45 protein-coding genes and 4 pseudogenes (2 of these 49 cut by a window edge) are annotated in these 57,671 nt (G+C 47.1%); 35 read left to right on the top strand and 14 right to left on the bottom strand.

Annotation, left to right across the window (positions count from 1 at the left end; genetic code table 11):
- Positions 1-1,360: the 3' portion of an RNA-binding domain-containing protein gene (locus VQ071_RS14515; RefSeq protein WP_340514762.1), read on the top strand. Its footprint begins 935 nt before the window's first position; only the last 1,360 of its 2,295 coding nucleotides appear in the window; the start codon falls outside the window, past its left edge; its stop codon occupies positions 1,358-1,360.
- A 379-nt stretch (positions 1,361-1,739) separates the two neighbouring features.
- On the opposite strand, the gene VQ071_RS14510 is transcribed toward VQ071_RS14515, so the two are convergent.
- The 5 genes from VQ071_RS14510 to VQ071_RS14490 form a co-directional block, all read right to left on the bottom strand.
- Positions 1,740-2,138, bottom strand: a complete 399-nt coding sequence (locus tag VQ071_RS14510) for a hypothetical protein (RefSeq protein WP_340514761.1) — start codon at positions 2,136-2,138, stop codon at positions 1,740-1,742.
- Positions 2,139-2,879, bottom strand: a complete 741-nt coding sequence (locus VQ071_RS14505; protein ID WP_340514760.1) for a hypothetical protein — start codon at positions 2,877-2,879, stop codon at positions 2,139-2,141.
- A gap of 251 nt (positions 2,880-3,130) precedes the next feature.
- A complete protein-coding gene (locus tag VQ071_RS14500) occupies positions 3,131-3,391 on the bottom strand; it encodes a hypothetical protein (RefSeq protein ID WP_340514759.1) in 261 nt (86 codons plus the stop codon).
- Between the two features lie 1,282 nt (positions 3,392-4,673).
- Entirely contained in the window at positions 4,674-5,315 is a 642-nt protein-coding gene (locus VQ071_RS14495; protein WP_340514758.1) for a hypothetical protein, read from the bottom strand.
- A 213-nt stretch (positions 5,316-5,528) separates the two neighbouring features.
- A complete protein-coding gene (locus tag VQ071_RS14490) occupies positions 5,529-5,789 on the bottom strand; it encodes a hypothetical protein (protein ID WP_340514756.1) in 261 nt (86 codons plus the stop codon).
- A 336-nt stretch (positions 5,790-6,125) separates the two neighbouring features.
- On the opposite strand from VQ071_RS14490, the gene VQ071_RS14485 reads away from it, so the two are divergent.
- The 3 genes from VQ071_RS14485 to VQ071_RS14475 all read left to right on the top strand — a co-directional run bounded on the left by VQ071_RS14485 (position 6,126) and on the right by VQ071_RS14475 (position 9,526).
- Positions 6,126-6,950, top strand: coding sequence for a copper amine oxidase N-terminal domain-containing protein (locus VQ071_RS14485; RefSeq protein ID WP_340514754.1), 825 nt, complete (start codon positions 6,126-6,128; stop codon positions 6,948-6,950).
- A 144-nt stretch (positions 6,951-7,094) separates the two neighbouring features.
- Positions 7,095-7,685 (top strand): restriction endonuclease, encoded by a 591-nt coding sequence (locus tag VQ071_RS14480; protein ID WP_340514753.1) that lies wholly within the window; start codon positions 7,095-7,097, stop codon positions 7,683-7,685.
- A gap of 1,538 nt (positions 7,686-9,223) precedes the next feature.
- The gene (locus VQ071_RS14475; RefSeq protein ID WP_340514752.1) at positions 9,224-9,526 is read left to right on the top strand and encodes a hypothetical protein; all 303 of its coding nucleotides are present in this window, start codon (positions 9,224-9,226) and stop codon (positions 9,524-9,526) included.
- 87 nt (positions 9,527-9,613) lie between these two features.
- Here the strand turns inward: VQ071_RS14475 and VQ071_RS14470 are convergent, their stop codons facing one another.
- Positions 9,614-11,317 (bottom strand): RNA-directed DNA polymerase, encoded by a 1,704-nt coding sequence (locus VQ071_RS14470; RefSeq protein ID WP_340514750.1) that lies wholly within the window; start codon positions 11,315-11,317, stop codon positions 9,614-9,616.
- A gap of 228 nt (positions 11,318-11,545) precedes the next feature.
- On the opposite strand from VQ071_RS14470, the gene VQ071_RS14465 reads away from it, so the two are divergent.
- From VQ071_RS14465 to VQ071_RS14445, 5 genes are all read left to right on the top strand, one after another.
- Positions 11,546-13,153, top strand: a complete 1,608-nt coding sequence (locus VQ071_RS14465) for an ORC-CDC6 family AAA ATPase (RefSeq protein WP_340514749.1) — start codon at positions 11,546-11,548, stop codon at positions 13,151-13,153.
- 560 nt (positions 13,154-13,713) lie between these two features.
- Positions 13,714-20,463 (top strand): InlB B-repeat-containing protein, encoded by a 6,750-nt coding sequence (locus VQ071_RS14460; protein ID WP_340514901.1) that lies wholly within the window; start codon positions 13,714-13,716, stop codon positions 20,461-20,463.
- A gap of 218 nt (positions 20,464-20,681) precedes the next feature.
- Positions 20,682-22,691, top strand: coding sequence for a sensor histidine kinase (locus VQ071_RS14455; protein ID WP_340514748.1), 2,010 nt, complete (start codon positions 20,682-20,684; stop codon positions 22,689-22,691).
- Between the two features lie 16 nt (positions 22,692-22,707).
- Positions 22,708-23,409 carry a response regulator transcription factor gene (locus VQ071_RS14450; RefSeq protein ID WP_340514900.1) on the top strand — a complete coding sequence of 234 codons (702 nt, stop codon included), beginning with the start codon at positions 22,708-22,710 and terminating at the stop codon, positions 23,407-23,409.
- Between the two features lie 67 nt (positions 23,410-23,476).
- A complete protein-coding gene (locus tag VQ071_RS14445; protein ID WP_340514747.1) occupies positions 23,477-23,830 on the top strand; it encodes a hypothetical protein in 354 nt (117 codons plus the stop codon).
- 55 nt (positions 23,831-23,885) lie between these two features.
- On the opposite strand, the gene VQ071_RS14440 is transcribed toward VQ071_RS14445, so the two are convergent.
- Positions 23,886-24,797, bottom strand: a complete 912-nt coding sequence (locus tag VQ071_RS14440; RefSeq protein ID WP_340514746.1) for a helix-turn-helix transcriptional regulator — start codon at positions 24,795-24,797, stop codon at positions 23,886-23,888.
- Between the two features lie 101 nt (positions 24,798-24,898).
- Here VQ071_RS14440 and VQ071_RS14435 point away from each other — a divergent pair, with 101 nt between their 5' ends.
- Positions 24,899-25,849, top strand: a complete 951-nt coding sequence (locus VQ071_RS14435) for an alpha/beta fold hydrolase (RefSeq protein WP_340514745.1) — start codon at positions 24,899-24,901, stop codon at positions 25,847-25,849.
- 204 nt (positions 25,850-26,053) lie between these two features.
- Here VQ071_RS14435 and VQ071_RS14430 read toward each other — a convergent pair whose 3' ends face one another.
- A complete protein-coding gene (locus VQ071_RS14430) occupies positions 26,054-26,572 on the bottom strand; it encodes a dihydrofolate reductase family protein (protein ID WP_340514744.1) in 519 nt (172 codons plus the stop codon).
- A 480-nt stretch (positions 26,573-27,052) separates the two neighbouring features.
- Between VQ071_RS14430 and VQ071_RS14425 the strand changes: the two genes are divergently transcribed.
- Positions 27,053-27,403 carry a winged helix-turn-helix transcriptional regulator gene (locus VQ071_RS14425; protein ID WP_340514743.1) on the top strand — a complete coding sequence of 117 codons (351 nt, stop codon included), beginning with the start codon at positions 27,053-27,055 and terminating at the stop codon, positions 27,401-27,403.
- A 208-nt stretch (positions 27,404-27,611) separates the two neighbouring features.
- On the opposite strand, the gene VQ071_RS14420 is transcribed toward VQ071_RS14425, so the two are convergent.
- Positions 27,612-28,481: a helix-turn-helix transcriptional regulator gene (locus VQ071_RS14420; protein ID WP_340514742.1), complete on the bottom strand. Its 870-nt coding sequence runs from the start codon at positions 28,479-28,481 to the stop codon at positions 27,612-27,614.
- A 33-nt stretch (positions 28,482-28,514) separates the two neighbouring features.
- On the opposite strand from VQ071_RS14420, the gene VQ071_RS14415 reads away from it, so the two are divergent.
- The 3 genes from VQ071_RS14415 to VQ071_RS14405 all read left to right on the top strand — a co-directional run bounded on the left by VQ071_RS14415 (position 28,515) and on the right by VQ071_RS14405 (position 31,537).
- Positions 28,515-29,192, top strand: coding sequence for a DUF4386 domain-containing protein (locus tag VQ071_RS14415; RefSeq protein WP_340514741.1), 678 nt, complete (start codon positions 28,515-28,517; stop codon positions 29,190-29,192).
- Between the two features lie 225 nt (positions 29,193-29,417).
- The gene (locus VQ071_RS14410) at positions 29,418-30,002 is read left to right on the top strand and encodes a TetR/AcrR family transcriptional regulator (protein WP_340514740.1); all 585 of its coding nucleotides are present in this window, start codon (positions 29,418-29,420) and stop codon (positions 30,000-30,002) included.
- 104 nt (positions 30,003-30,106) lie between these two features.
- The gene (locus VQ071_RS14405) at positions 30,107-31,537 is read left to right on the top strand and encodes an MFS transporter (protein WP_340514739.1); all 1,431 of its coding nucleotides are present in this window, start codon (positions 30,107-30,109) and stop codon (positions 31,535-31,537) included.
- Positions 31,538-32,189: 652 nt separating this feature from the next.
- Here the strand turns inward: VQ071_RS14405 and VQ071_RS14400 are convergent.
- Together VQ071_RS14400 and VQ071_RS14395 are read right to left on the bottom strand one after the other, a co-directional pair.
- On the bottom strand, positions 32,190-32,666 hold the full coding sequence (locus VQ071_RS14400) for a GyrI-like domain-containing protein (RefSeq protein WP_340514738.1): 477 nt from the start codon (positions 32,664-32,666) through the stop codon (positions 32,190-32,192).
- Positions 32,667-32,686: 20 nt separating this feature from the next.
- Positions 32,687-33,166 carry a hypothetical protein gene (locus tag VQ071_RS14395; protein ID WP_340514737.1) on the bottom strand — a complete coding sequence of 160 codons (480 nt, stop codon included), beginning with the start codon at positions 33,164-33,166 and terminating at the stop codon, positions 32,687-32,689.
- Positions 33,167-33,289: 123 nt separating this feature from the next.
- Between VQ071_RS14395 and VQ071_RS14390 the strand changes: the two genes are divergently transcribed.
- Together VQ071_RS14390 and VQ071_RS14385 are read left to right on the top strand one after the other, a co-directional pair.
- A complete protein-coding gene (locus tag VQ071_RS14390; RefSeq protein WP_340514735.1) occupies positions 33,290-34,267 on the top strand; it encodes a helix-turn-helix transcriptional regulator in 978 nt (325 codons plus the stop codon).
- A 174-nt stretch (positions 34,268-34,441) separates the two neighbouring features.
- Positions 34,442-36,181 (top strand): ABC-F family ATP-binding cassette domain-containing protein, encoded by a 1,740-nt coding sequence (locus VQ071_RS14385; protein WP_340514734.1) that lies wholly within the window; start codon positions 34,442-34,444, stop codon positions 36,179-36,181.
- 144 nt (positions 36,182-36,325) lie between these two features.
- On the opposite strand, the gene VQ071_RS14380 is transcribed toward VQ071_RS14385, so the two are convergent.
- On the bottom strand, positions 36,326-37,201 hold the full coding sequence (locus VQ071_RS14380; protein ID WP_445293293.1) for an aminoglycoside phosphotransferase family protein: 876 nt from the start codon (positions 37,199-37,201) through the stop codon (positions 36,326-36,328).
- A gap of 171 nt (positions 37,202-37,372) precedes the next feature.
- Here VQ071_RS14380 and VQ071_RS14375 point away from each other — a divergent pair.
- A pseudogene (locus VQ071_RS14375) lies at positions 37,373-37,581 on the top strand (FAD-binding oxidoreductase); the annotation flags it as partial.
- Positions 37,576-38,013: pseudogene (locus tag VQ071_RS14370) on the top strand (MBL fold metallo-hydrolase); the annotation flags it as partial. The pseudogenes VQ071_RS14375 and VQ071_RS14370, both read left to right, overlap by 6 nt.
- Before the next feature lie 186 nt (positions 38,014-38,199).
- Here the strand turns inward: VQ071_RS14370 and VQ071_RS14365 are convergent.
- Positions 38,200-38,300, bottom strand: a pseudogene (locus VQ071_RS14365) (type I methionyl aminopeptidase); the annotation flags it as partial.
- 336 nt (positions 38,301-38,636) lie between these two features.
- On the opposite strand from VQ071_RS14365, the gene cas3 reads away from it, so the two are divergent.
- From cas3 to VQ071_RS14315, 10 genes and pseudogenes are all read left to right on the top strand, one after another.
- Entirely contained in the window at positions 38,637-40,850 is a 2,214-nt protein-coding gene (cas3, locus tag VQ071_RS14360) for a CRISPR-associated helicase Cas3' (protein ID WP_340514732.1), read from the top strand.
- 5 nt (positions 40,851-40,855) lie between these two features.
- Complete coding sequence (gene cas5c, locus VQ071_RS14355) at positions 40,856-41,545, top strand: type I-C CRISPR-associated protein Cas5c (RefSeq protein ID WP_340514731.1); 690 nt, start codon at positions 40,856-40,858, stop codon at positions 41,543-41,545.
- Entirely contained in the window at positions 41,542-43,347 is a 1,806-nt protein-coding gene (cas8c, locus tag VQ071_RS14350) for a type I-C CRISPR-associated protein Cas8c/Csd1 (RefSeq protein WP_340514730.1), read from the top strand. Before cas5c ends, cas8c begins: the two co-directional genes overlap by 4 nt.
- Positions 43,340-44,197 carry a type I-C CRISPR-associated protein Cas7/Csd2 gene (gene cas7c, locus VQ071_RS14345; protein ID WP_340514728.1) on the top strand — a complete coding sequence of 286 codons (858 nt, stop codon included), beginning with the start codon at positions 43,340-43,342 and terminating at the stop codon, positions 44,195-44,197. Before cas8c ends, cas7c begins: the two co-directional genes overlap by 8 nt.
- Before the next feature lie 312 nt (positions 44,198-44,509).
- The gene (locus tag VQ071_RS14340; RefSeq protein ID WP_340514727.1) at positions 44,510-45,421 is read left to right on the top strand and encodes an SDR family NAD(P)-dependent oxidoreductase; all 912 of its coding nucleotides are present in this window, start codon (positions 44,510-44,512) and stop codon (positions 45,419-45,421) included.
- 38 nt (positions 45,422-45,459) lie between these two features.
- Positions 45,460-46,044 carry a TetR/AcrR family transcriptional regulator gene (locus VQ071_RS14335; protein WP_340514726.1) on the top strand — a complete coding sequence of 195 codons (585 nt, stop codon included), beginning with the start codon at positions 45,460-45,462 and terminating at the stop codon, positions 46,042-46,044.
- 92 nt (positions 46,045-46,136) lie between these two features.
- A complete protein-coding gene (locus VQ071_RS14330; RefSeq protein ID WP_340514725.1) occupies positions 46,137-46,586 on the top strand; it encodes a DUF2269 family protein in 450 nt (149 codons plus the stop codon).
- A 92-nt stretch (positions 46,587-46,678) separates the two neighbouring features.
- Positions 46,679-47,152: pseudogene (locus tag VQ071_RS14325) on the top strand (ATP-binding cassette domain-containing protein); the annotation flags it as partial.
- 411 nt (positions 47,153-47,563) lie between these two features.
- Positions 47,564-48,640, top strand: coding sequence for a hypothetical protein (locus VQ071_RS14320; protein WP_340514724.1), 1,077 nt, complete (start codon positions 47,564-47,566; stop codon positions 48,638-48,640).
- A 66-nt stretch (positions 48,641-48,706) separates the two neighbouring features.
- Complete coding sequence (locus VQ071_RS14315; protein ID WP_340514723.1) at positions 48,707-49,204, top strand: hypothetical protein; 498 nt, start codon at positions 48,707-48,709, stop codon at positions 49,202-49,204.
- Positions 49,205-50,010: 806 nt separating this feature from the next.
- Here VQ071_RS14315 and VQ071_RS14310 read toward each other — a convergent pair.
- A complete protein-coding gene (locus VQ071_RS14310; RefSeq protein ID WP_340514722.1) occupies positions 50,011-51,447 on the bottom strand; it encodes an MDR family MFS transporter in 1,437 nt (478 codons plus the stop codon).
- Positions 51,448-51,546: 99 nt separating this feature from the next.
- Between VQ071_RS14310 and VQ071_RS14305 the strand changes: the two genes are divergently transcribed.
- The 7 genes from VQ071_RS14305 to VQ071_RS14275 form a co-directional block, all read left to right on the top strand.
- Positions 51,547-52,113 carry a TetR/AcrR family transcriptional regulator gene (locus VQ071_RS14305; RefSeq protein ID WP_340514721.1) on the top strand — a complete coding sequence of 189 codons (567 nt, stop codon included), beginning with the start codon at positions 51,547-51,549 and terminating at the stop codon, positions 52,111-52,113.
- A 110-nt stretch (positions 52,114-52,223) separates the two neighbouring features.
- Positions 52,224-52,793, top strand: a complete 570-nt coding sequence (locus VQ071_RS14300) for a dihydrofolate reductase family protein (RefSeq protein WP_340514719.1) — start codon at positions 52,224-52,226, stop codon at positions 52,791-52,793.
- Between the two features lie 252 nt (positions 52,794-53,045).
- Positions 53,046-53,915, top strand: a complete 870-nt coding sequence (locus tag VQ071_RS14295; RefSeq protein WP_340514718.1) for an aminoglycoside 6-adenylyltransferase — start codon at positions 53,046-53,048, stop codon at positions 53,913-53,915.
- Positions 53,916-53,998: 83 nt separating this feature from the next.
- Positions 53,999-54,505, top strand: a complete 507-nt coding sequence (locus VQ071_RS14290; protein WP_340514717.1) for a tetratricopeptide repeat protein — start codon at positions 53,999-54,001, stop codon at positions 54,503-54,505.
- A gap of 71 nt (positions 54,506-54,576) precedes the next feature.
- Entirely contained in the window at positions 54,577-55,524 is a 948-nt protein-coding gene (locus tag VQ071_RS14285) for a helix-turn-helix transcriptional regulator (protein ID WP_340514716.1), read from the top strand.
- 66 nt (positions 55,525-55,590) lie between these two features.
- Positions 55,591-56,166, top strand: coding sequence for a DinB family protein (locus VQ071_RS14280; RefSeq protein ID WP_340514715.1), 576 nt, complete (start codon positions 55,591-55,593; stop codon positions 56,164-56,166).
- Positions 56,167-56,267: 101 nt separating this feature from the next.
- A protein-coding gene (locus tag VQ071_RS14275) for a LuxR C-terminal-related transcriptional regulator (protein ID WP_340514714.1) crosses the window boundary here: on the top strand, positions 56,268-57,671 show its 5' portion. It continues 1,107 nt past the right edge of the window; 1,404 of the gene's 2,511 nt are visible here — the first part of the coding sequence; it begins with the start codon at positions 56,268-56,270; its stop codon lies beyond the right edge, outside the window.

The raw sequence follows: 57,671 nt of genomic DNA, 5'->3' as shown, positions 1-57,671 counted from the left end.
ATTAGAAATGACCGAATCTTTAATATTTCTAGATAATCTGGAGACGGTCGAGGATTCAAGGGTTTTTGAGTTCCTAAAAACCTTGCCCGCACCTACAAGAGCCTTGGTAACTTCAAGGCGGCAGCCAGAAACGGGCGAAGATCGAATAAAGCTTGAGGGGTTAAATATTGAAAATTCACGATTATTGGTAGATAAACTCATTGAAGAGTATAAAATTTTTCTAACTATAGAAGAAGTTGACCGTCAAAGAATAACTAAAATTTCTGGGGGATTGCCACTAGCGATAATTTGGTTAGTTGGACAAATTAGACTTCAACAATCTACGTCTTTCTTAAGTCAAATTAATGGAGATGTCCCAGAAATCCCTGAGCAAATACTTGAATTTAGTTTTAGAAATATGTTTACACTCCTAACAGATGATCAGCGAATGATATTGAAAATTTCTGCCTTAGCTCCAGATGAATCGTTCAATTTAGAACAATATATGCACTTGCTTGAATGGGAAAGAGAAAGAACTAATCGTGCAATTAACGGGTTAGTACAGAGTTCATTCTTTATTAGAAATGAGAGTGAGACGGGTTCAACTCTCTCAGTTCTCCCAATTACAGCATCTTTTGCTTATCAGGAATTAATGTCTATGGATGGGGAATTTGTTAGTGGAATTCGATCTAGGTTAAGGGAAATGCAATATCGCCAGCGTGATGCTAATACAATAGTAGATTATTTACAGAGTCTACTACACGGTCGAAATGAGGCCGAACAGCTAGCAGTTGGCTTAGCCAAGGCTGCATCAGAAGAATATGCTTCTGGTAATTATGAGAAGGGAAGAGAGTTTTTTGATCAGGCGGAGTCATATTATGAAAAAAGCCCGTATTTGTTCTATACACGAGCTACTTCAGAACTAAACGCAGGAAATTCTGCACAGGCTTATATTTATTTTGAACGGGCAACTAAACTGATCGAAAAGCCAACTTCACGGGATTCTGTAGTATGGAAGATGTGGGGACAAGCGCTAAAACAAGAGGGAAAATGGAATGGCGCTGTAGAAAAACTAGCCATTGCACTTTCGTTAAACGAGAATGATCCATACTGTTTACATATGATGGCCTTCTGTCAAAGTAAACTGAGCCAATTCTCCGCGGCTGATAAGTATTATTCGAAGGCTCTTGAAATTATAGGTAGTAGTAACCTCAGACAGAAAAAATTAACCTTGACTTCTCAGGCCCAAAATCTACTGCAATGGGGAAGAGAATTAGAGCGTGCTCTGGATTTGACATATCAAATTGAGAAGTTGCCGGGATCAAACCGTCGAATTTCTTCTTTGAGGACAGAAATTCAAAGAAGGTTGAAAAATAAATAGATATTCTTCCTAATCCATATATCTTCTGGAGCAGGTATTTCGGGTGATTAGATTAATCGTGGGAACAGTGCCATAAGTGACATTGAAAGATTTGGGTTGCGGGAAAACTCGGAAAGAGGAATTTATGGTTTATTATGTTATAATAGGGAATGGGAAATTGTATTGCATTGAATTAATAGAACTAGATAAATTTTTACGATCGTGGGAAATGATTATCCGGCACAGCAAAGATTCGATTATGATGAATCTATTCAAGACTACAGGGTCTGTTCAAGACACCAAAGAATATTTGATCACAGTCCCCCACATGCTCCACCAAGCCAAAACAAGCCACCACAAGGGAGAACGTCCATCACAGGCGTTCTCCTATAGGTTCCCGCTAGTTCTCCTCATTTTCCCTATTCATTTGTTCAGCCAATCTGTTTTTAATTACCTCAAACTCTGGCGTTTTCATAATTGATTCCAACTGCGTCTCATGTATCTTTATATCGGTCGTGACTTCTGATCGCTCGGTAGGCTCCCCATACATAAGAAGCCCAAGCTTGACCATTTTCTCGAAGTCAGTCACCGTATTCACTTGTGTTCCCCCCAACTGGAGATGCCGTATAAACTGATCGACGCCAACGGTGACGGCTTCCTTAATCGATTTTTTGAAAGCCGCTCCGTCATCACTATGGCTCAGCCGTTTCTGTATTCGCTGTACCGTCTGACTCACATAAATTTGTTCCATGTGATCGTCACCACCGTTTGTTGAAATTGTGTTGCTTGGCTTGCTCAATCAATTAATGGCCTCCATCTGCCGGTACGCTTCACCCAAGCCAATCGATTCATAGTAAGCCCGCGTCACATCCTCCATACGCTGAATCACAGCATCATGCTGCTCCACGGAGATGAACTCAAGGATAGCCGCTGTGATGGCCTGTTCGCGCCCTGTTTCTCTGATCTTGATTTCTTCCAGCCCATAATGTGTATAACCGCCAGTTGATCCATTAGACAGCTTGTGTTTCATTTCAATGGCCTTTATGGCAGTGATCGGACTGATCACGTCCATTTTGCTCAACGTGTCGAAGCCCTTTTGAATTAACTCGTCCAGTAGCTCCATGTCATGCCGGATACGCTTTGTATTCTCTTGGTCTGCCAACTCCTTTTCCAGCGTGGCCTTAACCTTGGCACGATCTTCACGGCGGTTCTCTTTATACTGGGTGTTGCCCTTTTCTCTTGCCTTATTCCGCGCAGCATCTTCCAGCGCTTTCTTGAGCGGGTCGTCCTTCGCGTGTAGAAGTTCCAGCGTAAGCCCGTTTACAATCGCTTCCCTGCGTTGCTTCTTGTAAGAGTACATAGTAGGAAGGCTGATCGGAAAGCCGTTATCATTACACCATGTCACCAGTTCCTTCACAGGTGTACCGTCATCAATCATCTTGTCGAGATATGGCCTGTTATTCCATTTCACCAGCGCGGCGACTTTACCGGGCATGAATTTGTTCTTTCCACCTTGAGGTTGCTCTTGTCTTTTGCTCATCAATCTCACCTCATATCGTTAAGCTGTATAAATGTAATATAACGATTTGGGTGCTAATTAAAGGTTTTTGAAGTTTAACAGCCAGCGCGTCATACTCGCAGTGCGGGGGATGGGTTGCTTTCTATGTGCTGTTCCCATAAAAATAGCTGCCCACCCCATAATCGTTAAGGTGAGCAGCTATGAAAGTGTTTTTCATAAACTTAGATGGCGATTCCGACTACTTGCTGCTTCTGCGCTTATTTCTGGAAGGATCACGTGAGCAATTTAATTTTACGTGAAAGGTTCATCTTCTCCAGCCGTAGCTCCAAGAGTTCCGCTTGTAGCCGCAGATCGATTGTGTGAACCGCTATAAGTATTTCCTTCACAGTTGTGGAGTCGGGTTCCTGTTCGCTCTTGTAGACCATATCGAATAGGGCGTGTTCTGCGAGCTCACAGACTTCCAGTTTCAGGATAAATCGATCTTCCTCTTCAACAAGCTGAGTATATCTATCGTACACTTCACTTAAAAGCATATTCGTCCTCCTTTCAAGCATGAATATAATGTAAACGCTCCCAATAACTCAGATGGCAATATTTATTCTCTCCAGCTTCCGCACAAGGACCCGCTCCGAGGAATATCGGAGGCAGACGAATCGAACAGCTCGGCAGAAAGTTTTGTTTTACTCGGATCGCCCCATCTATCGGACGCTTCGCGTCCATAATGGGGGTGGGCTGAGCCTTTAAGGAGGATGATGGGCGACGATTAAGGCCAGAAGTCCTAGCAGGAGAGAAGAGCATTAAATCGTCCATAACCATTCGAAAGTTACAACATTAATCGTAATTATTTATAACTACGTATGAACACAACCACCTCTTGAAGCCGGAAGTTATTATTGGGGTACTTTCTTCAAACGTTAACTCAACTAACATTATTTTCAGTAAAAAATGTGGTTGACCACAACGTTACATTGATACCGTTTGAAATGACCGAGCCGTATATTCTTACATATAATTTAGTTTTTAATGTTGGCTCAACTAAACGCGCTCTTCTGTGGGTTAGAGAAGAAGAGGAATACTGACGGAGCAGTCAGAAACCCGAAGAGGAACTCATAAGGACATTGCCCACCGTAGAGGCCTATCTGTTGGACAAGATCGTCCGATTTGGGCCGGGAAAGGGCGGATCGACGGGAATAGCTGTTGCCGGAGTAAGGAGAGATAGAGAGTCAATTAGAAGGCTTGTAACCATAAAAGTAAATAGGAGCAGCTGGGGCATTTCATGACACCCCTAGCACTTAGCTTTATGTGTTGAAGGAAAGTAGTGGACAACCATGATAAGTCCATTAGGCAACTGTGGATCGTAAAGGCGTGTGGATGCATGCAAGCTCACAGTTCGTATTTATTAACTAAATGATTTATCGCGCGTCAAGTGGATCAATTCAAAAAAGGTTACTACTTTAGCGAACTACATTTCTATTACAACGGGTTACTTTCTTTACACTGATCTTTATTTGAAATACATTAATTACTTTGGTGAAACCCCGCCACCTTTATAGATCTTATGCCCTTTCGGATTATATTGACCACAGAGTTCATAATCAAATACCCTAATATAATGTTTTGAGCAAACCTTTCCTTGATGATTTAGATAAAAACAATTTTTACACTTCTTACTTTTAAAAGTGGACTCCACAATTCCAAAACGCTCTTTATAAATATCCCGTTGTATTTTACTCAATCTGCTATTGTTAGACACTTAAAATCCTCTCCACTATTGCAGAATAAACAGTTACGGTGGTACAGCATTGGAAGTCTTTATTACAAATAATCTGCAAGAAATCTAATTACTCCGTTTTTCATATCAATTACGTCCTGTTCTTTGTAAGACCCCCAGTTCCCATGCGCTGCGTTATTCCTAATATCAGCCCAAGCTGTAATCATTTTTTGCATCCCTACATTATAATATCCAGCTTTGCTTAACTCGGCGTTCATACGGTCGAGTTTTCCAACTTGAACGTTTTTCTTATTACAAAGTTCCTTCAATGAGGTCTCCAAAACTATACCGATAACAACAGCTGCAACGTCTTTATAACCTGCACTTAAAAGCTGATCTGCCTGCTCAATGACACTATCGAGGACTTCTATACTTACTAATGATCTCATGTTAAATACGTATCCGCCCTCATAGTCTTCCTTAGCAGATTTATAAATCCCATAACAAATATCAAAATCGTCTCCGTTCTTCGCAATATCATATTTTGTTTTGAAATTTTGATACTGTATACTCAACTCGCCAAATATGTTATACAAAATATTCATTACGGAGTTTGACCACTCATGAAATACCGACTGGTCAATAAATCTGTATCCAAACTCACTAGTTCTAATAGATGATCTGACGATTTTTGATTTATCCTCAAGCTCTTGGAAACGCTTGAGAATAATAGTATCCATTTTCATAAGAAACCTCCAGGAAAGATGGCGATGATTCAATATTTTACATGCTTGAGTACCTTTTAGACAGCCCTGCATGGATAGTTTAATTTAATTTCTAAAATTCAAGTCCCACTGTGTCCAAAGTAAAAACAAAAGCCCTCCAACGGTAACCGTTGGGGGCCGCACTGTTTTAACCCGCTTGGACCCTTTGTAACTGGTTGCTGTTTGTTGTCAACCCTATCTGCCTCTTGCCGCTTCTGCTAAATGTCTTTTTGCCTCAGTTAGATCTACGTGAATATCTTGAATAAAGACATCTATTTCTTCCTTAGTTGTCTCATTAAAAAGGCGTTCTCCACCAAGTGAGTGTAGCTCACCAATAAGTATGTCTCCTAAAGATGGTGGCTCACCTAATGCTTCAATAACAGTAAAGTCATCATCTTCGGTCTGCACAGCAAAAAAACCTAATCGTCTATACTCAAGATACACAATACCCTTCACAGATCATGCTCCCTTCATGGGTAATGGATTGCTTGATTTAAGCATACTCATATTTAAATTGGCCAGCAAATGAGATAAACAACCACTACAATACGCTGGCAGAGAAACGGTAGGCTTTTGGCATAAAATGTGAGAATTTTGGCTGCCTATACAGGGGGCCGTGAATTGGATCTTTGCGGACTTGTAGCCACCAAATGATTTCTCACGGCTATACATAATGTATAAGCGAAGCCGCTTATTAACTGTCTTTAGTGCAGTAAACTGCTAAAGCGGGCTATGGGCTTTTGTGCTATACTGACCTCAAGGGCACCCAAACCTTAAGAGGAGATGGGAATTATGGCATTCATGAAAAAAATGTATTGGATGAACGTAAAGTGCAGTGGCACCTTTGCTATCCCCCTGCTAGAAGGCCTGCATAAAATGGTTATTTTTTCCTACAAATTACACCCACTGAATTTAAAATATGGTATATTTGGTTCAGTCCTGTGCATGCCAACAATAGGAGGAACAAATGTGAAGAAGGTTTTAGTATTCGTTCTTTTGTTAATTATGGTCGTACCGTCAGTAGCTTTAGCACATTCCGGCCGTACAGATTCAAGCGGGGGACACAATTGCTCCGCTAAGTCAAAGGCAAAAGGCTTGTGTAGTGGTTACCATTATCATAATGGTGGAGGATCATCCTCGTCCTCTTCCGGTTCTTCATCATCCAGCTCATCTAGCAGTCATTCGTCTAACGGCACGTCCTCAAGCGCCAAGATTGGAGCGAAGAGCACCTCATCCAAATCAAAGTCTTCTACAGTTCAATATAAGAGCGCAAGCACTTCCATTTACTTAAATAATGAGCGGTTAGCCTTTAATAATGCTCCCATTGTAATCAACGATACAACTTTGGTTCCTCTGAAGGCTGTGGCAGATGCCGTAGGTGCATCTGTACAATATGACGCCAAGACCAAGGTTATACAGTTGAAAAAGTCGGATAAGTCAGTTGTGCTTGTGATCAACAGTAAGACCATGAAGGTAAATAATGTCGCTTCTACGTTAAACGTAGCGCCGGTTATCTATAAGGGTACTACCTATGTTCCTATCAAAGTTTACTCCTTAGGTCTTGGCATTTCAATTTCCTATGACTCGTCCTTGGATCGTATCAATATCGCGTCATAATCGATAATCTGTAGCTCCTTATTCTAAAAATCAATCCCGGCGGCCATAGTGCCGCCATTTGTCTTCTTCGTCATCTCTGTAAGAAGGGTAGACGAACAGGTTAATCCCAGTCATTATCGCAAAAAGGAAAGGCGGCAAAGTCCTGTGAAAGAGTATGCATGGTTTGCTTGGCTTATTGTCATCCCGATTGCTATGGGGATCATCTCAGGACTGTTACAGCCTGCTAAGAAGAAGAGGAACCGCAATCGGCGGAAGCGTCCTACTAAGACGATGAGTAAGAAGACTTCAACGCTGCCCTCGCGTACGTCGAAGTCTTGCCGTTCGGATGAGGTCATTCTTACGTTAGCACTTGATCAATTAAACGGTGTAGAGTTTGAACGTCTGCTGGCACTGTATTTCAGAGGTCAAGGCTACCAAGTTCATGAGGTGGGCGTCGGCGGCAATGACGGAGGCGTTGACCTTGTAGTTGTGGACAAGCGAGGAGAACGGACGTCTGTTCAGGCCAAGTGCTACGCAGACCATAACTTTGTGCCAGTTCAGACGGTTCGGGAATTGGTCGCGGCGAAGCGCAACCACAACTGTATTCTATCGCTTCTGATCACAACATCAGACCTGACCAAGCCCGCCAAAGCAGAAGCAGAGAAGTTCAAGGTGGATTATTGGCACGGAGGCATAATCGAGCAAAAGCTTAGAGCTTGGGGGAAATGGCAGCCAATAAAGTCACGGCGAGCATAAACGAGATGAAGCATGGCGGCCTCAGGGCCGCCATTTGTTTTCGCCGATAGACCCGTTAAGGGGAACCGTATCATAAGTGACGCAAATTTTTTAGTAATAATCAATAGCTGATTTTATTCCATACATACTCTTCGTCTTTGAAAAGTGATATGTAATGCGAATTTGTTAAACGATCTCACAAAAGAATGACAAACGAGAAAGAATTACCTCTTGCAAGTTCACATCGTTAAATTAGAGTTTCTTATTTACGAGGTCTGTTGATATATTAATTATTTTTTCAATTTAAAGATAGGAAAATGTCGTACATTGTAGAACGCTTCCATATTTTAGGATGGTGGCATGCCTGCATTCAATTGCAGATTCTACCTGGCTTCGGCCCCGCTTGTGGCGGTCGGGCATCCCACTCCATATACCTACAATGTGTTGAAGTCCGAAATCGGCATCTATGGGAGCCTGTACACCGGGAATTTAATTCGTTCGCTCGGAGTCCATTACGAGGATTACGTGAATGCAACAACAGGTGCTGTGATGTGGAGAATCCACAATAGCTACTCGGGCGGCCCGATCGGAAGAATTCAACTTCATCAGGAGAAGCATCGCTCTCAAGCCGTGGCGGGGAATATAGGGGAGGTTGTCGTCATGCCCGCCTGGGCACACGCACCAGGGAATCCACATACACCTTTTCAAAGAATCAAGGCCCATCAGCTTTGATGTCCGGATTTCCGTTTTTCTTGCGACTGGGCAAGCATTCGAAGCAGATGGAGTATTCGGGGGAGGTTGCCAGCCACGCTCCCCTTAGATATGCCCCTTGAGGTAAAGTCACATTTGGGAACAGATCAATGGTATTTAATTAGAAGATTTAGATCAATTGATGAAGTATTGGGCGGAATGCGCAAGGTGCGGCTTATCGGATCGGGCGGGATTCGGTGTCATTGCTCGCGTTGATTTGGATGCGGAAAGGAAACCCGGTATGGATATCCATGATATACGTTATTTCTTGTTTATTCCGCGGAGCAGCTTTAACCTTACGAAACTGGGGCAGACCGTAGCGCGGGCGAAGACGGATCGATTTAAGAAAAAGTATCCAAAGAAACGAGATTACCAAAACGCCGTCTACCGCCTAATAGGGGAATATTTCCAATGATAGAAGGCTTATTCAGAACGTTTCAACGGATGGATTTCTCCTGTGGGTGTTTGATTTGGATAAGCCCATCGGTTCTGCTGAAGGATACGAAATCCCTTGTTTATGAGAGCAAAGATCCCTATTTGCACGGCATGCTGGAATATTATGAAGAACGGCTGGCAGTACATCGGAACCAAGAACAAGTAAACATGGAATCGAAAGACTCAAGACGAATCCAGAAGAAAGGGAAACCAAGGAAGTAAATAGGGGGTTCCCCACTCTACCGCAGCGTGATCCCGACAGCAAGACGGATGGGGCGTTTTGGGTACGGAGCAACGAGTGGATCTCTATTCTCATGATTCCTGTTAGCAAGTATGAAGTAGAAATTAGGATCGCTGTCACGGAGAATGTTCCGATGGCTGTAGAGCCTCTATTCCCAGAGGAAATCAACGCTTCTGTTCGTATCCCCGAAGGAGAAGAGCCAATTTGGGTGAGGGCGTTCAGGGTGGAGAATAGTGATTCGAGGGCGACGTATGAAATTATATTTTGCTCTACATTTCCGATGTTTGGGGGCATAACGTTTACGAAAGTTGGGGCAGCGGAGGGGAAGCTTTATTCGAACTATCTTCAATTGGGAGAGCAGAATGAATTGGAGCCGTTTTTCTCAATCAGTGCCGTCCTGTTGGATATTGCCAAGGATATTTATCCTGCGGGATAAAGCCGCTATTATAAGTAATCGTTCAGCAAGCCCTACTTATTTTTCGGCGATAGCATCGTTACGGTGAAAAATAAGTAGGACGAATCTCTACAATGGATCAATAAAGAAAGAGACATTATTATCAAATAATGTATTAAAAAATGTAGAAATATCAGCTTTGCTATTTTGATTCTGTGTAGCCAATATAATTGGAGAGTTTAAGGATGAAAGATTTTGCGGATTAAAAAATTTTGACCTTTCAATCCCGGTACCATATTTATGATATATGAAATTCTTATACTCTTTTAAAAACTTTTTGTTTTCATTTAATTTAAGGAAGAAATGATATTTTAATAACCAATACTCTTCTTCCCATGAAAATGAATTTTTCAGTTTACATTCTATTGATTCAAATAAAGTATTATTAATATTATTTTCATCTCTAACTAACAGCTCGAGAGCTAGAATTGCACTTAAGTCATCCATACTGGTAATTATATTTACTAACTGTTCATTGGTGCAAACATTGTTTACACCAATGAACAAAAAGATGCTTAACAATGAGTAGAGCTCCTGATGATAAGATAATTCTAAATATCTATTAATATTATTTTGTATTTGTGTTTTCATTTCAATAATACTTGGTCTAAGAGTGTAATCAATTACTTTCTCATCTAAAACATTTATAAACTCCATGAAATATACTGACAAGTGTGGTGTCATTAGAACCATATTAAATAGTTGCTTATAAATATGTCGAGTTAAGGACTGCTGGGAAATACGAGCATCTACTATATTTGATTTTAATGATTTAAACATTAGCTTTAATGCGCCTTTATAGCCCTCTCTTTCTTTATATATAGAACTGTCAATAAAATTGTAGATACGTTTCGTCTGTCTTTTTTCGTCTGCAACATTGAGAAAATAGTCAAAAAAGAAAGCTGAATTATTGTCGCCTTGAAATGGGAAGGAATCTATGTGATTTTTCTCAACTTTTAACTTCAAATTCAACTTACTTAACTCTGTACTTAATTCTTTGTAAAAATTACCCTTTTCACTCTCGTCGTTATATGAAAACTCAAAATCATCAACATATCTAACATAAGAAAAACTGCACATTATCTCATCTAACTTACACATATATAACTCCGCGATTAAACGAGAAGCAAAGCTACCTGTAGGTATTCCATGGGTTTCTCCTCTTTGACATCTTTGAATTAATGAGTCTAATTCATTATAGTACTTACTTTTATCGGTTTTATTATTTTTTGCTTCATTTTTTCCAACTAAGATCCAAGGGATAGAATGGGTATATATACTTGGATAAAAGTTCTGTATATCTGTTTTCATAATATGCTTTTTACCCAATCTATTTTCTTCTCGTCTCTGTTTGCCTTTATGAAATGGAGCATGAAATTGTTTTGAAAGAGACTGGTGACTATCAGAAATTATTTTAAGATAAATGCTTTTATTTTGCTCTAAGTGTCTACATAGTGATATATACGAGTAAATGTTTGGAAGTTTGTAAGTCCTTCTTTCAGCTTCATTTTTATAGATTGAAAGCTCAATTGGGGCAGTGTCGACATAAGTTCTAAAGTTTACTTTATCAATAATCTTATAGTAAGCAGAGGAAAGTTCGTCAGTATTAAATATCTCTTTATATACATATTTTGAAATAATGTAATCCTCTTCATATTGTTCGGAGTATTTAAAATCAAAATAGCCATATCTCAGCAGATAATTCATTGAAAAATACATGTCATGTTCAATTATATATGATTGCTCTAGGAAGTTAAAATATATGATATTCATCTATCCCTTCCTGTGTATAAAATAAGTTTTTCCCTCTTTCCTATTATATAGGGAAAATTATCTAGGACAAAGGGTTCAAGGAAAATTAACCGTTAGAGTGTTACGCTAACCCGTACCATAAGTAGGGCGAAATTGAGCAGTTGCTGTATAATTTGGTTGAATTATTAAAATTGTTAACTTATAGTTCATAATATAGAACACTGTGATTAGGTCATGGAGGCTTATATTATGAGTATAGTTAGAATTAATTCGGAATTTTTCAACAACGATGCTCAAACAAACTTTAATTCACGCACTCATGCAAATCCAGGCTTAGATGTCCATGTAGTTGCGACATCTGCTACTAATATACTTCTTGAGGGTATTCGTGGGACGGGAAAGACTCATATTCTTAAAATGATTCGGGAAGAGAGTCTACGAACGTTCAAGCGGAATAGAATACTGCCGATTTACATTTCTTTAGCTAAGATTTCAGAATACGAATCACTTGATGATGAGATTTTTAGAGTGCATTTATATACCAATATCGTACAAGCCGCCTTTAGTACTATTATTGAAAACTCTAGTTATATTGAGGATTCTGATAGTCCTCTAAGTCTTAAAATCCTTAGAAGTGAAGCTCCGATATTTGAACTTTTTAAAGAACAGTCAATTTCAGAGGTTCTAGAGGAAGTCGAAAAGCTATTTACACGTTTAAATAGTGAATTGCTTACTAGTAATCTCAAGATTTCTGGCGAACAATCTAACGGAGTTAAGGGTGAATTAGGTTTTAAGGGTATATCCCTTAGTGGAGAAATGACAACCAAAGAACAAATTGAATATGTATTGGGTAGATTGTCCCATTACAATGCATCAAGGTACATTGTGGAGTTTTTCAAAGGATTGCACAATATTCTCGAGTTAAATTATAGTTTGATATTAATTGATGAGATATCAGGAGTTTCTGATAAGGCTCAGTTAGAGGTGTTTAGACTGTTGAGGCTAATTAGAGCCTCAACAGAGACGGCTGAGGGTACAAATTTCCTGTATTTTATTGGTAGTGTTTATCCTCCGCAAAAGACTAACTATCCATCGAAGACAAAGGGTGATGAGCTGGAATTTATTCCAGGTGAAGATTGTAGTATGGAATATCTAGAAATGGATGTTCTCGGAGAAGAATACGAAGCATTTTTCAAATACATTACTGAGCGAAGATTACTAACCCTGCATCCGGAGTCCGAAGGTAATATTTTGTGGTTATTTGAAGACGAAAAGACATTTTTATTAGCAGCATTTGCTGCTAATGGGTTGCCCAGGAGATATTTTGAAATAATAAAAGCAGCGTACGTTAGTGCAGCAAAAAAGTTTACAACGCAAAAAGAAGTTCAAAGAATTGATTATTCATCTATTAGCTCAGCAATTCAAACTATTATTGATAGTCAAACTTTAAATGAAAATCAGCTAACAGAGAGTGATCTTTATTTTCTCGATAAAATCATTATTCCGAAATTATCTGCAAGAAATACAGGAGCGGAAACACGAAACGAGAACCGAGAAGAAGATAGACGCCTGCCTGTTCATTTATTTCTAAGCGTCTCAAGATCGGACAGAAAAAAGTTAGGCACACTTATTTATAGAGGAGTTATTCATAATTTAAGTAGAACTAGAAAATCAAAAAGTATATTGAGTGAGGATCAAGAACAACGGGGAATCATGATGATGCTTGATCTAGCAGTTGCAATTAACTATCGCGTTTTTAATATTCAAAAGGCAGTGGAATATTTTCAAAACGATCTTCGTGAGAATGCGCGAAAAGGCTACCCATATTTCTCAGACATCTCACTTCCTGACAATTAAAAAAGATATAAAAAGGTTGTCCACTATGCTTTTAGACAGCCTTTTTAATTTTTGCCCTACTTATGATACGTTGAACCGTACCACAAGTAACGGCGAAAAATCCGGGTGTTGAGGATATGCGGGAGTGTAAAACGAAAGTGAGATATGAAGAGTTTGAGCTCCTATAGCCTTCGACTTTAGGGTTTGCTTTTGGGAAAAATCGATTAATGTTCACCATTTCCCCAAGGATATCAGATGTTCGAATGAGATCGGTCGGGAGGACTTTCTGGCGATTGCGATTGCGAGTGCGAGTGCGATGCTGAGCAATGAGCAGTTATAAAACTTCTTTTTAGAATAGTCGGAAGAGACTGCGAGCTTTACACAGTCTCTTTTTTGCATCTCTTAATCTACTCTTAAACTGAAGCTAATACTATTCGTATAGTGCCCCTATTATGTCTGACGGGCACATTATGATTGTGGAGGACGAAAGCATCAGAACTATTTAAATATTTGAATTATATTAATTGTTATTTTCTATTTTATATAACAAAGGAGAGATAGGAGTGTGTAATATTTTGGGAATGGTAAAACTGAAAAAGATATTCACGGTCGTGCTCGCATTGGCAGTACTCATCAACTTTTATTCGGGCGTCGCTAAAGCTCAGGGTACGGCCACATTGAAGATTTCAGCAAATTCCATGGATTCAACTTATGGGGAGGATGTAACCTTTAACGTCACTGCACTCGATCCGGTAATCGGCGGAACGACCCCCAGCGGGACAATCACCTTCAGGGATGGTAATCAGGACCTTACGACAGTTGGATTAACTACGGCTGAACCCGTGATTACGACAACGAACTGTGGCTCTTCTTGTCCCCTTATTCAATGGGGAGCATACACCTACCGGGCTTACAGTTTTGGGGATAATCGCATTGCGATGAACATTGTTACTTACGACGCTTCCGGCAATATTGTTAACCAACTGGAAAAGGCAGGAGCGCGTTATTTATCGAACATTACGATGGATGCTGTTGCTCAGACTTTCACCTTCTGGGGTCAGGATGACATGACGATTACGGTGGGATGGGGAGAGCTCCTAAGCGCTTCGTCCAGCGCTAGCTTTAAGACATCCGCTCTGGCGATCGGTATGCACGCCATTACCGCTGCTTTTCCAGGGGACGACGCTCATGCCGCAAGCGAAGCAATGGTTACGGTTACCGTACATCCTGGATATAACGTGACGTATAACGGCAACGGCAGCACGGGAGGAGAGATACCCGCCAATAGCCGCTCATATAATGGCATTAAGGTATCGGTCGCCGGCAACAACGGAAATCTGGTGAAGACAGGCTACACTTTCGCAGGCTGGAACACGCAGGCGGATGGACATGGTGTGGATTATAAAGCAGACGCTGAAGGCGTGATCACGTCCGATATGACGCTGTACGCGAAATGGAAGAAGACCTTGGAGGTTGGAACAGGTACTGAAAGTGATCCTTATCAGATTTCAACTGGTGAGGAGTTGGATACGGTCAGGAATTATTTGGATTCGGATCTTTATTTCAAGCTGACGGCAGATATTGATTTGAGCAGCTATAGCCAAGGATGGTTACCGATTGGGAGTTCTAGCGGCCGATTCCAGGGGCATATGGACGGCAATGGGCACAAGATCACAGGCTTGACGATTAATAGACCTAATGATAATTTTGCAGGGTTGTTTGGGTATATCGGCTATGATGCGAGCGTATCCAATATGATTCTGGAAAACGTAAATATTACGGGCAAACAATATGTAGGCGGCTTGGTAGGCCGTATCGATGGCGGTGAGATAAGCAACAGCTATGTATCAGGAAGTGTAACAGGAACAAGCGCCAGTGTAGGCGGTTTGATTGGCTACAATTACTATGGAACGGTTAATGACAGCTTCGCAAAAGCAAATGTAACAGGAAGCAGTAACAATGTAGGCGGTTTGATTGGCTATAATTACTATGGAACGGTTAATAACAGCTTCGCAAAAGCAAGTGTAACAGGAAGCAGTAACAATGTAGGCGGTTTGGTTGGAGCCAATTTCGGAGAGATCAGCTACGGCTATGCAGCAGGAAACGTAACAGGAACCGGCACCAATGTAGGTGGCTTGATTGGCACCAACAGCGGAACGATCGGCTACAGCTATGCAGCAGGAAGTGTAACGGGAAGCGGCGCCAAAGTAGGCGGCTTGATTGGCAACAATAGTGGAACGATCAGCTACAGCTTCTACGACTCGGGTACGACAGGTCAATCGGATACAGACAAAGGCATTGGCCGAACGACCGCGGAGATGAAGACACAAAGCACTTATGCAGATTCGGACTGGGACTTCACAAGCACTTGGGGGATAAGTCCATCGCGCAATAACGGATATCCCTATTTGTTGGCCATACAAAAGTATGTGACGTATGACGGGAACGGAAACACGGGCGGGAATGCGCCGACTGACGACAAGTCGTACGCGCAAGGCGAAACGGTCAACGTTTATAGTAATACGGCAACTTTACTCAAGACTCACTATACGTTCGCAGGTTGGAATACAGCGGCGGATGGCAGCGGAACAGATTATGCTTCAGGCGCTTCATTCAGCATGGGCGTGTCCGATGTGACGTTATATGCAAAATGGATATTGAGCCCTACATTCAAAGTGACCTATAGCGGCAACGGCAGTACGGGAGGAAGCATACCGACGGACAGCGGCTCGTATGAGCAGGGCGATCCGGTGTCGGTATCCGGGAACAACGGAAACCTGGTGAAGACTCACTACACGTTTGCAGGCTGGAATACGCAGGCGGATGGCAGCGGAACAGATTATGCTTCAGGCGCTTCATTCGGCATGGGCGTGTCCGATGTGACGTTATATGCAAAATGGATATTGACCCCTACATTTAAAGTGGCCTATAACGGCAACGGCAGTACGGGAGGAAGCGTACCGACGGACAGCGGCTCGTATGAGCAGGGCGATCCGGTGTCGGTATCCGGGAACAACGGGAATCTGGTGAAGACTCACTATACGTTCGCAGGTTGGAATACAGCGGCGGATGGAACCGGAACGGATTATGCTCCGGATGCTTCATTCAGCATGGGTTCGTCCGATGTGACGTTATATGCAAAATGGACATTGACCCCTACATTCAAAGTGACCTATAACGGCAACGGCATTACGGGAGGCAGCGTACCGACGGACAGCGGCTCGTATGAGCAGGGCGATCCGGTGTCGGTATCCGGGAACAACGGAAATCTGGTGAAGACTCACTATACGTTCGCAGGCTGGAATACGCAGGCGGATGGAACCGGAACGGATTATGCTCCGGATGCTTCATTCCGCATGGGTTCGTCCGATGTGACGTTATATGCAAAATGGACATTGACCCCTACATTCAAAGTGACCTATAACGGCAACGGCAGTACGGGAGGAAGCGCACCGACGGACAGCGGCTCATATGAGCAGGGCGATACGGTGTCGGTATCCGGCAACAATGGAAATCTGGTGAAGACTCACTACACGTTTGCAGGCTGGAATACGCAGGCGGATGGCAGCGGAACAGATTATGCTTCAGGCGCTTCATTCAGCATGGGCTCGTCCGATGTGACGTTATATGCAAAATGGACATTGACCCCTACATTCAAAGTGACCTATAACGGCAACGGCAGTACGGGAGGAAGCGTACCGACGGATAGCGGCTCGTATGAGCAGGGCGATACGGTGTCGGTATCCGGCAACAATGGAAATCTGGTGAAGACTCACTATACGTTCGCAGGCTGGAATACGCAGGCGGATGGCAGCGGAACAGATTATGCTTCAGGCGCTTCATTCAGCATGGGCTTGTCCGATGTGACGTTATATGCAAAATGGACATTGACCCCTACATTCAAAGTGACCTATAGCGGCAACGACAGTACGGGAGGAAGCGTACCGACGGACAGTGGCTCGTATGAGCAGGGCGATCCGGTGTCGGTATCCGGGAACAACGGGAACCTGGTGAAGACTCACTATACGTTCGCAGGCTGGAATACGCAGGCGGATGGCAGCGGAACAGATTATGCTTCAGGCGCTTCATTCAGCATGGGTTCGTTCGATGTGACGCTATATGCAAAATGGACATTGACTCCTACATTCAAAGTGACCTATAACGGCAACGGCAGTACGGGAGGAAGCGTACCGGCGGACAGTGGCTCGTATGAGCAGGGCGATACGGTGTCGGTATCCGGCAACAACGGAAATCTGGTGAAGACTCACTATACGTTCGCAGGTTGGAATACAGCGGCGGATGGAACCGGAACGGATTATGCTCCGGATGCTTCATTCCGCATGGGTTCGTCCGATGTGACGTTATATGCAAAATGGACATTGACCCCTACATTCAAAGTGACGTATAGCGGCAACGGCAGTACGGGAGGAAGCGTACCGACGGACAGCGGCTCGTATGAGCAGGGCGATACGGTGTCGGTATCCGGGAACAATGGAAATCTGGTGAAGACTCACTACACGTTTGCAGGCTGGAATACGCAGGCGGATGGCAGCGGAACAGATTATGTTTCAGGCGCTTCATTCCGCATGGGTTCGTCCGATGTGACGCTATATGCAAAATGGACATTGACTCCTACATTCAAAGTGACCTATAACGGCAACGGCAGTACGGGAGGAAGCGTACCGGCGGACAGTGGCTCGTATGAGCAGGGCGATACGGTGTCGGTATCCGGCAACAACGGAAATCTGGTGAAGACTCACTATACGTTCGCAGGTTGGAATACAGCGGCGGATGGAACCGGAACGGATTATGCTCCGGATGCTTCATTCCGCATGGGCTCGTCCGATGTGACGTTATATGCAAAATGGACATTGACACCTACATTTAAAGTGACCTATAACGGCAACGGCAGTACGGGAGGAAGCGTACCGACGGACAGCGGCTCGTATGAGCAGGGCGATCCGGTGTCGGTATCCGGGAACAACGGGAATCTGGTGAAGACTCACTATACGTTCGCAGGTTGGAATACAGCGGCGGATGGAACCGGAACAGATTATGCTTCAGGCGCTTCATTCAGCATGGGCTTGTCCGATGTGACATTATATGCAAAATGGCTATTGACCCCTACATTCAAAGTGACATATAGCGGCAACGGCAGTACGGGAGGAAGCGTACCGACGGACAGCGGCTTGTATGAGCAGGGCGATCCGGTGTCGGTATCCGGGAACAACGGAAACCTGGTGAAGACTCACTATACGTTTGCAGGTTGGAATACAGCGGCGGACGGCAGTGGCATTAGCTATGCCAGTGGGATGAATTTCTTTATAGGCACGCAGAATGTTACCTTGTACGCACAATGGCTGTCAGCGAACACATTATTGTCCGGCTTGTCACTGGATTATGGAACACTTCATTTTTTACCATATCAGACGAATTATACTGTACGAGTTGAGAATTCGGTTTCTACGCTTAACCTTTTTCTGAGTAAAGGGGATCCTAACCAATCTCTAACGGTTACGGGGGCGAATTACAACTCGGTAACGGGAAATGTATATGGCTACAGTGCATCAAGCTTGTTCTTCGAGCACAACCCTATTCGGATTACCGTGACGGCGCAAGACGGCTCAAACACGACATACGTGATCACCATTACCCGAGAAGGTATCATAGGAGAGCCGATGCAATTAGACCCTTCGGTTCGTACGCTTACGTACTCGGGCGGGCTCGTAATTAAGCTGCCTGACGGACTGGTGATTCCCGAGGGGACAATATTGACGGTACAAGATTCGAACGCCACGCCCTCGGGGGAGGTTAAACTCGCTAGAGCAGGACAAGTTATCGAATTCCAACTTGAAGGCATGACCATTACTCAGCCTGTACAGATTACACTCGGGTATGACGATAGTTCGGATAGGAGCAAGCTCGCTGTTTATTATTACAACGTGTCTACTGGCAAGTGGGAGTATAATCCTTCCCGAGTAACGGACAACGGCATCGAGACGACAGTCAGCCATTTCTCCACATACGGAGTGCTGGCGGACACGACCGCACCGGACCAGGTAACAATCACATCGGACGCAAAAACGACAAACTCGATTACACTTCATCTTGCTGCGAACGATGATTCGGGTGTGGCCAAATATATGATTTACCGTGACGGGACGCTCATTGTGGAAACGGCTGAAAGTACGTATGTCGATACCGGACTTTCTGCTTCGAAGCAGTATATTTATACGGCTAAGGCTGTTGATATGTTGGGAAACATTTCGAATGCCAGCGAAAGCATGTCGGTTGCAACGAACGGTGATGGCGGCTCATACACGCCAACCCCGCCAACGAGTGACCCTACGTTCACCTCTACAGATGGTCATTTGACGCTTCCCGCAGGCAAAGCGGGAGAGGTCAGCCAAGGCGATGAGATCAAGATCGTCATTCCTGCCAACGCTACAGGCAAAGAGTTAAAATTAACGATCGATAAAGTCTCGGATATACAGACTTTGATTACAAATAAGGATATTCTGCTTAGCCCGATATTCGAAATTCTAAAAAGCTTCGTGGAGAACTTCGACAAATCTGTCACGCTCTCTTTCAAATTTGATCTGAATAGCTTGAAGGGCAATGAGAAGGCGGTCGTCTTCTATTATGACGAAGTGAAGAAGGAATGGGTGAAGGTCGGCGGCACTGTGAGCGGCAATAATATTACCGTAGAGGTTAATCACTTCACCAAATACGCTGTATTTGCGGTAGCCGATGCTGCCCCTCCGACAACGGACGGATTAACGGAAGTGAGCTTCAGCGATATTGCCGCACATTGGGCGGAAGCCAGTATTAAGCAAGCGGTTAGCGCGGGCATCGTTAAGGGCTATCCGGATAATACGTTCAAGCCGGGTCGCACCGTGACGCGCGCGGAATTTGCGGTCATGCTGATGAATGCGCTCAAACCGCAAGGAGATGGAGCGGCGCTGACGTTCACCGACAAGGAGAAGATTGGCTCCTGGGCGCAGAAATCCATCGCGCAGGCAGTGTACGCGGGTATTATTAGTGGTTATGAGGACGGCTCCTTCCGCCCGAATGCGGAAATCACTCGTGCAGAAATGGCTGCGATGATCGCAAAGGCATTGGGCCTGGGCTTGACTGGCGGAACAAATGAGACACCTGGCTTTGTAGATGATAAAGACATTCCGGACTGGGCGAAAGGCGCTGTGGCCACTATAAAAAATCTGGGTATTATTCAAGGCAAAGGCGCGAACCAATTCGCTCCTGGAGATAAAATGACAAGAGCAGAGGCGGTAACGGTGCTCTTAAAAATGCTGGAACAAAAAAGCAAGTAAAGAATCTAGACCAAGGCTGTTTTGAAGTCAAATTCAAAGCAGCCTTTTTTTGTAGAACTGATAGGAATCGGAAGCTTGAACTGCTTGCGCTGGTTCGAAGTGAAGCTTGTATCAATATGATCATAATGAGCCTCCCAGCTACGTGGATTTGATTGCGGAGACAGGTTAAACTGAGGACAACAAGCCTAGGATGTGCCAAAGGAGACAAGATCAATATTGTGAGCCAATCGAAAAGATTGCACATCATAAGGCTTATCCTTTTGCTGCTTACCGCTGGCCTTATTCTTCAACCTAACCCGGTGCAGGCAAGCTCGCATGAGGATCAAAATCAGGCATCGAGGATCGCGTGGGAAGCCTACTATTTCGGAAATATGACTAATGGACAGTTACCTTCCGAATGGCATCCATTCTCCCGGATGGATTCGGATCGGAATGGCGCTCATCCAGGCAACGAGCTTTGGCTAAAAGCTCATCTTTCAAAAAAAGGGATTTCACTGGGGCAGCTTCTGGTTTATTCCTATATAGTTAAGGATTTTGAGATTGCCTTATTTCTGGACGGCCAGCCTGTCTTCAAGTCAGAGAAGCTCCTGCCATCGGGATTTATTTCTTGGAGAATCATTTCTTATGACAATATAACGGGTCATGAAGATCAAGTACTGGTAGCTCGCATTTCCCCTCATCAAAATTTGGAAGGTTTCGAGGTATGGTCGGGAACCTCATCGTCTTTAGTGCTTAAGCTGCTGCGAACGGAAGCGCCGATGTGGGCTGGAGCAATTGTACTATCGCTGTTAAGCGCGGTATCTTTACTATTGTATTTTTTTAATCGCAGCCAAACGCTTTTTATTTATTTTTCCGTTTTTTTGGCGAGTTTTGCTATAGATTTAACCGTCATGTGGGGAGGCTGGCAGTTTGCTTTTCGGTCAGATGCTCTATGGGTCTGGGGATCGCTCATTCACTTTAATTGGTATATCGGATATGCTAGCGGGATTTTGATCACGTATGCGATTGTTGGTGGTAAAGGCAGCAAGTGGATTCGTAATCTTGGTTACGCGGTGGTAGTCTATGCCTTTGTTGCGGTTGCGGGTTGGCTGTTGTTCGGTGAACAAGCGCAGCTGCTATTTTATCAGCTTTTTTACGATTATATTTCGACATGTCTGCTACTTGCATTAATAGTTGTCCTTTTTCTTGCTCTTAAACGGCGAAGAAATTCGGAAATCATGGTGTTTGCAATCGGAAATGCCATTTTTGTTGGAGGTCTTGTACTTGGTCGGGCGGTGAGCGGGCAATTCGGACTCTTTCCTACGACACGGACCTTGTTGACGTCGCATCACGCGTTTGCCCAGATTAGCTGGACCTTTCTTGGCTTCGGCGGGGTAGTCATCTGTTGCGGGATAATCATGGGCATGCGGCTTATGCGTATGGCACAGTTACGTTCAACGAACAAGGAGCTGGCGAAGGTAAATGGCGAGCTCATAATAGCCAATGAAAAGCTATCCCACATCGATCAGATTCGCAGCAATATGTATTCCGAAGTGAGTCATGAGCTCAACACGCCGATTACAGCAATTAAAGGGTATGTCCAGTTGATGCTGAATGGTACGATTCCGGCGGGAGAAACCCGCTATCTTCAGGTCATTCATGATAAATCGCTGGTAATGGAGCGGATGATCGACGATATGCTGGAAATCGTCCGGCTTGAAAATAAACATATTCAGTTTGAATACGAGCTTGTTCCGTTCGGGGCTTTATTTGCAAGGCTGTGTTCGAAGGTGCAGATGGACATGCTGGAGCAGGGCTTTACTTTCTCCTGGGTTCCGATGTCGGAGCCTTGGCCTGATCGATTTACGGCCATTTACGCCGATCCGATGCGCGTGGAGCAAGTGTTTGCTAACTTGCTGTCGAATGCGCGGAAGTTTACAGCTCCGGGAGGTACGATTCGCGTCGAGGCGACAATGGAGGAACCCGGGGCTCAGCCTTCAGTCATTACCATTCGGATAATCGACAGCGGGTACGGGATAGAAGAGGGGGAGCGGGAGTCTATTTTCGAGCGCTATTACCGGGGAAAAGGCGCTAAGACAGGAGCGATTACGGGAACGGGGCTGGGCTTGCCGATATGTCGAGAAATTATGAACGCTCATGGCGGCGAGGTCGGACTTGAACGTTCATCTACTCAAGGAAGCACGTTTTATATCCGTTTTCCGTTGCATTATGCACATGTAAAGGAATGAAAGGTAGGTGCTTAAAATGTCTGACGGGCACATTATGATCGTTGAGGATGAACGGGATATTCGGGAGTTGCTGCGGTTGTGCGTGGAGAGCAGCGGATTTCGCGTGACAACAGCTGGAAGCGTGAGAGAAGCACAAGCTCTACTGGGCAATGAATTGCCAAATCTGGCTCTGCTGGATATTAACCTTCCGGACGGAGACGGGATGAGCCTGTGCGCTGAAATTCGCAACCGTTCGGATATTCCCGTCATTCTAATTACTTGCAGGAAGGAAGGCGGCGATATCGTAGCCGGCTTGGAGGGTGGGGCGAACGATTATATCGTGAAGCCATTCGATGTCGATGTCGTAATCGCACGTATTCGGACACAGTTGCGCAGCTACGCTTATTGGAAGCAGTCAAATTATAAAAATAGATTGCGTAATCAGGAATTGAGCATCGATCTGGATAGCTGCGAAGTGATGGTTGGCGGAAAGACGGTAGGACTATCGGCTAAGGAACGGCAGCTTCTCTTGTTTTTGGCCGATCACCCCAATCAAGTGTTCAGCGCAAGCTTGCTATACGACAGAATCTGGGGGCTGGAAGGAACAAGCGAGGAGAACACGGTAAGCGTTCATATTCGCTATTTACGTAAAAAAATTGAGGTCAATCCTTCGGAACCGAAATATATTCAAACGGTTCGCGGCTTTGGCTACAAGTTTTGTTGGATGGAAGATTACTAATCTGGAGGCAGAGCAGTGAAAAAGCTTATTTAGTTTTGATATACCGAGAAAAAAGGAGAAATGTAGCATGGGAGTTTCTGTTTATTACACTTGTACGAGAAACCACAACCTTACCTACAATGAGGAGCAAGAGATAACGGTTATCATTGATAAATACAATGCGGGTTTTGAAATGAAGGATATTGGAGAAACATTTTGTGTTTATGACTATGATCAGGGTAAACCAACAGTAATCTTTGCAGGTTCAACAAAGCTACCCTTTTCAGATGATTTTGAAGATACATTGCATGCGCTGTTTTATTGGTTGGCCTGTTTGACGGATATTAGAAGAAGTATTTCCAATGGGGATTGGCATGTGCATCTGGATGATACGGACGCCATCTGGGATGAGGAAACGGGTTGGAAGATGCCGGACCATTAGCATTTGTACCCCCAACAAAGTAATGAGGAGGATCTTATTTAAGAACATGATCTTATCAGGAATAACTCTCCACCATTTGCGTTAAATAATTTCGAAAGTCTTCAACATAGGTTTCGGGCTCGACAATTTTTAGATGAGTGCCGAAGCTTGCTAATAATTGAAATCCCATACGATTTTGAGGGACATAAATGGTTGCTAATAAAAATCCAGAACTATGGTCTTCAATACTTTTTCGACCATACCTTTCGATGATCTGATCCTTTATACGAGGTGATATCCTCGCCTTAATCGTGACGAATTGCGGTAGATAGCTTGCTTCGTTGCCTTGCTCTGACCAATCGTCTCTAGGATGAAACGCGCGTTCGTCCATAGTAAGATGATCGATCCGGGATAACTTGAATGTTCGCGATCCTTGTCGATGTAAACAGAATCCTTTTAAGTACCAACTCAATTCGCTAAAATGCAGCTCATAGGGCTCGACCACTCGATTCGTTACAGCTCCGTCTTTATCCGTATAATCAAACGAGACCAGCCTTTTCTTTAAAATGGATTCTTGACACATCTTTAACGTTTCAAGAATTTCGGACCGACCTTCCCAATCATAAAACGACAGTTGAATGGAACGATTTAGAGACAATGGACTAACCATTGCCTCTATTTTTTTTATCGTTCTTTCAACTTCTTCAGTAAGAAGGATTTGTTCCAATCCGCCGAGTGCAGTTAATATATTTTGTAAATCGGAGCTGCTTAAAAGGCGCTTATCAACCTTGTAGGCATCCATGATGCCGTAGCCGCCTTTGACCCCATTGACAGCGTAGATCGGGATGTTCGATAAGCTCAACGTTTCCATATCGCGAAGGATCGTTCTTTTGGAAACATGGAATAGTTGTGTAAATTCCTTTGTAGAAACAACCTCTTTTTTCAGCAATATCATAATAATCGAAATGAGTCGCTCCACTTTGTCCATAATTGCCCTCTTTTTTTTCACATGACTTCAGAACGGTGACAATAAGCTGTCACCTTTTGCCCATTATACTACATGTATCACAAGAAGGAGGTTTTGATTCCATGTTTAATCCAACCGATTTCCCCAAGCCCACCCTTATTTCAGTCAACGGTGTGGAACTCGAAGTCTTTGAAGCAGGCCGAGAAAACGCCGGAAAACCCATTGTGCTCTGCCACGGCTGGCCAGAGCATGCCTTTTCTTGGCGCCATCAGGTGTCCCCTCTTGTCGCAGCGGGCTACCATGTCATCGTCCCGAACCAGCGGGGCTATGGCAACTCATCCCGCCCGACCGAAGTGACCGATTATGACGTTGAACACTTGTCGGGCGATCTCCTCGCCCTTCTCGATCACTATGGATACGAGGACGCCACCTTTATCGGTCATGATTGGGGTGCGATGGTCGTCTGGGGACTGACCTTGCTGCATCCAAACCGCGTGAACAAGGTGATAAATCTGAGCTTACCCTACCAGGAACGCGGGGAAAAACCTTGGATCGAGTTCTTGGAGGAAACACTCGGCGGCGACTACTATTTTGTCCACTTCAATCGACAGCCAGGTGTCGCGGACGCTGTATTGGATAAGAATACGTTTCGGTTTCTTCGCAACCTGTACCGCAAGAACGAGCCTCTCAGAGCACCTGAGCCAGGCATGGCGATGATTAATCTCGCCAATGCAGATACACCACTGGGTGATCCTTTGATGAGCGACAGCGAGCTGAATGTTTTCGTCTCCGCTTTTGAAACATCAGGGTTCACGGGCAGCATAAATTGGTACAGGAATCTTGACCGCAACTGGCGCATATTGGCGGACGTGAATCCTGTCATTCAACAACCCACGCTCATGATTTATGGCGACCGGGATGCGATCCCGAAATCCGGAAATCTGGCAAAATTCGTGCCCAATGTGGAAGTGATCAATCTGGATTGCGGTCATTGGATTCAGCAAGAAAAGCCGGAAGAAACAAACCAGGCGATTTTGAGATGGCTGGAACAAAAGGATGCCACCTGGTCCTAAGAGTGTTTCAACGCTGAGTCTGCCCTACGGTTTGACTAGAGGGTGGGATAAGATTATTCTCTGAAAAACAACGAAGGAGCTGCGGTGACAGCTCCTTTTGCTTTTTCGCCGTTAGACCCTTAAGCTGAACCCTACCATAAGTAACGGCGACAAATCTGAATGTCATAGGCAGTCCATCCGTAATTCGCCAGACTAAGTTGTATGCTAGGAAACAGCTCGATCGATCCTATAACGCAACTGAACGACGCCGCTGCCGAGAGGTTTGCAGTCCAGCAGTTGCACATCCTTATAGCAATAGTTATCTTTGTCGATTAGCAGGTTCAACCCCTTGCCTTCCATCACGGGTGCCACATTGAATATCACTTCGTCTACAAGATTTTGACCCAGGAATGAATTGTGAATATCCGCGCCGCCGCTAATCAGAGCGGTCTGATGGCCTTTCTCTTCCAGGTAATTCAAGGCTTCCTCCGGCGATCCTGCAACCTTTACTCCCGGGATCTCCGTGGAGCTCTTAGAGACGACAACGATATCGATATCGGCAAAAGGTCCCGGTCCGCCATTGCCGCGCATGCCTTCGAACGTCCGACGCCCGACAATGAAATTCCCTGTAGCTTTAACGTGTGTAAAGAAGTCGTCCAGTGCTTCCTTTTTTGGCGGATTTGCAGGCCCCGATTGTGCATAATTGCCGTTAGCGGTTAATGTTGCCCATAGAATTGTTTTCATAGTGTACGCCTCCTGATATTCGTTCTGATAATGTTCGGACAGCCGCTGCCACCCGGACTTCGGAGTCGGGAACGGATCGGTGTATGCTTTGCGCAAAGTATCCGTAAATCGGCAGTATTTTCGCAGGCCATGCCCACGTATTCATCACGACGATGCCGCGCCAGTGATCTCGTTGCCGTACCGCGTAGTTCAGGCCGATCGGACCGCCCCAATCCTGAACGACTAGAATGAAATCCTTCTCGGCCCTTGCCCTTCATCGACGTAGTGAATGTGTCCATCGCGGAAAGGCATCCAGCGGTCGGTGAACGGGTACTCCGCGGGGTCCAATTCAAACGGTCTAATCAAGATGCGCCCTCCTTACTCTGTGCATGGGGATAGTTCGCTTTGCTTGATTTACATCATAATTGGTCTGTGATACATTTGAAAAGTAGTTACATTTAAGTGCAATAGTTTCAAAAAATGAACTATGGAGTGTTTACGATGATCGATCGATCCTGTCCTGGCGTCGTTGAGCCGATTTTGGAGCTTCTGGATGGAAAATGGACGCTTCTTCTCTTATTCGAATTGTTAAACGGAACTAAGCGATTCGGGGAACTGCGCCGTAAGCTGCAACCGATAAGTCCAAAAACGTTGACAGACCGCTTGCGTCTGTTGGAGGAGAAAGGACTCGTCACGCGTACTCTTTATCCGGGCGTACCGTTGCATGTCGAATATGAATTTACCGAGAGTGGGAAGGCGCTGCAGCCGATTTTTGAGGCGATGTGGAACTGGACGCAGGAGCATGGCGCTCATCTAAACAGAGATGCAGATGATAGCGGTCAAGGAGCATAGATGGTGAGGGGTACCCAATTGGGTGCCCCTCACTTCGTTTTATAGAGCAGCGTCGGCCCTTCTCGAATCGTTGGGGCTAATAATAGCGAACGTGAGGCGGACCGGTAAAAGAGAAGAGGCGGGAAGAGGCGCGATTACAGCAAGATTCGGAAAGTGCGCCGGAAGCCTGCATGGTATCTTAGGTTCATCCGATCTTGACGGAATAGCGCTATTCCCCGTCTGAGTCGATGGGCAGCTTCTTGATCGGAGCAAAGATATGATAAGCGGAGCCAAGGTCGTGAATGTCGTTGAAGCGTTGGACCAACTCGATGTGGGAATCATCGGTCTCTTGTCTGGAGATTTTCAGAAATCGCGCGTAATCCGTCTTCAGGACATCCCCGATCTCGAGAAGGTCGCCGGAATAGGTGAACTTGGCGCAGAAGAACCGCGGCACGTCGACGGTGAAGTAGAAGGGCTTCTCGATGCGAAGCTCCTGCGGAATTCCGCACAGGACGTTGAATCGGGTGGAGTCGGGCTGGCAGTTCGAATAGACGACGTAGCAAGGGCCTTGAACGGACGGGTCCAGCTCCTGAAGCAGCATTCGCGAGTGGGACCGAATCGTCGTCTCGTAGTCCCCCGCCAAGTCTACCTCAAAGACGATGCCGCTCAGCCGGATCGCTTCGAATTCTGTCAGGGTAAAGTCGGCGACCACGTCCCCGTTGATGTTCTTGATGGGTCTACGCACGATCGCAGGGACCGGAATCGGGGCAAGACCCGGGTGCCGCGTTCTCAGCAAACTGGGGGCAATGCCATACTGGCGGCTGAACGCACGGGTGAACGAGGAAGGCGTCCCGAAACTGAGCCGGTAGGCGATGTCGGTAAGGGAGGTTCGGCCTTCGTGGATGAGAATCAAGGAAGCGTTCAGCCTTCGGGACAGGATGTACGTGTTGAGCGAACAGCCCATCATGGCCGAGAACAGCCGATGAAAGTAGTATTTGGACAGGTTGAGGGCATTCGCTACGTCATCCAGCGATAAAGGCTGGTCCAGATGGTCCTCGATATGAAGCAATGCTCGCTCGACAACCTCGTAATGATCCATAGGAATCTCCAATCGTATAAGGGGGTAGGCAGAATGACGCAAGACAGAAGGAATGGAGTCCTCGCGGGGCTCTTCTATATCGTGGCCGCGGCCACGTCCATCATCGCCGTTCTTTGTTACGATCCCGTATTGAGCGACAAGTGGTACCTAGCCGTCATCGATGGTCGGAAAACAGAGGTGTTGGTCGGCGTCTTAAACGATCTCTTGCTCATCCTCTCGGCGGTAGGGACGGCGGTCATGCTGTTTCCATACCTTCGCCGTTGGAATGAGCACCTGGCTCTTGGCTATCTCTGCTTCCGGTTCATGGAGGCCGTGTTCATCGCGATCGGAGCGGTGAGCATCTTGGGATTGGTGCAGCTCAGTATTCACTATGAGGCAAACGGGGCGGCCGATCAAGCGAATCTTCTCGAGTTGGGGTACCTTCTGCAAGGATTCCATCGCTGGACGTCGATGCTGGGACCTAACCTCATGCTGGGAGTCAATACGACCCTGTATAGCTATCTGTTGTTCCGGACGAGGCAGGTGCCAAGACCGTTGGCCACGTTCGGGATGGCGACTGCGGTTCTCGTATTCGCGGCGGGGCTGCTGGAGATGTTCGGCGCGTTCGGGCCATACTCCGCGGGTAAAGGACTGCTGGCTCTGCCCGTGGGCGTCTACGAGATGAGCTTGGCTGTCTGGCTGATCGCGAAGGGATTCCGCTCGCTTGATTAGATGGTGCACGGAGAATCGTATCACAAGCAGGGCAAAATGGCCGAATCAGAGTGATTGAGGCCGACCAATGGATTTGAAGTCATTGTTGACCGATCGATCTAAAAATGATAAAGTAATTCCAGACCAACTGGTCAAAAATTAAATTGGAGGGATTATTCTGGCGCCCCATATTCTTGACTGATCGATCCGGTAGGGTTAGTATCAGACAGAAAGGGGGCCTCTTAAGTGGCAAGAAGCAAAGAATTCGATACAAACCTCGTATTTCACAAGGCAATGGAGTTGTTCGGGCATTACGGTTACGAGGGGACATCCCTGCAAATTCTGCTCGATGGTCTGGGAATCGCCCGACAAAGCTTATATGATACGTACGGGACGAAGCGGGATCTCTTCATCAGAGCCGTCAAGCATTATGTGAATGAAAAATCATCGGCGGTTGTTGCCTACCTTGAGCAGATAGGGCCCGTGAAGCCGGTAATATCGAAAATTTTCTACGAGATCGTGGCGGCGCTTCAGGACGAAGATCGGCGCAAGGAATGTTTGATTCTGTACAGTGCCATTGACCGAGTACCGCACGATCCGGAGATCGCGGAGCTGTTTGAACAAGACCAACTCCGGCTGGAGAAAGCTTTTCACGAGGCATTGGTTCGGGCCGGCAATCAGGGTGAACTTAATACACAACAAGACTTGCTTGCGCTTGCGAAGTATTTGTATTATTCACGATACGCGTTAACTCAAGTCGCAAAATTAACCAACAATCCGAGAGTGTTGGAAGAGATCACGGCGGTCACCTTGTCCGCGCTGGATCGATAAAGACGAGCGCCATGTGCGCCGCCTTTTTTGCTATTAATAGATCGATCGGTCAAAAATTATAATGAAATAAGACCATTCGGTCTGAAAAAGGAGGACATTTGTCAATGTATGAAAACCGCTCTAAAGAATTGGCTTTGCTCGTCCTGGCCATTTCGCAATTGATGATGGCACTTGATTACACGATTATCTTCGTCGCTATGCCTTCCCTTGGCGCGGAGCTAGGTTTCTCCGCAAATCATCTGCAATGGGTCGTCAGCGCTTATTCGCTCGGTTTCGGCGGATTCCTATTAATCGGAGGACGTTTATCTGACCTGCTCGGTAGACGCCGCATATTCATGATCGCCATGGTTTTATTCGGTCTAGGCTCGTTGCTTGGAGGGCTATCGGGCTCCCAACTCATGCTTGTTATCGCCAGAGGGTTGCAAGGTTTTGGCGGGGCGCTATTGTCTCCGGCAACATTGTCGCTGATTATGTCCAACTTCGAAGAAGGTGTCGAGCGAAACCGGGCTATGGGCATCTGGGCATCCATGGGCGGAGTCGGAATGTCTCTCGGCTTGTTGCTTGGCGGAGTATTGACCAGCTACATCGGATGGGAAGCCACCTTCATCGTGAATGTTCCGATCGCCATTATTACCATTTTGCTGGCGCCGATCGTACTTAAGGAGAGCAAGCTTTCGTCCGATAAGAAGCATTTTGACATTGCCGGCACGGTATCGGTCACATCAGGTCTGCTGTTTGTCGTTTACTATCTGATTCAATCGCCGGTCGAAGGCTGGCTCAGCCTGAGCACCTTGCCCTTCGTCCTGCTAGGCGCCGTATTGCTCATCGTCTTTGTCGTCATCGAGCTTCGTTCAGCAGAGCCGCTCATCTCCTTTCGATTGTTCCGTAATCGCAATCTGACCGGTGCCGCGCTGATCGCCTTTCTTTTCTCCGCATCGTTCGGTACACTCTATTACTTCTTGACGCTTTACACGCAGGATGTCCTGCATTATTCGGCTATCCGTTCAGGCCTCACGTTCTTGCCGTTGACGCTCAGCGCGTTTCTGGGAGTAAAGCTGCTTAATCGCATGCTGGCTAAAGTCGGAGTCTCCGGCACGATAGCTTCGGGAATGGCCATCGGAGCCATAGGATTTCTGATCCTTACCCAGCTATCCGCAACAGGGTCTGCATGGGGAGTCATTCCAGGTACCGTGATTATCGGTATCGGTCAAGCGCTCGTATTCACGACGATGTTCATCGCCGGAGGCACGGGGATCGATCCCAAAGAACAAGGGGTAGCTTCTGCGATTATCTCGACAGGGCAGCAAATCGGCGGCGCAATTGGCCTGGCTGTCATTATGGCGATTCTCTCTGCAGGCCTGGGTTCGAACGCGACGCTAGAGACGATGAAGCCCGCCGATCTGAATCAATCCATTCATACCGCATTCGTCGTCACTGCTATCGCTACGCTGCTCGGCGTAGTGGTCGCCTTCGTTGTACTAAGGAAAGGCAAGAACACAACAGCGGACAAGACAAATGTCACAGCCGCTCATTAACTTTGTTTTTATCGCTTTGGCGTGGTGTTCACACTATGTTGTAGCATGAGCAATGAAAAGATCAAAAGCGCGACTGGTGTAACCAGAAGTGCGGGACACTGACTGCCGTATTACCAGAATCCCTATTGTCTGCCGGCAGATGACCCACGAGTCATACTGGTTAGTGCACTCAGGTCATCCCATGCGCCAGACGAAGTTTTATAGCGCGAGCTTGCCATGGATCCCGGGGTGCCGAGAGTGGCTTATGTATCCATCGCATAACGAGAGCTATAAAGAACGGAGCAAAGCGCTTGGCGTATCCGATGAATAGCTGAAGCTTGGTGGCCGCAGGGCCGCCATTTGTTTTCGCCGATAGCCCCGTTAAGCTGAACTAAATATAAGTTGATTAGAGGTTTATCTAAATATCGAATTCTTAATCGACGAAAGGATGTTATGCCATTTCATGAACGACACCTTCAAAGCATTATCCGATCCGACTCGCAGGAAAATACCCCAATACGCAACCCCCAATTTTCGGCTTCACTTATGGTACGCTTAATAAGCTAACTCTTAAATAGATCAAAGCAAAAAACGCGCTTGAACCATTGCTGGTTTTGCGCGTTTTATCTTGCCGAAGTACGGCGTCAGGACGGAATGTTCATTGCCGTCTGAACTATTTTCTAACCACAGGAACCCAAAATTCTCCGTAGAACGTGCCGTCGCCATTTTCTTTACGATAAGTCGCATTTGGACCGCCGATGTAAGCATAGTCCGTGACTTGCGACAAGACTTCGGCAAAGGCGCGATAAGTCAACTGATCGAACAAAGCATCCTTGTCGCCGGTTCCTGCGACCACGATGTACTCGCTCTCCGGAAACTCGATCATGCGCGTTGCGTCAGCCACCGATTTGCTAGCTTCTACCGCGAAGTAATTCCACGGTCTGCCTTGATAAACCTCGTTGACCGACCATTCACGATCATCTTTTGCGGCCGTCTTCAGCTTGTCGAAACGCCCGTCAGCCCTCAGTCCGCCCCAAAACGCCGCTTTTTCTTTTTGCAAAGCCGACGTGTCCTGGAAGCTGGATTGAATCGAGAAACCATAAGCGGTCAGTGTAAACGACTTTTTGTGTTCGACGGCGTAATTTTCCACGAGAGCGCTCCTTTTTTAGATTAGTCTCCTACTTTTTTTGCACGAAGCCACATTTCACCGTAGAATTTGCCGTCTTCGGCTGCTTTGACGAATGTGGAGTTGCCGGGACCCACGTATTTGTAGTCCGTGATTTCTTGCAGCAGGCCGCCGAAAACTTTGCCTGTTATTTCGTCGGGAAGGCGGTCCTTGTCAGCGCCTGTGCCAGGCACCACGAGGTATTCCCCGGCGAGGAAGTCGAGGACGACTGCGTCTTCCACGTCGTATGCACCCATCACGCCGAAGCCGCGCCAAGCCTTGCCGTCGATGACGTAATTGATTTGATATTCCTGCCCGTCGGCGAGCGCGAGAAGCGCGGCAAGCTTGCCATTTTCGGTGATTTGCGTTTTTTTCGCTGCCGTTTTGGCTGCATTGCCTGCCCAGTCGTTGTAGTCTTCCAGTAAAACGCCGAAAGCAGTCATTTTGTAGTTTTCCGAGATGGTTTGGATGGAGTAGCTAGCCATTTTTATTCTCTCCTTTGGGATGACTCTTTACAAGATTGATACTAATCGCTAAATGTATCAAAAAACGATACTTTTTTTGGTGGATGCCACAAAGTGATGCTGCATTTCTGATACAATACAATCATGAAAAAGACCGAACGAGTGAACCTGATCATGCGCTTTATCAATAATCGCGCGCATTTTACGATTGCGGAGATTCAGCGGGAGTTCAAGATTTCCCGCGCAACGGCAATCCGCGACATTAACGAGATCCAGGCGTTGGGTTTCCCGCTGACGTCCGAGCTTGGGCGCGGGGGTGGCTACAATGTGCTGCAAAATCAGTACCTGTCCGCCGTCCGTTTCACGCCGGAGGAGCTCAAAGCGATATTTATCAGCTTTATCGCTTCGAAAAATTCGCAGCTGCCTTATTTGCAAAATCGCCGCTCTATCACTGAAAAACTCATCGGCATCGCATCGCAAGCCCAGCACGACGAGCTGATCGAACTGAATCATCTCTTGCTTTTTGAAAATACGAATCCTGCGAATCCGAATCTGCTGGAACTCGACGATGCGGCGCCTGCGGAGTTGAACCAGTTAATCTCGCTTGCCTTGCGGGATAAGCACCTGCGCTTGACCTATGAGCCGAGTGCCGGCTGGCCTCAATTGATTGACGTTTTTTTGATTCATATTTTTAACTCAAACGCGCATTGGCTGGTCGAGGTTTATGATTTCGATACGGATTCGTTTCGGTATTTACCTGTCGAGATGCTGCGGGATTCGGCCATCTCCACGGAGAAGATGAAGCGCTCGGAGCAGGAGATCTTAAGCAAAAAGCGGCTCGGCGCACGCGAGTCCAACCTGGTTGTAAAGCTTGATTGGACGGGGATCCAGCGCTTTAAGCGCATGCACCCGCCGGGAATTATTTTGTCCTTCACAGGGATGTTCCAGTCGAGCGGGATTTTTAACGTTCAACTGGACGTGACCGATGCCGAGGCGCTGGCGTATTATGCGGATTGGCTTTTGTTCCTGGGGAAGGGGGTCGAGTTTGAACGGATTCCCGATGAGCTGCGCTTGATTATGGAGGCGCGGTTACAGGGAAGTGCCGATACGTTAGCCAAATAAATGCAAGGCGTTAAGCCCACGGCGGTGAAAAGCAAGCCTGGATACCAAGCGTGCCTGTGAGGTCGTAAACCTAACCAAGGGTTGGCATTCAAATGCGATTGAAGTCGGGTGTAAACAGTGTTACGCTAACAACGGCAAGCGCCAAATCTATGTTTTTCAAGGAAAGGTCATACGATGATAAAAGTTGAACAACTATCCTTTTCATTCCCGCAAAAAGAACTATATAAAAACATTTCATTCACGCTTGAAGAAGGACAGCATTGCGCTTTTATCGGAACAAGCGGCAACGGGAAAAGCACGTTGATAGATATGCTGATGGATCCGGAAAAATATATGTACGAAGGCATCCTGGAAATAGAACCGGCTTGCATAATCGGGCATGTAAGCCAGTTTCCGCAATTCAATCAAACGAAGGAAACAACCGTTTTTGAATATATAGGGGAAGAATTCATTAAGATTCAAAATGAAATCACATCGATTTGTGCCGAAATGGAATCAACCTCGGATCTGGACTCATTATTAGAAAAGTACCAGCTCGCTTTGGATGCATTAGAGGCACTCGGCGGGGACGATTTTGAAAGCAACATCAATAGGAAACTAAACTTGGCTAACCTCATAGGGCTGAAGGATCATCGAGTATCCGACCTGAGCGGCGGAGAATTCAAGCTTATTCAAGTGATGAAGGAAATGCTTCGTCATCCGGACGTATTGATTATGGACGAGCCGGATGTATTTTTAGACTTTGACAACCTCAATGCGCTTAAAAATCTGATTAACGCTCACAAAGGAACACTGCTCGTCGTTACGCACAACCGATATCTATTAAATCATTGTTTCAACAAGATTCTGCACCTCGAAAATACGGAGATCCAGGAGTTCGACGGGCGTTATATGGACTATAACTTCTCCTTACTTCAGACTAAAGTTGAGCTGCAGGAACTCGCAGTCGCTGAAGCAGAGGAAAGTGAGAGAAACGAGAAAATCATCAACAATCTAAGAGCGATTGCCACTTATAACTCAGAAGCTTCTAGGGGCAAAGCGTTAAAAGCAAGAGTTAGATTCCAAGAGAGGTTGGAAGCGCGTAGAATTAAGGCGCCGTTCGTTGCGTTGAAGCAGCCGGCGATCCGTTTTGATATAGATCATGAAGTTGAGGACAGCACAGTTATAAATGTCAGCCATTATAGCGTTACCTTTAATGAATTGCTTTTAGACCACGTCAACTTTGAGATCAAATCTACGGATAAAGTTGCCATCATTGGTGCAAACGGCACCGGGAAAACGACTTTACTCCGAGACATCTTTAAAAACAGTCATGATTCCATTGAAATCAATGCTGACGTTAAAGTGGCCTATTTATCTCAAAATCAAGGCGAAGTGCTGAAGGATTCGAATACGATCATGGATGAATTCATCGAGGCCGGGTTTAAAACGTACGATGAGATCAGATCGTACATTTCAAGCTACGGCTTTGAAGGAGAAATCGTTAATCAGAAGATAGCCTCGTTATCCGGCGGAGAGAAAAATCTGCTTCAAATCGCTAAAGTAGCCGCCAGTAAAGCAGACGTGCTGCTTCTTGATGAACCGACCAGCCACTTGGACACCTATACGCAAATCGCGCTGGAGAAAGCCATTGAAGAATATAAAGGCGCGATTGTCATGGTTTCTCATGACTTCTATTCGGTCGTAAATGGCATAGATTATGTTTTAATCATTGAGGATCAGACGATTAGAAAAATGAGCATGCGAAAATTCAGGCAGATGATTTATGCCAGCCATTTTGATCGAGACTATCTCGAAAAAGAACAAATGAAAAAATCGGTTGAAATGAAAATAGAATTGGCTTTAAAGGATACGGATTTTGAGCTTGCCAAGGGCTTGGTCGATGAGCTGGAAGGGCTGATTAAGCTGCTTTAAATGGACGGTTAATCCGGTATATGTGGTGAGAGAAGCTGCCAGTGATGGTAGCTTTTTTAGCCGTTATGCTGTGCATAATGAACCGTATTATAAATAAGGGCAAGTTTTTTGAACCCCCGTCGCGGATGCCGAAGGTCCGCGTGCTCATCGCCGTTTGTAGTCCCGGATGATGCTGTCGATCACACACTTCCCCCAGGTCGAAGCTTCCGAGTCTTTCTCGTTCCAGGCGCAGGTGATGAGCGCCTTCCATAGCGCCCAACCGCGCGCACGATTCACGGTATCTTGGTCTACGTTCATGCTGCGCAGGAAGATGTCGCGGCTCGCATCGTCAAAGAAATTCCAGGCCATCACAAGGTCGCTTGCTGGATCGCCCACGCCCATCGTCCCAAAGTCTATAACACCGGACAGTCGGCCATTTTGCACGAGCAGATTGCCTACTGCAACGTCGCCATGCAGCCATACCGGTGCCGACCGGTAGCTCGTCGCCAGAGCAAGCTCCCATATTTCCATCAGCAGTTCTTGATCGTATGCGTTGGAAAGCGTTTCGAGAGCTGACTTTGTATCAGAATCGTACACTGCCAGGTTTCCCCCGCGATGGAAATTCTGGACGCCTGCCGGTATGCCGCGGCTTGCATCGATCGCCTCCAGCTCCTTCAAAAATCTCGCCAGGTCTTCAGCAAATTCATTGTAATCGCGTATGTTGTTCAGCGTGACGGTGTCGCCATCCATCCACCGGTTAACGGACCATGGAAGCGGATATTGATCCGTGGGCTCGCCCTTTGCTATGGGAACCGAGATGGGCAAGGATAGATGGGGCTGGAAGATCGGCAGCCAAGTCCATTCTTTTTCAATCGCGGCAGCGTAGCGTTCATGGCTCGGCAGCCGAACGGTCATTTCGTTGCCCAGTCGGTACGTGCGATTATCGTGTCCGCCTTTTTTTACGGGAGTTATAGCCAGATGACGCCACTGCGGAAATTGGCTGTCGATTAATCGGCGTACCAGCATACTCGTAATTTCCATCCGCGCTTCACCTTTTTCCGGATCATATACTTCCACCTTACCCCTTGCCTCTTGCCCTACGCAAGTGACGGCGAAGAATTTGCGGCCTGAATAATACTTGGATGACCTTTACCCTATAAACAAGGCGTTTGCCGTTACCGGAAAAAGACAAGTCCACGCTTAACCGGAAGGATCGTATATCCGGGCAATCCGTCCTATAATGCGGCCAGAATGGAGTTCAATAGGCGTTTCTCCAAGTTTCCGAAGGTCATTGATTTTTGCAGACGAACCCAGGATGTGAACAACGCAGTCAAATGGGCTCGTGAACGGGGGGCCGGCTGCGGGTGCGCAGCGGTCTTCACGGCTATGAAGCCTTTTCGTCTGTAAATGGCGGTATCATGTCGTTGCGACTTGAGCAGGCAGAATCAGCGTCTAACGCATTGCCGGATGAAGCCAAGCCGTACGCAGAACAATTCATTCGCTTCTTACAATCGATCGAGCCGGTTGCCGTAGATCGGACGGTATCCAATGGGGACAGGCTTCCTTGGCGCGACGGGATAAAAATTATCCACACGCCTGGTCATATGCCTAGGCATATCTCATTATATTTGCCCGCCACCAAAACACTGATAGCAGCAGATGCCGTCGTCATCGAGGAAGGCAAGCTCGCCATCGCTAATCCCCAATACACACTGGATCTGGGTGAGGCAATCCACTCCGTACAGTGCTTGCTCGACTACGATATTGAGCAGCTGATTTGCTATCATGGAGGTTTATTTCATGGTGATGTAAAGCAAGCGCTCCAGCAACTGATTCAAAAATATATGTCTTAAAAATGATCTGAACATCTACAGGGAAACGTTAAATTTCTAAAGATGCAAATGAGTTTCGTTTGGAGAGAAGGTGCAAACGCATGAGCATGGCCCACACCACTCTGATTCGTTACACATTCAGCGAAATTCGTCCGAACAAAATCCAGGTGAAATGATCGATACCTCGTTGGTCGACCTCAAATTATGCTATTGCGCAGTCAGGACCTGTGGACCATCCGCGTTATGGCGATCGTATGCTCGTATTGGGCGGTTAGCTTGAGGTCCAGCGTCCGCGCGGTCCAGCCGTCCGAGTATGGGTGGGTGGGGGAGGAGCCTAGGCTCCTTCCCCTTTATTGCTTTAGTCTTCTTGATACCACTTAGGCACTATGTTTCAATCCACGTCTATGCTCAACATATCCCCAATGCCTGATCAGAATAATGTACAAGGATGAATTGGGAAATATGTTAAAGCAGTCCTGACGACAAAAAAGATTACACTTGACATCTTGAGTAAAAATATGGTTATATTTTGGTTGTGATCAAGCAATTAGGTACTATGAAAAGAAAATATACATATCTGCGTTATTTCCCACCCAGAACCCCACAGATACTTTTATCGTATCACAAAAAAGGAGAGGGATGGGATGAAATATGCACACTCCAAACGTGACCCCGTAACAGGCAGCCTTCTCCCCAAACAACAATGGCATCCTCTAGAGTCCCATCAGCAAAAAACTTCGAAAGTAGCAGGCGAGTATGCGAAATGTTTTAATTGGGAAATTCTTGGACAGATTCTAGGTCTTCTTCACGACTATGGAAAAAATTTACCTGAGTTTCAGCGTCGACTTGAAGACCGCAAGATCAAAGCCGATCATAAAACGGCTGGAGCACTGGCGGTTTATAATCGTTATCCGTTTCCTTATGGCCTCATTCTAGCATACGCGATCTATGGCCACCATGGCGGACTTCCGAACCATATTTCACGAAGCGGGAAACCGGGTTTGGATGATATTTTGCATAAAAATAAATTTACCATAGTCGACGGAGTGCCTCCGGAGTTCCTGGAGTTTAGCTCGGAGGATATTCCTAAGCCATCCCGTAGCTCCAATATAGGAATGTCCCGGTCGCTATGGATTCGAATGCTCTATTCCGCCTTGGTGGATGCGGATTACCTTGATACAGAAAGATTCCTGCAACCGGAGCGCGCAGGTTCCCGGCAGGCTTTCATTTCGCTTGAGCAAATACATTCGCTATACCAGGCCAAGCTGAATGAGCTGCAGGCTTCGCCTTCAAATTCAAAGATCGCCGAGGCAAGAAAACTGGTTCTGGAAAGCTGTCTTCGCGCTGCAGTTGGTCCAAAAGGATTCTATACATTAACTGCACCGACAGGGAGTGGGAAGACTTATGCCTCTCTAGCCTTCGCCTTGAAGCATGCCCGATGCCACGAAGGAACCAAGAGAATCATTGTTGCGCTGCCGTTCACCAGTCTAATTGAACAAACGGTGGATGTGTACCGTAAAGCGCTGGGCTCGGATCGTGCGCATACTGTTCTTGAGCACCACAGCAATATGGAGTTTGGCATGGAATCTGAAGGCGAATTTGATCCTCGGCAGCTTGCCAGCGAGAACTGGGATGCTGACTTAATCGTCACGACTAACGTGCAGCTGTTCGAAAGTCTTTTTGCATCCAAGCCTAACCGTGCCCGCAAGCTTCACAGGTTGGCGGGCAGCGTCATTATCTTGGACGAGGCCCAAGCTCTTCCCGAGGAATTGCTGCTTCCAACCCTAGCTGTTCTTCGGTGTTTGTGTACTGATTTCGGAGTCACCGTATTGTTTTGTACCGCGACTCAGCCAGCCTTGCGCTCGGAATGGTTGGATGGTTTGAAACCTGTGGAAATCATGGATAATCCCTCAGATCTCTACAGCTCGCTTAAGAGGGTTAGTGTTTCCTTTATCGGTAAAAAGACAAATGTGGAACTGATAGAAACGATATGTTCCCAGGGGCCGCAAGTACTATGTATCGTGAACTCCAGAAGACTGGCTCAGGAACTGTACCACCTTGTATCTATGCGAGTAGGAGAGGGAATTACCCATCACTTGAGTGCTCTTATGTGTGCCGAGCATCGAACGAAAGTGCTGAACAAGATTAAGGACAGACCAAAAGATACCCCATGTTATGTGATTGCCACAACGCTTGTCGAGGCGGGAGTCGATATTGATTTTCCAGTCGTAATGCGGGAGATGACGGGTCTGGAGGGACTTGTTCAAGCGGCAGGTAGATGTAACCGTGAAGGTTATCAAAATGAGGGCCGCATGCTTCTCTTCGAATCTGAGGATTGCCCGGCCCGCCTTGCCTGGTATTCAGGCAGGGCGGACTTAGCCAAGCTGGTCTTGCGACGGCATCCGGACCCGTTGACTCCAGAGGCTGTTAAAGAGTACTTCGAGCACTTCTATAATATGGGGACTGCCGGCAAGTTGGATAAGTACAAACTATTGCGCAATCTTAACGGCGCTGCCGACGAGTATTCCTTCCAATTCCGTGAAATCGCGGAACAATATCGCTTTATTCGTGACGACACTATCCCTGTTGTTATTCCTTATGATGGAACTTGTCGCAACCGTCTGCAAGAAGCGCTGACCTCACACTATCCTGCCTCCTATATTCGGAAATTGCAGCGTTATACTGTATCACTGTATCCGGAAGAGTTCGATCAGCTTCGTCGCAGCGGCAGGTTGGGCAACATCGGAGACGCTATCTATTATTTGCAAAGTTCAGAAGGAGGGATTCATGGCAAAATTAACGATTGGTACGATGCAGATAAGACAGGGCTGCGATCGCAGCCGCGAGGGGAGGAATAAAACTTATGGGTTATGGCGTGACTTTACAGGTAAGCGGTGATTACGCCCTCTTCACAAGGCCGGAACTCAAGGGAGAGCGGGTCAGTTATGACGTAATCACACCTTCAGCGGCGCGTGGAGTGCTCGAAGCAGTACTGTGGAAGCCGGCAATTCGGTGGGTGGTGGATCGAATTACAGTACTTAACCCGATAGAATTCGAGTCGATCCGCCGCAACGAGGTAGGCTCCAAGATTCCGCCGAGGAATGTTACAGCCGCTATGTCGGGCTCAAATATTGATCTGCATCAGTATACCGGCGAGGATCGCCAACAGCGAACGTCTCTTGTACTGAGGAACGTCTCCTACCTTATAGATGCTCATTTTACTATAGTTGCCCGACATGCCGGAGAGAACGATACGCCGGAGAAGTTCTATAATATGTTTCTTCGTCGAGCGAGGCAGGGGCAATGTTTTCATAATCCATACTTGGGATGCCGAGAGTTTGCAGCTCGCTTCAAGCTTATTGAAACGACAGGGAAGCGACCGGAAAGTTTCTACGCTAATGAAGCTGACTACGATCTGGGCTGGATGCTGTGGGATATTGACTATAACGAGGAACCGAAACAGAAAAGGCCGGTATATACATTCACTCCCCGCTTCTTTGAGGCAAAAATGCGAAACGGCATCATTGAGGTCCCTCCGGAGGTGAACACATGATATTGCAGGCATTGTGCGGGTTTTACGACCGTATGGCCGAAGAGTACCCCGAAGATGTTGCTCAGCCCGGATATGCGGTAACTTCCGTATCGAGGAGCATTGTATTGGATTGTAACGGAAATTTGCTGCAGATATTGGATTTGACGGAATGGCGGGACATAACCGGAAAGAACGGCAAGAAGGAAACGAAGCCGTTCCCTTCAAGGCGTGTCACTCCCCAGCAACCGAAACGGTCGGGCAGACGGCCCGAGCCCGCCTTCCTATGCGAGAATGCCAACTTTTTATTCGGAATCTATAGCGATCCAGACGGAGCGGACTACCGCTTCGAGGCTAGTCGGGCCATTCATGAGACGGTTCTACGGGATGTAGAAGATGAGGGTGCTTGCGCTGTATTGGGTTTTTTTTCTAAAAGAAAAAAAGGTTTGCTGGATTACGACAACGTAGATACATCCAGGTTGGAGGAAGGCGGGAATATTGTCTTTCAACTTGAAGATGACTGCGGTAGATATATCCATGAACGGCCTGCCATCCAAGAAGCATGGGAGCGTTATCTGAATAGCCGTTCTGTGGATGCAGCTACTGGGCAGTGCCTGGTTACTGGGAAAATTGGTCCTATCGCACGTATTCATGGTAATCTGGACGGTTTTGGACAGGACAAGCCGACTCTTGTCGGGTTCAACCAGGACAGCTTTGTTTCCTATCGAAAGGAGAAAGGAGACAATGCGCCTGTCTCGGAATCGGCCGCATTTAAGTATGTCACGGCCCTGAATCTACTAATTGGAGATAAACAACGCAGTATCAATTTGCATGGGGACAAGGTATTATACTGGGCAGAGAAAAAGGCTCCGCAAGAAGAACAGCTTCTCGGGATGATGTTCGAAGGCGAGGCGTCCGGTTGGCGTTATAAGATGGATGAGCTCACCAATCGCAAGATGTCCGGTATTATGGACCATCTGTATAAAGGTACGTTGCCGGAGCAATTGGATTTAAACGAAAATGTTCGGATTTATCTCTTAGGGCTTTCGACCAACAAAACTAGGGTCGTCATTCGCTACTTTTACGTAAATACATTCGGTCAATTGGTGAAGAAATTCCGGCAGCATTATGCGGATATTTATGTGGAAGGACCGACATGGGAGCCAAAGCATCCATCCATCAATCAAATTATGTTGGAGACAGCAGTACGCAGGGAGAGTAAAAATGTTCCCGTTCCCCATCGGGTTGCATTCATCCGCAGCATCATGGCGGAAACACCTTATCCGGACAGCTTGCTAATGGCGATGTTGAGTCGCATTCGGGCTGAAGCTTCGGAGGATGCCCGCAAAGCAATCAATCGTATACGGATAGGTGTGATTAAGGGATATCTTAATCGAATTGCCGAATCAAGCAATCGGAAGGAGCGGATAGGCGTGGAACTGGATCCGAATGAACAAGCTATTCCGTATTTGCTGGGGCAAGTGTTTGCTATCTTAAATAAGGCTCAATTTGATGCGCTGGAAAAGGTGAACGCTTCTATTGTGGACAAATATCTGAATGCCGCCTTGGCGAGTCCGGAACAAGTTTTCCCCTCTCTGCTGGCAAATTCAGAACATCATTTCTCCAAGAGTAAGAAGTACTATCCGCGCAAACTTCTACTGGAAGTAATGGGGAAACTCCCGGCGGACGGTTTTCCCAAGACGTTGAACGCAGCCGGGCAGGGACAGTTTCTTATCGGATTTTATCACCAACAACAGGAGTTTTTCAAAGGAAAGGATAAAGAAGCAATTGTGGACGATACAAAGGAGGCAGAATATGATGAGTGAGCTCTTGAAAAACCGGTACGAGTTTGTGCTTTACTTCGATGTTGTCAATGGAAATCCTAATGGAGATCCAGATGCGGGCAATATGCCGAGAATCGACCCGCAGACCGGGTATGGCATCGTTAGCGATGTTTGCCTTAAGCGCAAGGTGCGCAATTATGTTCAGTTTGCCCGGGAAAATGACGAGGGGTTTGACATATATGTAAGCGAAGGCGCTGTGTTGAATAACAAGCAAAGAGAAGCATACGAAGTGAACGACTTGAAAACGAAGGATAACAAGGACGACAAGCTTACAGCGCAAGCTTACATGTGCAGACGTTTCTATGATGTGAGGGCTTTTGGCGCAGTGATGGATACCGGTGATTACAAATGCGGTCAAGTGCGGGGGCCGATTCAGCTTTGTTTTTCCAAAAGCGAGGACGTGATCCTGCAACAGGAAGTGACCATTACACGTATGGCTTCAACTACGGAAAAAGAAAATGCCTCAGAAAATCGTACCATGGGGAGGAAGTATCTGGTTCCTTACGGGTTGTACCGGTTAGAGGGGTTTGTATCGGCTAAATTTGCCCAGAAGACGGGATTTACTAAGGATGATCTGGATCTCTTCTTTGAAGCACTCAGGCTGATGTTCGACCAGGACCGCTCCGCTTCCCGTGGAAAAATGTCGGCGCGCAAATTGTTCGTCTTTAAGCACGATTCCGAGCTGGGCAACGCCCCGGCAGCTACATTGTTCGATCTTGTTGAGGCCAAGCTGATTGACCCTAGTCAACCAGCAAGATCATTCAAACACTATGAAATCACTGCAGATAAAGGTTCGGCTCCTGATGGAGTCGAATTAATTGAGTTACTGTAAAGCTGCGGCGACATCAGCGTTCTACAAGTTATAGTTCATATCCCAAACAACGGGAATTGTGTGTGCCGATAGGCGTTCTTGACAGAGGAGAAGCTTAAACGGCTTCTCCTCTCGTCCATTTGAAATATTTTAAGTGCAAGGCTTTTGAAATAACCGATCTATTAGGTATGGCGTCAACAGACGACGGCTGACTTTTCCGCAAGGAAAGAAACGATGTACATTCCCCCTATTGACAAATGAATGAACCGTTCATTATAATCAACTTAACAAATGAATGAACTGTTCATTCAATAAAACGAGGAGGGATTCTAAATGGACGGAATTCATGAATCAAGTGAGCGGAATGTAAGCGGGAAATATGTGGTGATTACTGGCGCGACGAGCGGGATTGGCTTGGCGGCTGCCCGAGAGTTAGCCGCGAGAGGGGCGAATTTGGGTATTGTGGCGCGTAATGCGACCAAAGCTAACGCGGTTGCAAATGAGATCCGGGCTTCCGCCGGTAATCGGATCACGGTGGACGTCTTCATCGCCGACATGTCGTCACAGCGTTCGATCCGCCGCGCGGCAAACGAAATATTAGCGAAATGCCCCAAGATCGATATCCTGATCAATAATGCAGGTGCGATGTTCGTCGATCATAAGCTGACGGAGGATGGAATCGAGATGACCATGGCGGTCAACCATATCGCGCCATTCTTGTTAACGAGGCTGTTGCTTGATAGACTGATGCTGAGCGAACACGGCCGTGTCATTACGACGTCATCACACGGCCATAAGATGGCCAGGAAAGGCATCGATTTCGACGATCTGAGCGGCAAGCGATATTTTGATTTTTTCGGAAAGCTGAAGGGCGGCCCTAATTTCCGATATGGCGAGTCGAAGCTGGCGAACATCTTGTTTACTACAGAGCTGATGCAGCGGTTGAAAGGCACGAATGTAACAGCTTATAGCTTTGACCCCGGACTTGTGGCCACGAACTTCAATCGGGACAACGGATGGATGGCCCGGATGACGGCGACCGTAATGATGTGGTTCGCCAGAACACCCGAGAAGGGCGCAGAGACAATGGTATGGCTGGCGGATACCGACAGCAAGAACTTGGAGAACGGGCGTTACTACGTCGACAAGCATGTGGGAACGCTGTCGGCACAGGCAAGCAACATCGAAGCAGCGAAGAAGCTATGGGAGACGAGCGAGGAGCAGATCCGTATGTCGCAGGCTTAATACGCGGCTGACGTACGAAAAAGGAAGAAGGATAACCTATGCCAAGAACAGAAAAAATGCAATCTGAACAAGAGCGCAAGGATCAGATCAAAAAGGCGGCTCTTAAAATATTTGCGCAAAAAGGTCTCGTTGGCACGAAAATGAGCATGATCGCGGAGGAGGCCGGGATTAGCCAAGGCTTATCGTACCGCTACTTCGAATCCAAAGACGAGATCTTTGCGCTCCTCGTGGAAGAGGCGATCGAGGAATCCCGGAAAGCCATTCGGGATATCGAACAGCTCTCCGGTTCGCCTCTTGAGCAACTAAAGGCGTTTACGCTTCAAATGTTGGATGAGAACCACAAGCTATATTTCCTGCTCGTTCAACAGGCGTTAACATTGGAAGCCATTCCGAGCAAGGCGAGGGAAGCAATCGAGAGGTATTCCCCACAAGAAACCATGGAACAGATTATCCCGATCTTCGTCCGAGGGCAGCAAGAGGGCGTATTCTCGGAGGGCGATGCCTACAAGCAATTGATTCTATATTTTTCGGTTATTAACGGTCTGATACTTCAAGACGCAAAAGCAATCGGGATGGATTGGACACAGGAAGTTGATCGCCTGCTGAACCTATTGACGAAATAGAGACGGTCGCGGTTAAGGGAGCTTTCCGAAGCCGAAGTTGCGACCCACTTTGTCGGAACGAGATGCCGATTCACTAAAAAGGAGTTGATCGTTTGTACGGATGGTTGCTGGTGTTGCATATATTCGCTGCGGTAGCATTGATCGGTTCAGCCTTCATAGTGCCTATTATCCGCAGGTCGGCCAAAACGACTGACCAGCTTCGCTTTATTTTAGATATTATGTCCAAGGTTGCCTTGTTTTCTAAAATCGGCGGCACGGTACTCGTGCTGACCGGCATTTGGTTAATGGTTATTGCCAAAATGGGGTTCACTGAAATGTGGCTAAATCTCTCCATACTATTATCACTGATCTTAATCGTCGCCATCGCCGGTTTGATCGAACCGCATACGAAACGGCTCGCTCAACTCGCATCGGAAAGGCAAGGTCATGAATTATCTGCCGATATCGGGGCAGCCATGCGGAGAATTGCGCCTATGGAGACGACTGCCCAACTGCTGTCCCTGGCGGTAACCGTGCTGATGGTCATTAAGCCGATGTTTTAAACACCGGTGTAACCAGAAGTGCGGGACACTGACTGCCGTATGACCAGAATCCTGTTTTTCGGTATAGGTAAAAGGAGATCTATCCAAATTAAATCGATGCAGGGTTTAGCACTTATGATGAGATCAGATTGTATCTTTGGGGCTATGGATTCAAAGGAGAGATCGTTAGTCACAAAATAGAATCGTTGTCCGGTGGAGAGAAAAACCTCCTTCAACTGGCTAAAGTCGCTGCCAGCAAAGCAAATGTATTGCTTCTTGATGAGCCGACAAGCCATTTAGATACCTACGCGCAAATCGCACTGGAGAGAGCCATTAGGGAGTTTAAAGGCGCCATTCTTATGATTTCCCACGATTTCTATTCGGTTGTAAATGGCATGGATTATGTTCTAATTATTGAAGATAAGACAATTCGAAAAATGAGTGTGCGTAAATTTAGACAGATGATTTATGCTAGTCATTTCGATAGAGACTACTTAGATATAGAGCAAAAGAAAAAATCAGTACTGAAAATAGAAATGGCTCTAAACACCCGGACAGGGAGCCTTTTGAGTTCGCTCTATAGATGATACGGTGAAGCTAAATATATTGATCAAGAAAAAATTCATGAAATGCTGCAACAGCAGGAACGGTAATCATCTGCTCCACCAGGCCAAATCCAGGGAGAACGTCTAATATGGGCGTTCTCCTTTTCGTTACGCTTGATCTGCCGCCGATACGCTTCACCCAAACCGATTGATTCGTAATTTAATGTTCAGAAAATTCAAAAATTATGTATTTTATGACTTTTGAACTATACCACAATCTAACAATTGTGATAATTTATAGTTGTAAACAGAAATTTACAGCGATAGTTTTCGTTTACAAGAAAAAATATTACAAAATTGGAGGTGATGTGGTTCGTTGACGTCTGTAACTCAGACGCCAAATATTGCCTCGGTGAATGCTGAGAGGTTATTTAAACTTAAGGAGGAGAAAAATTGAAGATGAATTTTAAGTTCCTTATCTATTCATTATCCTTGATGCTTCTGATTTCTTTCGTTCCATCCGTTTCTGCTAATAACTACGTGAGTGAGAAGATATCTGTTACTGATGCTGAACAAGCTGCACAAAAGTTTATCGGATATCTCAATAATGATTTATGGCAGGACGCTCAACTGAAATTCTCAAAGGACTTGTATGACATTGATGAAACATTGCTGGCTTATTATTTTCTTATTAATAATAAATCTGGGATGAATAAAGGATATATCATTGTATCTGCTACCAAAGATAGAGGACCCGTCCTTGAATTCGGAGATGGAGTAATAGAATCCGATCAGTCTGGACTAAAGAGTTATTTCTTAAATGGTATTGTACAAGCATCAAGCGCGGAGGAAATTTTGAGAAAAGCAAAAGAAAAAAATCTGAATCTAAAACTAAAAGAAAAAACCGCAACTACTAGTAGGCCCAGGTGGGATCAGCTACTGTCTGATGATTCTGCTAAACTAAGTATAATGTCTACTGTTTCAAAAGAACTAAGTGTGTCCAGATACCACCAAAGAATGACCGGGGTTACCCATCAGAGTTCTGCGTGTGGACCGACTACTGGCGCCATGATATCTGATTACCTTTGGCATTATTATAATGTTCCAGGCTCATTCGATTACGATGGTGTACCTAAACTTATAAATCATTTGTATTCCGAAATGGGCACATCAAGTTTTGGGACTAGTTTGGGCGATTTCTCTGTAGGTCTCCTAACTCATCTAAGAGAATATGGTGAGAAATGGGTTGGGGTTCAGTATCGAGGGACTGATAATGTTGCTTGGAATAACTTTCAAGGCGATATTGATGATTATGATTTCCCAACGGGGATAAGATTTGATTTTTGGGTTTCTGGTTCGACTTATACTAACTACCATTTTGTAGCGGGAATTGGATACAAGATTGTTGATGGTACAAAGTATTTTGGGTTTAAGGATCCAGATGGCGGCAGCAATAACACCGGTACAATCTATAGACTTTGGAATGACAATGATCAAGATATTGGATTATTGCACCTATGGAAACAATGAAACTTAATAAATACAATGCTTCCTTGAACAAGGGAGCATTGTATTTATTAATAGGAGTGAGTTCATTTGAATAAAAAAATCAAGAAGGATTTGATCGTGCTTTTTATTTTACTTTGTTTATCCGCTTTATTATTTTTTCTGATTGATCTATTTACATTGAAAAATGACCATGATGGTGTGTCAGGGAACGGAAACCTAGGGTTATTATTTGTTTTCCCTGCAATCCCGTTGTATGTAATAATGCTTGCCTACGCTTTTCGAATCAGTCAACTTCACTTTCGTACTCGAAAAAACTTAAAATCATACATATGGACTTTGTTTCTTTTACTGTTCTTATTTATTTATGGTGCATATAAACAAATCCAATCCCTTCTTCAAGATTTGGGTGGGGAGCCAAACGAGCCTCAATCTATTATTTATGGTTGGCCATGGTTAAACCAATATACAAATACGCTCTTTTTTAACTTTTTTACGTTTACTGCTGGGATTATGCTCATACTTTTAGTAAGTTCAATAGTTGTCCATTTCAGAATAAGAAAAAAAATAAAATCTCAGCAAACTTGAAGCGCAGATAATCCTACGTGATGAACATAACGCCCCCTAGTCAAGGCGAGTATAAGCGAGACGAAACGTGGCGGTCATAGGGCCGCCATTTGTTTTCGCCGATAGACCCGTTAGATTGAACCCTACTACTCGGCTTAGCCGATAAAGCGCCAAAACCGAGTAACAAGACGGGATTCCGTGCGGCAGGCGGAGCCAGCTCATACTTAAGCGTGGAATACACCCCAATGCCCACACTTGCCGCTAGCTGAACATACGTATCTTCTGAGAATAGCTGTGTCTTCTCATTCCCACATATTTCGGCAACAAGGTGCAAACCTGAGCCCGCACCAACAATGTTCACCCGGTTGCCCCAGCTCTCATGGATAGCTGAGAGCATCGCACTATGTTTACTGTTGTACAGTCGGCGCATTCGCCGCATGTGACGCTCAAATTCACCACTGACATAATATTGCAAGCAAATGGTGAGTGCCGGCACCAACTATAATCTGTTCCGGTTCGCAGGTAACCCCGCGCAGGCGGTGCAAATAAATAGCAATTTGTTTCCTTAACCCGATGTCGCCTTGGAGGTCGCCATACATGAACAAGCTACGATTGTAACTTCATGCAGCGAGCTCGGCTATGAGGGATATCCGATCGGTATTATGGAGCCGGGTAGTGAACCGCTACGGTTCGTTGGGCAACCCCATTGGTGAGAGGTAACAATTGCAGTCGCTGCAACATGCCCGCCTGTTCGCTGATGGCGGAGTCAGCAAGGCACCCCGCCAGGTGCCTTGCTTCAAATACTCCCCACGCCCCGCACCTTCGCTTCAGTATTCAGGAACTTCGACTTCGCCTGCCATAACCTTTTCCATATCTGCGGACAGCGGTTTTTCTCTCATCAAAATCCCGATCAATAAGGATACGACGATAAAGGGGATGACCCACAAAAAGGTATGCCCGTAAGCATGGGAAATTTGCAATGGGTCCGTTTTATTGCCTAATTGCCGTGTGAGAACTCCAGCGAAGATGGAAGCGCCAAATGCTCCGCCAAGTCCTTTGAAGAAGTTCAATGCTCCAGTTGCCGTTCCGATGTGTGTATAAGGCACAGCATTCTGTCCGGCTAACAAGGCAACTTGTATGAGCGCCCCTTGTCCCATACCGACGATTAACATGGCCGCAATAATCCACAAGCTTGAAGTGGACGGAGATATGGTGCCTAACATCCACATGGCGATGCCCATCAGGATCGATCCTGCGACCGGCCAATATTTGTACCGTCCCGTTTTTGCAATGCGTACGCCCGAGATCGAAGATGTCAGAATAATGCCAATCATCATGGGGATGATAAACGATCCTGCCTGTGCCCCGGAATACATTCTTATATTTTGAAGATACATAGGCACAAACACCATGACTACAAAAAGGGAGACAGTTGCGATAAAAAACTGCAGAGACGAAATTGTGAAAATGCTGGATTTGAAGAAGCTAAGCGGAGTAATGGGTTCTCTGGCGCGATGTTCGACGAGTACGAACAGAACAAGCCCCACAATAGCGGCGCCCGATAGCGTCAAGATCAGGGCAGAATCCCAAGCGTAGCTGCCGCCGCCCCAATTAAGCACCAACAACAATGCTGTCGTGGTGATCGTAACAAGGATACCTCCGAGCCAATCCAGGCTTCTGACGGTCTTGCCCCTGGGCAATCTCAAGCGAGTGGCGATGAGCGCAAAAGCAATGACTCCCACCGGCAGGTTGATGTAGAAAACCCATCTCCATGAAAAATTATCCGAAATGTAGCCTCCTAAAAAGGGACCAGCTATGAGCGCGACAGCAGGGACGATGCCCGTGAGCCCTTGATAGCGGGACCTCTCGCGCGGAGGCACTAAATCGCCGATAACCGCCATCACCAATGCGGTCAGTCCGCCGCCGCCGATCCCTTGGAGAGCGCGGAATAGGCTTAGCATGAATACGGATGAGGCGATGCCGCATAATAAAGAGCCGATGAGAAAGACGATGAGCGAAAATTGCAAGATCGCCTTACGGCCAAATAAGTCCCCCATTTTGCCGAGCAATAACGTAGTAATCGAACTGGTGATGAGGTATGCGGTAGTAATCCAGGCCACATCTTGAGGATTGCCCAAACTGTGCACAATGTTAGGAAGCGCAGTCGTCACGATCGTCTGGTCGAGACTGGAAATAAATAAGACAAGCATTAAAGGAATCATCAGTATCCACAGGGAAGCGGACGATGATTTGGCCTCACGCATATAAATCCCTCGCTTTCAAAATAAAAAAAGTAACCCGGTTACGAATTATACGTTACTCGGTTACTTTTTATTTGTCAAGCGTTATGCTACACTGGGATCATGAGTAGACGAGAAGAAAAAAAACAAGCCAAGCACCTTGAGATTATAAAAAATGCCCTCAGGCTCTTCTCCGAGAAGGGGTTTGACCATGTCACAACGCAGGAGATCGCAGACGCGAGCGGCATCGCCAAAAAAACATTGTTTCAGTATTTTCCCACAAAGGATGCGATTGTATTCTATGACGAGCATGAGCTGTTGGAGCGCGTTCTTGAATTTATAGAAACCGTCAATCCCCAATACCTGTGGAAGGAGTTTAAGACGTTTATCATCGGGATTGCGGGGAATGACGAGGCTATCGGCGAATACGTTGCTTTGTCTCAGGTCATTCAAGACAGCCCGGCGCTATATAATCGCCTCATGGTCATGTGGGCCACATACGAACGAGAATTGGCAAAGGGATTACTAAAGAATCGGTTGGCGGGAAATAAGGTCCAAGCGCAAGTGTGGGCAGTTCAGATGGTATTGGTACTCAAGTTGACGTTTGAAGGGAGAGTTCCTTTGTCCGACGTTTTTGAATCCATGACTTCGTTTATCAATCAAGCGTTTGCTCCTTCTAAAGAGATATAAAACTGTAGTACATCAAAAAAATCGGGTTTTTACTTGAACCTGACGTAACGTCATGATTTATAGTGAACGTATCTGCAGGATAACCATTCCATATTGGAGGAGAAACAGACATGAGAAAACTCGTATTGTTCATGCATGTGTCGCTGGATGGGTATGCGTCGGATACGAACGGAGGATTGAATTGGATTCCGTACAACGAGGAATTGGAGAAGTACGCCGAGGAGATTGTAGCCGAAGTCGGCTCCCCCGTATACGGACGCACGACGTATCAAATGATGGAGAGCTACTGGCCTACGCTGCTGGACGATCCGGATGCTTCGGAGCACGATAGGGAGCATGCCCGATGGGTGCAGGATGTGAAGAAGATCGTCATTTCCGGCTCGATGGACAAGGCTGAATGGAACAATACGATGCTGATCAAGGACAATATCGCAGAGGAGATCAAGGCGCTCAAGGAGCAGCCCGGCAAAGATCTCGTTATCTTCGGCAGCCCAGGGGCGGCGAAGACGCTGCTTGAGCTCGGCCTGATCGACGAATTCTGGCTGACGATCTGTCCGGTCATTCTGGGCGGCGGCCAATCGGTATTCGACGGCAACGGTGAGAAAATCAAGCTCAAGCTGCTGTCCAGCCGGACGCTCAACTCGGGCATTATCGCGGTCCGCTACGAGACGGAGAAATAATAGCGCGTACAGGCTCTCTGCTAACGGACAGGCCGCCGATTGCTTCGGCGGTTTTTCGTATATGCGAGTCGGACCCGCATTCATACAGCAGGGCGACAGGGAGTAACCGGGGGTAGAGAATGAATCCGGCCGAGCATATGTCCACGAACGAGATCGATGAATTTGCCGATTTTGCACATACGCAGGGGCTCACCGCATATCCGAATCAACCGGCAGCGCTGCAGCATAAGGAGAAGGGAGACTGGCATCGGGATGAGAAGCGAACAAGAGATGATGGATCTGATATTGGAATATGCAGGCCAAGACGAGCGGGTCCGTGCGGTCGGGATGAACGGATCACGAACCAATCCGAACGTTCCGAAGGATATGTTCCAGGATTACGATATTGTATTCGTGGTTACGGACCTGGATTCTTTTGTCGCGGACCCGGACTGGATAGACTGCTTCGGAAGCCGTATCATCATGCAGACGCCGGAAGACATGAATTTGTTCCCGCCCGGGCTGGATGGCAACTTTTCTTATCTCATGTTGTTTTCTGACGGCAACCGCGTAGACCTTACCCTGTGTCCGATCGAGAAAAAAGAAAACTGGAATAACGGCGACAAGCTTTCCATTGTACTGTTGGATAAAGATCAATCTCTGCCGGCTCTCCCGGCGCCGTCCGATCAAGATTATTGGGTGGAGCGTCCGTCGGCCGCTTTTTACGCAGATTGCTGCAACGAGTTGTGGTGGGTGTCAACCTATGTAGCCAAAGGCTTGTGGAGACAAGAGATAACGTACGCCATGGACCATCTGAACAAAAATGTAAGACCGATGCTGATCAAGATGCTCGAGTGGAAGGTCGGTTTAGACACTCATTTCTCTGTCAGCACCGGGAAAAACGGAAAGTATTTGCAGCAGCACTTGCCGGAGCAAAGCTGGCGCGCACTCCTGTCCACCTATCCGGAGGGGACATATGAAGGGGTGTGGCGCGCTTTGTTTGCGTTGCTGGATTTGTTTCGCAGCACAGCCAGAGAGGTTGCGGAGCGGCTGAATTACGCTTACCCCCTCCAGGATGACCGCAATGTCACGGCATACTTGATGCGGGTGCAGCGATTAGAGCCGGGGGCCGGCTCCATGTAATCTTACTTTGCCACAAGCCAAAACCAGTCAGACATATTTTTGTTTGGCAAGCATTATTTCAAAAATGAAAGGAAAATGCACAAATGAATCGAGAACGACTGGATAAAGCCATACAGATGCGTGAAGAAGGACGGGCCAAGCAGGACCAAGCTATGCTTGCTGAAGTCCGCGCCATGCTGATAGAGTTGGTTTCCGCTTACCCGGACGATGCCGAGATCAACTTCCAGACAGCCGTTGCCCATGACAATTCAGGACTAGGCCGAGAAGCGATTCCATTTTATGTTCACGCGATTGAACAGGGGCTATCCGGACCCGATCTGGAGCGGGCCTTGCTTGGTCTGGGGAGCACGTATCGCTATTTGGGTTTCTATCAGGAAGCGGAGGAGACATTGCGCCGGGGTGTAGCGGAATTTCCTCATCATAGAGGGCTTCAGGTCTTTCTGGCGATAGCCCTCTATAATACGGGAAAATACAAACAATCGACCGAACTCCTTTTAGCCAACCTGCTGGAAACGACGTCAGATGAGAAGCTCCAATACTTTAGTAAACCGCTCTCCTACTATGCGCAGCATCTTGATGAAACCTGGTAATGATCGCGCCGATCCTCGCGGATCGCGATATGGGATACGCAATAGAGGCACGACAAAGGACGTGGGCGGCGATGAATAAAACCGATCGCTTGCTGGCCATCGTCATCGAGCTGCAGCGCAAAGGAGTGCTGCGCGCCGAGGACTTGGCCGGCCGGTTCGAGACGAGCGTGCGCACGATTTACCGCGACATGCAGGCGCTTAGCGAGATGGGGGTTCCGGTGGCAGGCGCGCCGGGGGTAGGCTACTCCCTCATGGAAGGCTACTTTCTGCCTCCGGTCAGCTTCACGGCGAAGGAGGCGACGGCGCTGCTCATTGGGGCGGACTTCGTTGAATTGAGGCTGGATGCGGAGTTCGGCACGAGCGCCCGCAGCTCGCAGGAGAAGATCGAGGTCATTTTGCCGGAGCATGTGCGGGAGGAAGCGGCCCGGCTGCGATCGGCGATCCGGCTGCTAAGCGATAGAACGGCTGTGACGCGCGGGGAGGAGAAGGCTGCGTTCGAGCAGGTGCGCCGGGCGATCGTGCAGAAGCGCAAGATTCGTTTCCGCTATTCCAAAAACCTGCCGGGGCCGGATGGGAGCCGCCACAGCGAGCGTACGGCCGACCCCTACGGTCTCGTTTTTTCCCAAGGGGCGTGGGTGCTCGTCGCGCTTTGCGATCTCAGGGGCGACATTCGCCATTTTCGGCTGTCCCGCATGAACGAGCTGACCGTACTTGAAGCTTCGTTTGAAGTCCCTCCCGGCTTCAACCTTCGGGACCGGCGGTCTGCGGACGATCGGAACGTCATCGTGCGGATGCTCGTCGATCCTGCTGTCGCAGACCTGGTGCAGGGATCGGACAACTTCTATATGGAAACGTTCGAGCCGGGAGAGGAAGGCTGGCTGGCGACGTTCCGCGTGCGGCAGATCGAGGAGCTGCTGCAGTGGACGCTCGGCTGGGGCGCAGCGGTGCGCGTGCTGGAGCCGGCGTCGCTGCGGGACCGCATGCGCGCAGAAATTGATAACATGCGAAAAAGGTACTGACAAACCGGTGTCAGGAGCCGTGTCGTATGCTTGAGCCATTCGAAAATCAAAGGAGTGGCTGTGGCAATGGATACGAAGGAAACGCTGCGCAGGTTCGAGGACACCGTAAATGACTACATTCGGGAACTGGAGGGCATAAGCCTCGGGCAGCTGCTATGGAAGCCTGCAGAAGCGGAATGGTCGCTGGGCCAGATGCATATGCATCTGATCCGCTCCGCACAGTTCATGCATCTGCGGAATGCGGCACAGTGTCTTGCGCCGGATCGCGATCCGGCAGGAGTGCCTGCGGGCAAAACCGAGCAGGGAGAGGCGTTGTTCGAGGCGGGGGGCTTTCCGCCGGCGCGCATTCAAGTCCCGCCATCGCCCCAGTATACGCCGCCGCAGCCGGACAGCAAGGAACAGATCGTAGACGGGCTGCGCGATACGGTGCGCCGGATGACCGAGATCGAGCCGATGGTGGCGGCCGCCTTTGATCCGACCGGCAAGGACGCGGCATTACAGCCCGCTCACCCTACGGTCGCTCACCCGCGGCTCGGCGGCTTGAATGCGCTCGAATGGTTCCGGCTGATCGAGATGCATTACCGCCACCATCTGCTGCAGAAGCAGCGGCTGCTAGGCGCCTGGCAGCAAGCGCATGCATGAGGCTGTGCCAAAAAGATTGCGCTGCTCTCCCTTCGTGAGGCTGGAATTCCGATATACTATAGAAAGGATCCAACAGCCCACTCCGAGGTGCCGTCATGATAATGAGTACCAAACTGCATGTCCCGCAAACGCGGCGCGAAGATCTTGTTGAGCGAGCGGCGATCACCGAGCTGTTAACTAGAGGGTTAACGCGCAAGCTTACCTCGATTGCGGCCCCCGGCGGATACGGCAAGACGACGGCTGTGAGTCAGTGGCTGCAGCAGTCCGCCGTACCTGCCGTATGGATCTCCCTGGGCTCGCAGGACAATGACCTGATTGAATTTTGGAGCTATACGATCGCTGCGGTCGATAGCAAGCATCCCCAGTTTGCGGCGGCGGTCACCCCGTATTTGCCATCCTTAAAGTCGGGCGCCTTTGAGCCCTTCATCTCGGCCATGATTCGCGAGCTTGACAGCCGCGCGGATGAATTGGTCATCGTCTGGGACGATTATCATACGATTGATCTTGCGCCTATTCACGCGTCGGTGGCTTATTTTCTGGCTTACTTGCCCGCCCGCGTTCACCTCTATATTACAAGCCGGGCCGATATGCCCTTCCCTACTGCAAGGCTGCAGACGACAGGCCAACTGGTCAAAATCACGATCCAGGAGCTGCGATTCCAGCTTGTCGAGGGGGTTCGTTACTTTCAGGAATGCATGGGACTGCCGCTGTCCGGAGAGAAGATAGCGGTGCTCGTCGACCGCACGGAGGGGTGGATCAGCGGGCTGTATCTGGCGGCCATCTCGCTGCAAAGAAGCGGCAACTATGCGGATTTTATCCGCGCCTTCAGCGGGGAACACCGCAACATATCCGATTATTTGTTCCAGGAGGTTTTTAGTCTCCAGCCGAGCGAGATTCAATCTTTTTTGTTGGAAACGTCGATCGTGGACAGGATGAACGGTCCCCTGTGCGAGGCGATCACCGGACAAGCGAACTGTCAGGAGCTGCTGGAAACGCTGGAGCAGCATCATTTGTTTATCGTGTCGCTGGACGATCGGCGGGAGTGGTACCGGTATCATCATTTGTTTTCCGAATTTCTGAGGCGGCTCTATCGGCAGAAATATGCGGGGCAGCCGGCAGAGCTGCATGTCAAGGCGGCCCGGTGGCTGGAGGCGCATGGATTTCTGGAAGAAGCGGTAGAGCAGCTGTTCATGGACAAGCGTTATCTGGAAGCGAGCGATCTCATTGAAGCGCATCTGCAAGACTTCCGTGTGAAAAGAGGGGTGCTGTACCGATGGCTGCGCGAGCTGCCGGAGGCTTGTCTGGCAGAGAAACCGGGCATCCAGTTCCTGTATGTCAAAGTGATGGTGGAAGCGGGTCAGATGGAGCTGGCGCAAGCCAGACTTCGTCATATGGAGAGCAAGCTGTCGGACCCGGCATGGGAAGCGTACGTGGGGAATGTGCTTTATTTATCGTCGGCGGTTGCCTTTTACCGGAAGGATATTCGGCGATTGGATGAATATATG

This window comes from Cohnella sp. 56 (assembly GCF_037963805.1).
Lineage (GTDB): Bacteria > Bacillota > Bacilli > Paenibacillales > Paenibacillaceae > Cohnella.
This window is presented reverse-complemented; position numbering and strand designations above follow the sequence as displayed.

Bases quoted from the DNA above. Each gene is read 5' to 3' on its own strand.
- VQ071_RS14505 (WP_340514760.1), bottom strand. From the start codon at position 2,879: ATGAGCAAAAGACAAGAGCAACCTCAAGGTGGAAAGAACAAATTCATG.
- VQ071_RS14500 (WP_340514759.1), bottom strand. From the start codon at position 3,391: ATGCTTTTAAGTGAAGTGTACGATAGATATACTCAGCTTGTTGAAGAG.
- VQ071_RS14495 (WP_340514758.1), bottom strand. From the start codon at position 5,315: ATGAAAATGGATACTATTATTCTCAAGCGTTTCCAAGAGCTTGAGGAT.
- VQ071_RS14485 (WP_340514754.1), top strand. From the start codon at position 6,126: ATGGCATTCATGAAAAAAATGTATTGGATGAACGTAAAGTGCAGTGGC.
- VQ071_RS14475 (WP_340514752.1), top strand. From the start codon at position 9,224: ATGGCTGTAGAGCCTCTATTCCCAGAGGAAATCAACGCTTCTGTTCGT.
- VQ071_RS14470 (WP_340514750.1), bottom strand. From the start codon at position 11,317: ATGAATATCATATATTTTAACTTCCTAGAGCAATCATATATAATTGAA.
- VQ071_RS14465 (WP_340514749.1), top strand. From the start codon at position 11,546: ATGAGTATAGTTAGAATTAATTCGGAATTTTTCAACAACGATGCTCAA.
- VQ071_RS14460 (WP_340514901.1), top strand. From the start codon at position 13,714: ATGGTAAAACTGAAAAAGATATTCACGGTCGTGCTCGCATTGGCAGTA.
- VQ071_RS14450 (WP_340514900.1), top strand. From the start codon at position 22,708: ATGTCTGACGGGCACATTATGATCGTTGAGGATGAACGGGATATTCGG.
- VQ071_RS14445 (WP_340514747.1), top strand. From the start codon at position 23,477: ATGGGAGTTTCTGTTTATTACACTTGTACGAGAAACCACAACCTTACC.
- VQ071_RS14440 (WP_340514746.1), bottom strand. From the start codon at position 24,797: ATGGACAAAGTGGAGCGACTCATTTCGATTATTATGATATTGCTGAAA.
- VQ071_RS14435 (WP_340514745.1), top strand. From the start codon at position 24,899: ATGTTTAATCCAACCGATTTCCCCAAGCCCACCCTTATTTCAGTCAAC.
- VQ071_RS14430 (WP_340514744.1), bottom strand. From the start codon at position 26,572: ATGAAAACAATTCTATGGGCAACATTAACCGCTAACGGCAATTATGCA.
- VQ071_RS14425 (WP_340514743.1), top strand. From the start codon at position 27,053: ATGATCGATCGATCCTGTCCTGGCGTCGTTGAGCCGATTTTGGAGCTT.
- VQ071_RS14420 (WP_340514742.1), bottom strand. From the start codon at position 28,481: ATGGATCATTACGAGGTTGTCGAGCGAGCATTGCTTCATATCGAGGAC.
- VQ071_RS14415 (WP_340514741.1), top strand. From the start codon at position 28,515: ATGACGCAAGACAGAAGGAATGGAGTCCTCGCGGGGCTCTTCTATATC.
- VQ071_RS14405 (WP_340514739.1), top strand. From the start codon at position 30,107: ATGTATGAAAACCGCTCTAAAGAATTGGCTTTGCTCGTCCTGGCCATT.
- VQ071_RS14395 (WP_340514737.1), bottom strand. From the start codon at position 33,166: ATGGCTAGCTACTCCATCCAAACCATCTCGGAAAACTACAAAATGACT.
- VQ071_RS14390 (WP_340514735.1), top strand. From the start codon at position 33,290: ATGAAAAAGACCGAACGAGTGAACCTGATCATGCGCTTTATCAATAAT.
- VQ071_RS14385 (WP_340514734.1), top strand. From the start codon at position 34,442: ATGATAAAAGTTGAACAACTATCCTTTTCATTCCCGCAAAAAGAACTA.
- VQ071_RS14380 (WP_445293293.1), bottom strand. From the start codon at position 37,201: ATGGAAATTACGAGTATGCTGGTACGCCGATTAATCGACAGCCAATTT.
- cas3 (WP_340514732.1), top strand. From the start codon at position 38,637: ATGAAATATGCACACTCCAAACGTGACCCCGTAACAGGCAGCCTTCTC.
- cas5c (WP_340514731.1), top strand. From the start codon at position 40,856: ATGGGTTATGGCGTGACTTTACAGGTAAGCGGTGATTACGCCCTCTTC.
- cas8c (WP_340514730.1), top strand. From the start codon at position 41,542: ATGATATTGCAGGCATTGTGCGGGTTTTACGACCGTATGGCCGAAGAG.
- cas7c (WP_340514728.1), top strand. From the start codon at position 43,340: ATGAGTGAGCTCTTGAAAAACCGGTACGAGTTTGTGCTTTACTTCGAT.
- VQ071_RS14340 (WP_340514727.1), top strand. From the start codon at position 44,510: ATGGACGGAATTCATGAATCAAGTGAGCGGAATGTAAGCGGGAAATAT.
- VQ071_RS14335 (WP_340514726.1), top strand. From the start codon at position 45,460: ATGCCAAGAACAGAAAAAATGCAATCTGAACAAGAGCGCAAGGATCAG.
- VQ071_RS14310 (WP_340514722.1), bottom strand. From the start codon at position 51,447: ATGCGTGAGGCCAAATCATCGTCCGCTTCCCTGTGGATACTGATGATT.
- VQ071_RS14305 (WP_340514721.1), top strand. From the start codon at position 51,547: ATGAGTAGACGAGAAGAAAAAAAACAAGCCAAGCACCTTGAGATTATA.
- VQ071_RS14300 (WP_340514719.1), top strand. From the start codon at position 52,224: ATGAGAAAACTCGTATTGTTCATGCATGTGTCGCTGGATGGGTATGCG.
- VQ071_RS14295 (WP_340514718.1), top strand. From the start codon at position 53,046: ATGAGAAGCGAACAAGAGATGATGGATCTGATATTGGAATATGCAGGC.
- VQ071_RS14290 (WP_340514717.1), top strand. From the start codon at position 53,999: ATGAATCGAGAACGACTGGATAAAGCCATACAGATGCGTGAAGAAGGA.
- VQ071_RS14285 (WP_340514716.1), top strand. From the start codon at position 54,577: ATGAATAAAACCGATCGCTTGCTGGCCATCGTCATCGAGCTGCAGCGC.
- VQ071_RS14280 (WP_340514715.1), top strand. From the start codon at position 55,591: ATGGATACGAAGGAAACGCTGCGCAGGTTCGAGGACACCGTAAATGAC.